The sequence below is a fragment of the Pseudonocardia charpentierae genome, from assembly GCF_031845345.1.
Lineage (GTDB): Bacteria > Actinomycetota > Actinomycetes > Mycobacteriales > Pseudonocardiaceae > Pseudonocardia > Pseudonocardia charpentierae.
Genome location: NZ_JAVREJ010000007.1, coordinates 169,436 through 227,106 on the forward strand (window position 1 = coordinate 169,436; position 57,671 = coordinate 227,106).

Consider the following 57,671-nt stretch of genomic DNA (forward strand, 5'->3'; position numbering starts at 1 on the left):
TGGAACATCGAGAAGATCGAGGTGCGATGACGGGCGGTGCGAGCCGTTGGGAGCGTTGGGCGCGCCCGCGCGTGCTCGTCGCCGCGGTCCTCGTCGTGCTCGTCATGACCGTGGGCCTGATCGGCCTGTACTCGGTGCTGCTCGACCGCATGAGCAGCCAGGTCGAAGACGCGCAGTCGCGGTCGGCGAACCTGTCCAACGCGGACCGCGAGGTCCTGGTGCTGCTGCAGGCGGTCACCCAGCTCGGCCCCGACTCGGACCCCGACGAGATCGATCTCCACCGTGGTGTCGCGGGGCGGCAGATCGTGGTGTCGATCGCCTCGTTCGAGCCGGGCGATCCCCAGGTCCGCGAGTTGCAGGACGTGCGGAGCGAGCTGGCGGCGTTCCCCTGGGACCGGCTCGTCGAGAGCCGCGGGCGCGACGTGGCCCTGCGCCGTGAGGCGATCGACCTCGTCGCGCGGTCCGAGGAGCGGGTCAACCTCTTGCGCAGCGAACAGGAGAAGCAGTTCTACGCCGTGACGGCGGAGTCGCTGACGGCCAACCAGCACGGTCAGCTCACGCTCACGGCCCTCGTGACGCTGGTGCTCGGGCTCGGCATCGCGGGGATCACCGTCGTCCTGCGCCGCAGCCGCAGCGACGTCGAGCAGGCCTTCGCCGCGCTCAAGGGCGAGGTCGACGAGCGCCGGGTGGCCGAGGAGGCGCTGCGGGCGAGCGAGGGACGGTTCCGCTCGTTGGTGCAGCGGGCGTCGGACCTCACGATCGTCACCGACGACCACGGTGTCGTCACCTACGTCAGCCCGGCCGTCGAGGCGCTCGTCGGGTACCGGCCCGAGGACTTCCTCGAGCTGCCCCTGCTCGTGCACGTCGAGCCCGAGGAGCGTGCCGATGTCGCCACGGCGATCACATTGCTCACCGACCGGCCGGGGCTCGTGCGCACGATCGAGCTGCGGCTGTGCACCGCCGACGGGCGGACCCGGTCCGTCGAGGCCGTGTGCCAGAACCTGATCGACGACCCGGACGTCCGCGGCCTGGTGTGGAACGGGCGCGACGTCACCGAGCGCAAGGCGCTGGAGAGCGAGCTCAACCACCGCGCCCACCACGACCCGCTGACCGGCCTGCCCAACCGGGCGCTGCTGCTGCAGCGGCTCGCGGAGACGCTGGTGTCGCCGAGGTCCGCACGGCGACGGCTGTCGGTGGTCGTCCTCGACCTCGACGGGTTCAAGAACGTCAACGACACCCTCGGCCACGGTGCAGGCGACGAGCTGCTGCAGGAAGCCGCGCGGCGCCTGCTCGGCTGCGTCCGGGAAGGCGACATCGCGGCACGGCTGGGCGGCGACGAGTTCGCCGTCATGATCTGCTCGGTGGAGCCGGACGACGCGCTGCAGATCGCCGGCCGCGTCGTCGACGTCCTCCACGAGCCGTTCACCGTCGCCGGCCACCACCTCACCGTCGGGGCCAGCGTCGGCATCGCGCACGGCAACGGCCCCGGATCGGCGGAGGCGTTGCTGCTCGACGCCGACATCGCGATGTACGTCGCGAAGCGGACGGGCAAGGGCCGCCTCGAGGTCTTCGAGCCGGAGATGCGGGTGAAGGCCTCACACCGGACGCGGCTGCAGCAGGAGCTGGCGCGCGCCGTCGAGCGCGGGGAGATCGAGGTCGCCTACCAGCCAGTGATCGACCTGTGCACGCGCCGCCCGTCGATGGTCGAGGCGCTGGCGCGGTGGCGCCGCCCCGGCCAGCCGGCCGTGCCCGCCGACGTGTTCATCGCGCTGGCGGAGGAGTCGGGTGCGATCAACAAGATCGGCCTCGAGGTGCTGCGCCGCGCGTGCCACGCGGCGGAACGCTGGCGGGAGCAGCCGGGCAACCACGACCTGGGCATCGCCGTGAACGTGTCCGTGCACCAGGTCCTCGCCGGACATCTCGCCGACCACGTCGTCGAGGTCCTGCGCGAGACCGGCCTCCCACCGGCGCGGCTGACCCTGGAGATCACCGAGAGCGCCGCGCTCGGCGACTCCGCCCGGGTCGCGGCCGAGTTCGCCCGGCTGCAGGCGATGGGCGTGTGCATCGCCGTCGACGACTTCGGCGCGGGCTACTCGTCGCTCGGCCTGCTGATGAGCCTGGACGTCGACGCGCTGAAGATCGACCGCAGCCTGCTCGACTTCGACACCACCCGCCGCGGATCGCTGGTGATGGCGATCGCCGAGTTGGGCCACACGCTGGGGTTGAAGGTGGTCGCCGAGGGGGTCGAGACGGCCCAGCACCTGCAGCGGGCGCGCGAAGCCAGCTGCGACGCGGTGCAGGGCTTCTTCCTCTCGCGGCCGCTGGAGGAGGGGGCGGTGGAGGACTTCCTGACCGGGTGGACGACGGCGCGCATGGCCGACCCGGTGGGGCACGTCTGAGGGGAGTGAGTTACCTCCGGACGATCAGCCGGATTGATCGTGCGGCGGCAAATCGGTCGACATCCGCCCGATACCGCCCGGACGATCAGCTCGCCCGGTGAGACGAACGCGTGCTCGCCGCCTGGCTCGCGGCGTGGGCCGTACGATCCCGCCGTGACCCGCCCCGACGCGCCGTCGCGTTTCCCGCGCTGGGTCTACGGCGTCGGCGACGAGCCGGATCCGCGGTTCTCGCTGGCGAACGAGCGGACGTTCCTCGCCTGGGTGCGCACGTCGCTCGCGTTCTCGGCGGCCGGTGTCGCGCTGGAGGCGCTCGCGCTGCCGGTGCACCCGGGGTTCCGGTTCGCTGCGTCCCTGGTGCTGGTCGTCGTCGGCGTCGCGGCGGCAGTGCAGTCGTGGTGGCGGTGGGGGCAGGTCGAGCGGGCGGTGCGGTGTGCGGCTCCGCTGCCCGGATCGGCGATGACCGTTCTGCTCACCGTGGGTTCCGTGGTCGCGTCGGTACTCGTGCTGCTGGGGGTCCTGCTGCGATGACGGTGCCGGAGCGGTGACGCCGTTCGACCCGGGCCTGCAGCCGGAGCGGACGGCCCTGACGTGGCGGCGTGCGGCGCTGTCGCTCACCATCGGCTCCCTCGCCTGCGGTCGGCTGCTCGAGCCTGCCGTCGGCGGCATCGCGTGGCTCCTGGCCGTCGTGGGCGTCGCACTGGGGGCGGGCCTGCTGCTCGCCGCGTCCCGCCGAGCCGCCCTGATCGACCGGACTCTGCACACGTACGGCGATCTCGCGTCCGGGCCGGGAGCAGGGCTTCTCGCGACGGTCGCGGTGGTCGCCGTGCTGGTCGGGGTCGTGGGGCTCGTCGTCATCGTGCGGCTCGCGGTGGGCGGCCGGTAGGTGCGCGGTGTTTGGCCCGGGCCTCCGGGCGGCACCCACCCCGAGTACTGCAACGGGGAGGGTCTGATGACGGAGGCGAACATCGGGGAGCGCGGACCGCGGGTCCGGCCACCGACGTTGCGGACGGGTGAGGACGCCACCGCCAGCCGGCTCGAGCTGTTCTTCGACCTCGCGTACGTGCTGGTGGTGCTGGAACTGGCGAACGCGTTCTACAAGGACCTCTCCTGGCGCGGGTTCCTCGTCTTCGTCGCCCTCTACGTCGCGATGTGGTTCTCCTGGGTCGGCTTCACCCTCTACGCGAACCGCTTCGACACCGACGACGTCGTCTACCGCGTCGCCAAGCTTGCGGCGACGGCCTCGATCGCGGGGTGCGCCGCGAGCGCGTCCGGGGCGACAGGAGAGTTCTCGACCGCGTTCGCGCTGTCGTTCCTCGCGGGGCGGGTGATCCTCCTGCTGCTGCAGCTGCGCGCGTGGCGGCACGTGCCCGAGGCCCGGCCGACGATCGCGGTCTACCTGGGGTTCACGGCGGCGAGCACCGTGCTGTGGGCGGTGTCGCCCGCGTTCGACGGCTGGGTGCGGTGGGGAATCTGGGCGGCCGCGGTCGCCATGGACGCTCTCGGGCCGGTGATGGCCACGCGCCGCGAGGACCGGGCCCCGCTGCACATGGAGCACCTGCCCGAACGGTTCGGGCTGTTCATCATCCTCGTGCTCGGCGAGGCGGTGGGCGGCGCGGCGACGGGGGTGCACGACGCGAAGTGGGCCGGACCGGCGGTCGCCGTCGGTCTCGCCGGGTTCGTGGTGGCCGCGTCCATGTGGTGGAACTACTTCGACGTCACCGCCGGCCACAGCGAGGAGAAACTGCACGAGAGCGACGAGGACGACGGTACCGAGGGCGCGGTCGCCGACGACCGGCACGACCTCTTCGTCTACGGCCATCTCCCGCTCTCGGCCGGGATCGTCATGGTCGGGGTCGGGATCGAGGACCTGGTCGCGCATCCGTTCGACGCCGTGCCCTCGGACGGAGGTTGGACCGTCGCCGTCGGCCTCGCGCTGTACCTGCTCGGCACCGCCCTGATCCTGGGCGGCACGCACCGCACGTGGCGCGGGGTGTGGCCGTGGCCGACAGCGGCGATTCCGGTCGTGCTGGCCGCGGCGGTCGTCCCGCACCGCAGCGCGCTGCTGCTGGTGGGCGGGCTCGCGGTCCTGACGGTGGCGCTCACGGTGTACGGCGTGCTCCGCGGTGACCCCGAGCAGGACCCGGCGGCACGGGCCGGCGGCCGGTAGCGTCGCGCCGGTGGTCGTCGACGACGAGCAGCGTGCGGTCCCTCTCCGGGGCCCGGTGCGGCGGGTCGTCAGCATCGTGCCATCGCTCACCGAGGCGGTCGTCGCCACCGCGGGGGACCTGCTGGTCGGGGCGACCGACTGGTGCACGCACCCGCCCGGCCTGGACGTGCCGCGGATCCGGGGCACGAAGAACCCGGACGTCGAGAAGATCGTCGAACTGCGCCCCGATCTCGTGCTCGCCAACGCCGAGGAGAACCGCGCGCCCGACCTCGACGCCCTGCGCGCGGCCGGCGTGTCGGTGTACGTGACCGACATCCGGACCCTCGACGGCGCGTTCGTCTCGCTGCGCCGGATGCTGGCCGTGTGCGGCTTCCCGCGGGTCGGCTGGCTCGCCGACGCGGAGGCGGCGTGGAACGCGGTGCCTGAGCCCGCGGCCCGGCGCCGGGCCGTGGTGCCGATCTGGCGGCGGCCGTGGATGGCGGTCGGCGGCGACACGTTCACCGGTGCGGTGCTCGCCCGCCTGGGCGTCGACAACGCTCTCGCCGACGGTTCCCCAGATGAGTATTCACAGCGCTACCCGCGCATCGACCCCGCAGCGCTTCCGCCGCACGACCTCGTCGTGCTCCCCGACGAGCCGTACGCGTTCACGGCCGACGACGGTCCGGAGGCCTTCGCCGCACCGTCCGTTCTGGTCTCGGGGAGGCTGCTGACCTGGTACGGCCCGAGTCTCGGAGAGGCCGCACGCATCCTCCCCACGCTCCTCGCGTCGAGATAGTAGGATGTCCGATAATCTGACCACGATGCGAGGAGCGCCGCCGATGGCCCCACCGCAGCACCCCGTCCGCTTCGTGACGGCGGCGAGCCTGTTCGACGGGCACGACGCGTCGATCAACATCATGCGGCGGATCCTGCAGCGCCAGGGCGCCGAGGTGATCCACCTCGGGCACAACCGGTCGGTGGACGAGGTGGTCACCGCCGCGATCCAGGAAGACGTGCAGGGCGTGGCCGTCAGCTCCTACCAGGGCGGGCACGTCGAGTACTTCACCTACCTCGTCGAGCTGCTGCGCGAGCGCGGCGCCGGGCACGTCAAGGTCTACGGCGGCGGGGGTGGGGTGATCGTCCCGCCGGAGATCGCACTGCTGCACTCGCGCGGGGTCTCGCGGATCTTCTCCCCGGAGGACGGCCAGCGGCTCGGGCTGCCCGGGATGATCGAGCTGATGATCCGGGAGTGCGACGTGGACCTCGCCGTCGCGCCCGCGTCCTTCGACGGGCTGCACACCGGCGACCCGGCGACGGTGGGCCGCGCGCTCACGCTCGCCGAGAACGGGCGCCTCCCCGAGGTCCACCTCGCCGGTCCGCGGCGTCGCGTGCCGGTGCTGGGCATCACGGGGACGGGCGGGTCGGGCAAGTCGTCGCTGACCGACGAGCTGCTGCGCCGGTTCCGCCGCGACCAGGAGGACAAGCTGCGGATCGCGGTGCTCGCCGTCGATCCCACGCGCCGTCGCGGCGGGGGAGCGTTGCTGGGCGACCGGATCCGGATGAACGCGCTGTCTGATGTCGGGGCTGACGGCGGGCGGGTGTTCTTCCGGTCGATGGCCACGCGCGGGGCGGGCGGGCAGCTCCCGGAGCGCCTCGCCGACGTGATCGCAATTCTCCAGGCCGCGGCCTTCGACCTCGTCGTCGTCGAGACTCCCGGGATCGGGCAGGGCGACGCCGACATCGTGCCGTTCGTCGACCGCGCGCTGTACGTGATGACGCCGGAGTTCGGCGCGGCGTCCCAGCTCGAGAAGATCGACATGCTGGACTTCGCCGACGCCGTCGCGATCAACAAGTTCGAGCGCCGTGGTGCGGACGACGCCCTGCGCGACGTCGGCCGGCAGCTCGTCCGCAACCGCGACGCCTTCGGCGCTGCGTGGCACGACATGCCGGTGTTCGGCACGAGCGCGGCGACCTTCGACGACGACGGCGTCACGGCGCTCTACCATCACCTGCGCGACCTGCTGGCCGACGACGGGCTGCCGGTCGGCGAGGGCCGGCTGGCCCGGCCTGCGGGGAAGACCTCCACGCGGCGCGATGCGGTGCTGCCGCCGAACCGCGTGCGCTACCTCGCGGAGATCACCGAGACCGTCCGCGGCTACCGGGGCGAGACGCAGCGATGGGCGGAGCTCGCGCGGCGCCGTCAGCACCTGCGGACGGCGCGGGAGATCGTCGGGGAGCCTGTGGCGGCGGCGCTGGAGGAGGCCGAACACGCGTTGCCGGCGTCGGCCGCGGCCCTGCTCGACACGTGGCCCGCCACGGTGGCCGACTACTCGGGCGACGAGCTGGTGGTGTCGGTCCGGGACCGCGAGCTGCGCATGCCCCTGACGCGCGAGACGCTGTCGGGCAACCGGGTGCAGCGGGTGGCGCTGCCGCGGTACTCCGACGACGGCGACCTGCTGCGGTTCCTGCGCGCGGAGAACCTGCCGGGCCACTTCCCGTTCACCGCAGGCGTGTTCCCGTTCCGGCGGGAGGGCGAGGACCCGGCGCGGATGTTCGCCGGTGAGGGCGACGCGTTCCGCACGAACCGGCGGTTCCACCTGCTCAGCGAGCACTCCACGGCGAAGCGCCTGTCGACGGCCTTCGACTCCGTCACCCTCTACGGCCGCGATCCCGACACCCGCCCGGACGTCCACGGCAAGATCGGCACGTCCGGCGTCTCGATCGCCACCCTCGACGACATGAAGGCGCTCTACGCGGGATTCGACCTGTGTTCGCCGACGACGTCGGTGTCGATGACGATCAACGGCCCGGCGCCGACGATCCTCGCGTACTTCCTCAACACGGCGATCGATCAGCAGGTCGCCGTGTTCGTCGAGCGGGAGGGCCGGGAGCCGTTCGACGAGGAGCGGTCCGCGCTGACCGCGTACGCGCTGGCGAACGTGCGGGGCACGGTGCAGGCCGACATCCTCAAGGAGGACCAGGGTCAGAACACCTGCATCTTCTCCACCGAGTTCTCCCTGCGGATGATGGCCGACATCCAGGAGTGGTTCATCGGGCACCAGGTGCGCAACTTCTACTCGGTGTCGATCTCCGGCTACCACATCGCCGAGGCCGGAGCGAACCCCATCTCGCAGCTGGCGTTCACCCTCGCCAACGGGTTCACCTACGTCGAGGCCTACCTCGCGCGCGGCATGGCGATCGACGACTTCGCCCCCAACCTGTCGTTCTTCTTCTCCAACGGCATGGACGCCGAGTACACCGTCATCGGCCGGGTCGCCCGGCGGATCTGGGCGGTCGCCATGCGCGAGCGCTACGGGGCTAACGAACGATCGCAGAAGCTCAAGTACCACGTGCAGACCTCCGGGCGGTCGCTGCACGCGCAGGAGATGGACTTCAACGACATCCGCACCACCCTTCAGGCGCTCTGCGCGCTCTACGACAACGCGAACTCGCTGCACACGAACGCTTTCGACGAGGCCGTCACCACCCCGACCGAGTCGTCGGTGCGCCGCGCGATGGCGATCCAGCTGATCATCGGCAAGGAGTGGGGGCTGTCGCTCAACGAGAACCCGCTGCAGGGCTCGTTCGTCGTCGACGAGCTCACTGATCTGGTCGAGGAGGCCGTGCTCGCCGAATTCGACCGCATCGCCGAGCGCGGGGGCGTGCTGGGTGCCATGGAGACCGGCTACCAGCGCGGCCGGATCCAGGACGAGTCGATGCTCTACGAGCACCGCAAGCACGACGGGTCGCTGCCGATCGTCGGGGTGAACACCTTCGTCCGCGAGAGCGCCGCGGAACCGGTCGACGTCGAGCTGGCCCGGGCGACCGAGGAGGAGAAGCAGAGCCAGCTCGACCGGCTCGCCGACTTCCACACCCGCAACGCGAACGGTGCCGCGGCGGCGCTGCGACGTCTGCAGGACGTGGCCACGAGCGGGGGGAACGTGTTCGACGAGCTGATGCACGCTGCGCGGGTCTGCTCGCTGGGCCAGCTGACGGCGGCGTTCTTCGAGGTGGGTGGGCAGTACCGGCGCAACGTGTAGCGCTCGCCCGGGGCCGGCCGGATGTAGCGAAAGCGGCGTTGGCTGCACTCAACGTAGCGAACGCCGCTTTCGCTCCATGCGGGCCGACGTGCGGCGCCTGCGGACCACCCCGAGGATGGGGCGGTGGACGATCACCGCGCGTTCGACGTCGTCGTGTACGGCGCCACCGGGTTCGTCGGGGCGTTGACGGCCGCGCACCTGGCCGAGCACGCGCCGCCGGGCACGCGGATCGCGCTCGCCGGGCGGTCGCGCGACAAGCTGGCCGCGGTCCGCGACGGGTTGCCCGCCGCCGGACGTAACTGGCCGTTGCTGGAGGCGGACGCGACCGACCCCGCGTCACTCGCTGCCCTGGCGGCCGCGACGCGGGTGGTCGTCACGACCGTCGGCCCGTACGCCCGCCACGGCCTGCCGCTGGTGGAGGCCTGCGCCCGAGCCGGCACGCATTACGCCGACCTGACCGGCGAGGTGCTGTTCGTGCGGGAGGCCCTCCGGTTCGACGACGCCGCCCGGGAGTCGGGCGCGCGGATCGTGCACTCGTGCGGCTTCGACTCGATCCCGTCGGACCTGGCGGTCCTGCTGCTGCACGAGCGTGCGGCCGCGGACGGCGCGGGTGGGCTGCGCGACGTCCGGCTGATCGCGTCCATGCGCGGCGGCTTCAGCGGCGGGACGATCGACTCGATCCGCCAGCAGGTCGACACGATGCGGCGCGACCCCGCCGCCCGCCGGCTCACCGCCGACCCCTTCGCGCTGAGCCCGGACCGTCCTGCCGAACCGGACGTGCCGCAGCCACCGGACGCCGGTCGTCCCACCCGCGGTGCGGGCGGTCGCTGGACCGCGCCGTTCGTCATGGCGCCGTTCAACACGCGGATCGTGCGGCGCAGCAACGCGCTGCAGGGCTGGGCGTACGGCCGTGAGCTGCGGTACAGCGAGGTGATGACCAGCGGTCGCGGGCCGCTCGGGGCGGTGGCAGCCGCGGGGATGATGGCCGGCATGGTCGCCTTCCTCAGGGCGATGGCCCTCCCGCCGACCCGCGCCCTGCTGGACCGTGTCCTGCCCGCCCCGGGAACGGGCCCGTCCGCGGAGGTGCGGGCGAAGGGCTGGTTCCGCGCGGTCGTCGACGCGGAGTCCGAGAGCGGCCGCCGCTACCGGGCCGAGGTCGCGGGCCGGGGCGACCCCGGCTACGCCGCGACCGCGGTGATGCTGGGCGAGAGCGCCCTGGCCCTCGCCTGCGACACCGACCGGCTGCCGGCGCGCGCCGGTTCCCTGACGCCGGCGACCGCGATGGGGACGGTCCTGGTGGAGCGGTTGCGGGCGGCGGGGCACACGTACGAGGTGACGCCCGCCTGACAAGCCGCGCGCCGTCCGGGGCTGTCGCACAGGGCGCCGCGGCGCGTTGGCCGGGTCAGATCACGATCCGGTCGCGGTGCGCCGCCGGGCTTCGCAGCATGGTGGCTTTGCTGCGGTGGGAGTGCAGCAAAGCCACCATGCTGCACTCCTCCACGCCCCCGCCGGGCGCCTCCGCCGAGCTTTCGCGCGCTCGTGACCGAGCACGCCCCACCACCTGCGGCAGCGTGTTCAGCGGTGCGATCGACGTCGTGGCGGCCGCGCGAGGAGGTCTTCGCCCGCGGCGCTACCCTGCCGCGGTGATCCCGGAGCCCCCGCAGCTGCCCGGGTTCCGGCAGCTCTCCCCGCTCCGTCGGGAGCGGCACGCCGAGGTCTACCGCGCGCGGCAGGACCACCCCGACCGGTGGGTCGCCGTCACGGTCTTCGACGTCCGGCTCCTGGAGCGCGGCGCCGCCGAGCAGTTCCGCGACGAGGCGCGTGCGATCGGGCGGCTCGCGCACCTCGGGATCGTCGCCGTGCACGCCGCGGACGTCCTCCCCGACGGGCGGCCCTACCTCGTCACCGAGCTGTGCGAGGGGTCGCTCGCCGACCGGATCGCGGAGCGGGGCCGGCTCGATCCGCACGAGGTGGCGGCGGTGGGGCTGGTGATCGGGCGCGCGCTGCAGCGGGCCCACGACGGCGGGGTGCGCCACGGCGACCTCACGCCCGGGAGCGTGCTGTTGCGCGACGGCGCCGTGCCGGTGTTGGCCGGTGTCGAACCGGCGGTGCTGCGCGACTACCGCGCCACCGACGCCGCCGCGCCGGTGCACGCCGCACCGGAGACCGTCCGGGCCGACGGGGCGGTGGACGACCGCACCGACGTCTACGGCCTGGGCTCGATCCTCTACGCCGCGCTCGCGGGTGCTCCGCCGTTCCCGACCCGCCGCGGGGAGCAGGAGCACGACCGGCTCGCGCGCGTCCTGCTCGACAAGCCGGCGGCCCCACCCGGGCCGGCGTGGCTCGCGGAGCTCGTGCTGGCGATGCTCGCCAAGGAACCGGCGTCGCGGCCGGCACTGCACCGGGCGATCGGGCTGCTGGCGGCCGACGGCGTCGTGCCGGGGCAGCGCGACACCGACGTCCGCGAGGCCGCCCCGGAGCCGGCGGAGCGCCGGGCACCGGTCTCCGGCCGGCACCCGGCCCCGTGGGCGCTCACCGCAGCGTGCCTGGCCGTGGTGATCGCGGTCGTCGCCGGCGTGCTCCTGGTGTGGCCCGTGGCCGGCTGATCCGGCCGGGACCGCCTCAGAGGCGGGTGTCGCGCACCCGCGTGAGCCCGCGCAGCCGGACGGCCGCACGGACCCGCGCCTTCAGTGGCTGCTCGGTGAGCGCCCCGCGGATCGACTTCTCCGCTCCCCACGCGCGCGCAGCAAGGTCGGTCGGCGCGACGGCGCCCGACCACAGGGCCTCGTCGACGCACCGGGCCAGCCGCTCCAACTCGGCGCCGCTGCCGTTGAGTACCGGGCCGGCGGGCCGCCGCAGGTCGCGGACGGTCATGTCCGTGGTGGCCTCGACGCCGTGGTCGCGCAGGCGGTCGCGGACCTCGAGCCACGCCCCGACCACCGCGCCGCTGCCCGGCGAACGCCGTCGCCGGGCCCGCCGCACCCGCTTGATCGACGGCACGCCGAGCAGAGCCAGCAGCACGACGCCCACCACGGCGATCCCGGCCCCCGCAAGAATGGCATCCCACCGCCCGGGTAGAGAGATCGGTTCGGCGTCCGGGGGCGTCGCCACGGCCGCGGGAGGCGCCGGCGCGGGCGCCACGGGTTGGGCCGCGGCTCGCCGGCGTGCGGTCTCCGTCGCCGCGTCGGTCGCGGCGGACGGCCCGGTGGCCTCGCGGGCGCCACCCGTCGGGTCGAGCGGCACCCAGCCCGCGCCGGCGACCGCCACCTCCGGCCAGGCGAACGCGTCGCCGTTGCGCACCACCTGCACCCCGTCGGGCCCCGCTGGCCCGGGCCGGAACCCGACGACGAGGCGGGCCGGGATCCCGACCGCGCGGGCCATCAGGACGTAGGCCGCGGCGAACTGCTCGCTGGTGCCGCTCCTGGAGTCGGTGAGGAAGCGGACGAGCTGCACGTCTCCGCTGCCCGTCGGCCGCTGGTCGGCGCCGGCGAGGCGGTAGTTGTCGCGGAACCAGCGCTCGAGCGTCAGGGCGGTGTCGAACGACGGCGGCGCCCCGCGCACCGCCCCGGCCGCCGCGGTCGTCACCGCGGCGGGCAGCGTGCCGTCGATCTCGGTGCCACCGGCCTCGGGATCCACCGCGGCGCCGACGAGCTGCTCGGGCCCCGGTTGCGGGGCGAACCAGGCGAGCCCGTAGCGGGCGCTCGCCGCACCGTCGGGAAGCAGCAGGCTGCCGGTCTCGGGATCGACGGCCGGCCGCAGGCCCTCGACCGAGCGCACCCCGCCCTGCCCGGGCAGCCACGGCCCGGTGAACCCGGCGGCTACGGTGACGTCGGCGGCGGTCGGGCGAACCGGCACGGTGAGGTTCGGGTCGGGCGGCAGCTGCGCCCCGAGCGGCCGGTAGCGCGCGCTGCTGGTGAACCCCGCGCCGTCGTAGCCGTCGAGCACCACCAGTGGCCACCGGGTGACGGGCGCGTCGGCCCGCGCGGTGAAGACGACCTCGTCGGGGCGGTCGAGCCGGCCGGCGAGCTCGGCGAGCGGGCTCACGGCTCCACCCGTGACCGTGGACGGCGTGATCCGGTCCTGCATCGACCATGCCGGCCCGCCGACCGGGTCGGTGACGGCGAGGAGCCCGCCGACCAACACCGCCACGAGGACGACCGACAGCGCCGGGCCGACGGCCTCCGCCCACCGCCACCCGTCCGCGAGGACGACACCCGCGCCCACGCCGTACGCCGCCGCGAGCCCGACGGCAGGCAGCCCCCCGACGGAGGCGAAGAGCTGCGCGAGCACCAGAACGGCCAGGCTCGGCAGCAGGGTGAGCGGTGGAGCGACGCCGCGGCGCAGCCATTCGACCCCGACCACGGCCGTGAGCAGGACCAGCGCCGGCACGAACCCGACGAGCGTGAGGTCGGGGTGGGCGGGCAGGGTCGACTCGAGCGAGCGCAGCCAGCCGTGCAGCACGCTGTCGGCGACGACCCGCAGACCGGGCCCGGAGAGCGGGACACCGCTCGGGAGCAGCAGCGCCGCCGCTCCTGCCGTGGCTCCGAGGAGGAGGCCGAGAGGCGCGCGCACTACGGCCGGGCGGGCCCGGCCGAGCGTGAGCTGGTCGGCGGCCGCCACTCCGACGCCGACCGCGAGCACCGGCAGAACCAGTGCGGCCGGGGTGAAGATGCCGGAGAACGACATGCCGGCGACGGCCGTGGCGAGCAGCAGCCCGCCGCCCGCTGCCCGTCCGCTGCGGCCCTGCTCCCGCTCGGTCCAGGTTGGCGCCGCCGAGGCGACGGTCCCGATCACCGGGCCACCGTCGCGTTCCACTGCCGCAGGGCGCGCGCCGCGTCGCGTTCGCGGATGGTGAGCAGCCCCCCGGTGGATCCGCCCGGGGCGTCGGAGAGGTCGAACGCGATCGCCTCGGCGTGGCGTGCCGCCTGGACCGCCACCGCCTCACCCGGCGCTCCGCCGACGTGCACGAACCACCCGTCGCCGGAGCGCGAGCCCACCGTCGCCAGGTCGAGCTCCGCCGCGGTGTCCTGCTCGAGCAGGCACAGCTGGTCGGCCGCAGCCCGCAGCCCGCTCGTCCCCGCGCGGACGTCTACGACCAGCCCGCCCGTCGTCGCGAGCCGCACCGGCCGGTCCTGCTCGGCGGCCGCCCACAGCACCGACGCGACGATCTCCACGGCCGCCTCGAACGCCTCGGCGTCCAGCAGGTCGTGGCGGGTGTCCAGCACGACGACGCACCACGGCTGCGCGGGGTCGACGTACTCGCGGACGATCAGCTGGCCGGTTCGCGCCGTGGCCTTCCAGTGCAGGTGGCGCAGCTCGTCGCCGGGCACGTAGGGCCGTAGCGCCCGCAGGTCCATCGCCCCCGCCATGGGATGCGGCGGCGGAGCGCCCTCATGGTGGTGCCGTGCCCGGCCGGCCTCGGCCAGCCGCACCGCGTGCCGGCGCGGGTGGACCCACACGTGGGTCTCCCCGCCGACGGCCCGGCGGCTGAACGCGAGCCCGAGCAGGTCGGTGCGCTCCACGCTCAGCGGCCCGACCGGGATCCGCCCGCGCCGGGTGGTCGGCAGCTCGTACCGGTACCGCGCCGACCCGCCGGGCGGCAGCGACCGCACCCGCATCGGCGTGACCTGCGACCCGACGGCGTCGACGGCGGTGAAGCCGGGTCGGCGGCTGTGGGTGCGGTTGCGGACCACCAGCTCCGCGAACGCCGGTGCGCCGGTGTCGACGCGGTCGGGGTGCACCGCCCGGGTCACGCCGAGGCGCAGCCGACCGGCCGTCGGCACGAAGGCCAGCGCGACGGCCCCCAGCATCACGCCCGCCAGGGCCCGCAGCAGCGGGAGGTTCAGCACCACGCCGAGCACGAGCAGCACGACCGCACCGACGAGAACGGCGGTGCCGCGCGGGGTGGGTCGCACGGTCAGGCCCGGGCCGCGGCCGGCTGGGGAGTCGGCTGCGGGATCGCGCCGAGCACGTCGTCGAGCACCTCGGCCGCCGTCCGGCGGTTCAGCTCGGCCTCCGGCGTGAGCACGATCCGGTGGGCGAGCACCGCGTGCGCGATGGTCTTGACGTCGTCCGGCGACACGAACGACCGGTCCTCGATCGCCGCCGCGGCCCGTGCGGCGGCCACCAGCGCGACGCTTCCACGGGGACTGGCCCCGTAGCGCACGGCGGGGTGTTCCCGCGTCGCCGAGGCGATCTGCACCGCGTAGCCCGCAACCAGCGGATCGACGTGCAGCCGCCGCACCTGCGCGATGACCGCGGCGAGCTCGGGGAGATCGAGGACGGGGGTCAGCGCGTCCGGGTCGACGCCCGTCGCGGCGCCGAGCACCACGCGGACCTCGGCGTCGTGGTCGGGGTAGCCGACGCCCACCCGCATCAGGAACCGGTCGAGCTGGGCCTCGGGGAGCCGGTAGGTGCCGTCGAGCTCGATCGGGTTCTGCGTGGCCACGACCAGGAACGGCCGCGGCACGGCGTACGGCACCGAGTCGACCGTGACGATCCGCTCCGCCATCACCTCCAGTAGCGCGGACTGCGTCTTCGGCGTGCCGCGGTTGATCTCGTCGGCGAGCACGACGTTCGCGAAGACGCCGCCGGGGCGGAAGTCGAAGCTACCGGTGCCCTGCTGATAGATCATGACGCCGGTGATGTCGCCGGGCAGCAGGTCCGGGGTGAACTGGATCCGGCTCCATCGGCCGCCGATGCTGCGCGCCAGCGAGCGGGCGAGGCTGGTCTTGCCGGTGCCGGGGACGTCCTCCAGCAGCAGGTGACCTTCGGCGAACAGGGCGACGGTGGCGAGCCGGACGACCTCCGGCTTGCCCTGGATGACGCGCTGGACGTTCTCGGCCAGCAGTGCGGCGGCCCGGGCGGGACTCAGGGGCATGGGGAGCTCCGTGGATATGGATCGGGGGAGATCAGTCGGTCGTCACCGACACGGGGTCGGTCCGGATCGTGGTGCCGTCGGGGTTCCGGGCCGTCAGCACCACGGTGTAGGTGGTCTCGGAGTCGAGCCCGCCGACGGCGATCCGCGTGCGGGCGCGGTCGCCGCAGGTGCCCGACCAGCGGATCTCACCGCCGACGCTGAGCGCGCACGGCCCGGTCGCCCCGCCGCCGTCGGTCGCGGTGACCGTGATCGTGTCGTCGCCGTCGGCCTTCGCGGCCAGGGCCATCCGGACGGCGCAGCCGCTCCTGGACCGGGTGGCCGACGTCGCCGTCGTGGGGGGCCCGGTGAGCAGCCGACCGCCGGGCGTGCGGGTGACCGCGCGGACGGACACCGTGTACGGGACGGCGCACGGTTCGCCGGTGACCGGGGGCAGCGACGTCGCGGTGGTCGTCCGGGTCGTCCGGACCCCGGTCGCGGACATCAGGCTGACCTCGTAGCGCACCAGGTCACCACCGCCGAGGTCCGGTGCCGTCCATGACGGCGCGAACGCCGAGGGCCGCCTCGCGTCCGCGGCGAGCGTGAGCCCGACGGGCGCGCCGGGCCGGACGACGGCGGCCGACGCGGTCACGGCCGCCGACAGGGGGCCGGTCCCGGCGGCGTTGGTCGCCGACACCGCCACCCGCACCGGGCGGTCCACCGTGCTGTGCAGTGTCGCGGACGTGGCGGTCGTGGTCGTCGCGACGGCGCGGTCGAGCACCACCGTGTAATGGTCGACGACGCCGGCCGGGGCGCGCCACGAGACGGTGAGCACGTCGCCCTGGCGCTTGACCGCGACGGCCGTCGGTGCCCGGGGGACGACGACCGGCGCGCCGTCGGGGTCCGTGCCGGCAGGTGTGCCGCCGGCAGAGACCTCCGCGACAGCGCGGGCGACGCCCGCCGACGACGTACCGCCGGTGGTGACCGTGGTGGCCGATCCGTCGGGTTCGACGACGGTCGTGGCCGTGCCCTGCGGGTCGTCGACGTACAGGCGGCCGTCCTCGCCGCGGGTCGGGCCCGTCGCGCCGGGTGCGAGGTCGATGCTCCGCAGCGGTGCGCCGGTCGCGTCGAACGTCCGCAGGCGGCCCCGGTCGAGATCGAGGACGGCGACGACGTTCCCGACGGCGGCGGGAGCGGCGTAACGGCCCGGACCGAGATCGACCACGACCGGGGTGCTCCCGCCGGGGTCGGCGAGGACGAGTGCGCCGCGGCCGGGGACGACGACGGGAAGCCGGCCCGTTCCGTCGGCCTGACCGACCAGCACGGGGCCGGTCAGGTCCGTGCCCACGGCGACCGGAGTGCCCGCGTCGATCGTCAGCGTGCCGGCTGCGGTGTCGAGCCACGCCGGTCGACCGGCGACGACGGTCAGGGCCCCGACGGCGTCGGGGGCGGTGCTGGCCGCGCAGTCCAGCGTCACGGCCCCGCTGCGCAGCCCGCACACCTCGCCGGTGTCGGGTCGGTGCACCCACACGGTGCCGTCGGCGGTGTGCACCGGCGTGCCCACCGGCCCGCCGACCTCCACCGACGTCGGCGGCTCGCCCAGCCGGACGATCGTGCCCGCCTGCGGGTAGACCAGGTACGGCCCGCCGACGACCTCGACGCCGACCGGGACCTCGTCGTGCCCGGTGGGCGCCGGAGCGCCGACGGTGAGCGCCGCGCGCGCGAACGGCGATACGGCCTCGCGGGCGACGACGAACCCCTGACGGTGGCCCTGCAGCACGGCGAGCGGGTCACCGGCGGCCGACGGCACGTCCACGCGGGCGTCGACCCGCCGGGTGCCCGCGTCGACGTGGAACGCCGCGCGCTCGATCCGGTTGTAGACCCAGTGCCCCGGCTCGCGGAACGAGACCGACGGCGGCCCGGAGCCGGTGGCCACGACCGCCGCGGCGACGACCGCGGCGAGGGCGCCGATCGTGACGAGGAGTGTGACCGTGTGCGATCGCAGGGTCGCGAGTGCGCGCACGTGCTCCTCCGATCGGGTGGCGGATGTTCCTTCCACTCGTCGGTAGGACGGTCGGCGTGACGCAGCGTTGTCACGCGTTTCGCGATCGAGATGAACCCGGAGCCGTGGATCAGTTGTCGGGCGGTCCCTGGTCCTGCGGACGCGCGGTCACCGTGGCCTGCGGCAGCTCGACCTTGTCGCCGTCGGTCAGCCCCGAGCGGACCTCCACGTAGTCGTCGCCCACGAGCCCGGCCAGGAACGGCATGGAGACCGGTGTTCCGTCCGGGCCGGTGATCGTCACGGTGGGTTGCCCACCGCTGCGCCGGACCGCGGCCGCGGGCACCCGCAGCACGTTGTCGGCGACCTCGACGCGCACGTCGGCCTCGGCGGTCTGGCCGTCGCGCAGCCGGTCCGCAGCGCCGTCGACGGTGATCGTCGCGTAGTAGCTGACGATGCCCGACAGGTCGACCCCGCTCGGTGCCACGCTGGTCACGCGTCCGGTGAGGGTGTCGTTCGGCAGCGCGTCGACGGAGACCTGGACGGGTTGCCCCGGCAGGACGCGGGCGGCGTCGGCCTCCTCGAACGGCACGACCACCTGGAAGGAGTTGGCGGAGTCCAGCGTCAGGAAGGCGCCTGCGCCGGGTGCGGCACTCCCGCCCGTGCCCGTGCCGGTGCCGCCGGAGGTGGCGGGCAGCGGTGCCCTGCCGCCGGGAGCCAGGGCGGTGACGGCCGACGGCGGCGCGACGACCTCGCCGGCGGTGCCGTTGATGGCGGTCACCGTGCCCACCGCCGGTGCGATGATCACCGTCTCGTCGAGGTCGCGCTGGGCGATCACCACGCCGGCGCGGGCGTCCTCGACCTGCGCGCGCTGCGCCGCGATGTCCTGCGGGCGGTCGTTCCCGGCCGTCCCGAGCTGGTTCTGCGCCGTCACGACGCCCTGCTGGGCGTTCTGGATCGACACGTCGCCCGCCGCCCGGTCCGTGTTCTCCCGCTCCTCGGCGGCGTCGAGCGCGGTCTGCGAGGCGACCACGGCACCCTCGGCCTGCTGCACGGCGGAGCGGTCGGAGAGCAGGCGGCTGCAGGCGGCGCCGGTGCGGCCGTCGGCGAGCGCGACGTCGTCGTCGACGTCGTCGTCGAGCGGGGACGACGCGGCCCGCAGCCCGACCCGCTCGGTGACGACGCGACCGCTGCCGCCGGAGTCGCCGTTGCCGCCGGAATCGCCGGAGTCGCCGGAATTCCGGCGATGGCGCGTCGGCTGGCTGGTCGGCGTGGTCGTGGGGGGAGGCACGGTCACGGTGACGGTGGTGCCCGGCTGGCCGCCCGGCTGCTGGCCGCCCGTCGAGGGCGTCGTGGGCACGCCGGTCGGTGCGGCGGTGGTCGGCACGGTCGCGGCGGCCGCAGGAGGCGTCGTGGCTGTCGCCGTGGTGGTGCGGGGGCTCGCCCGGCACGCGGACCGGTCCGCGTCGTACTGCTGCTCGGCCCGGTCCAGCGACGACTTGTCGAAGCTCAGCTGCGTCTGGGCCCGCGAGGTGGCCGACCGGTTCGCGGCGTTCGTCGCGTCGACCTGCCGGCGCGTCGCCCGCTCGATGTCCTGGGCCTTGTCCAGCGAGGCCTCTGCCGCCTCGACGCTGTTGCCGCCGATCAGCTTGTTCAGCGTGGCGGTCTGCTGGGCGAGTGTGGCCTGGCGTTGCGCCAGGGTCTGGCGGGCGACGGTGTCGTCGATCCGGGCGAGCACCTGACCGGGCTGGACCTGGTCGCCGACGTTCACCAGCACCTCGGTCACGGTGCCGCCGTCGGCGAAGCCGAGGCTCTGGCGCCCGCCCGGGGCGATGGAACCCGATGCCGACACCGCCAGCGCGACGGTGCCGCGGTCGACGACGACGGTCGGGGGACCGGTCTCGTTGTTGCCGGAGCAGCTCACGGCCACGATCGTGATCGCCACGATGAGGACCAGGGCGGTCGCGATGAGCAGGATCGTCCGCCGCCTGCCGTGCTGGCGCACCGGCGTCGACGCGATGTCCTGACTCATGGAACCTCCTTCTACTTCTTCTTCGATAACGGGGGGAGCGGCCGGGTGGCTACTGGTACCTCAGTGCCTCGATCGGGCGCAGTCGTGCGGCGCGGTTGGCCGGGTAGCCGCCCGCGACCAGTCCGATCAGCAGGCTGACCGTCAGGGCGAGCACCACCGAGCCCGGGGAGACCGCAGGGACGGGGAAGTCGGGCACGAGCCGGGGGAGCACGAGCCCGCCGAGGAACGTGATGCCGAGCCCCACCAGCACGCCGAGCATCCCGCCGAGCCCGGCGAGCACTGTCGACTCCAGCAGGAACTGCTGCAGGATCGCGCGGCGCGTGGCCCCGATGGCCTTGCGGATACCGATCTCGCGGGTCCGCTCGGTCACCGACACCAGCATGATGTTCGCGACGCCGATCCCGCCGACGACCAGCGAGATGCCGGCGATTGCGCTGGTGAACAGCGTGAGGAAGGTCAGGAACTGCGACGCCTGGTCGATGAAGTCCTGCTGGGCGCGGGCGTCGAAGTCGCGTTCGGTGGAGTCGGTGATCCGGTGCCGCTCGTCGAGGATCGACGTCACCTGCTGCAGGGCCGCGGGGACGGCCTGCGCCGACCCGGCGGAGACGATCACCGTGTTGATCTCGTCGCTGCCGCCGAGCACGTAGCTGCGCGCGGCCTCCAGCGGCATGTACGCGACGTCGTCGTTCTGTGCCGGTGCGGCGACGCCGATCACCCGGAACGTCGTACGGCCGATCCGGATGCGCTGGCCGATCGCGTCGCCGGCGTTGCCCGCGAACAGTTCGGTGACCGGCTGCGGCCCAAGCACCACGACCTTGGCCTTCGACCGCTCCTGCTGCTCGTCGAAGAACGAGCCGACGACGAGGTCGATGTCGGTGACGTCGGCGTAGTTCGCCGTCGTGCCGGTGATCCCTGTCCGGTAGCCGACCTGGCCCTGCTGCTGCAACAGGGCGCTGCCCGTCACCAGCGGCGTGACGGTGGCGACGTCCGGGGCCAGTGCACGGTCGGTGAGCGCGTCGACGTCGGCGTCGGTCAGCGGCTGCGCGGACCGGTCGCCCTCGGTCGGTGACACGGTGATCTGCGTGGTGAGCGAGGAGAACTGCTCGGTGAACCCGGCCTGGATGCCGTTGCCCAACGCGACCAGCACGATCACCGCCGACACGCCGATGATGATCCCGGTGGTTGTGAGCACCGAGCGCAGCCGGTTCGCCCGCAGGGCACGCAGGGCGATCCGCAGCGCCTCGGTGAGGTTCACAGCCGCACCCCGCGCCGGTGGGGGGTGTCGCTGGTGATGCGCCCGTCGTCGAGCCGCACCACCCGGGTCGCGTAGCTCGCGACGTCGTCCTCGTGCGTGATCAGCACGACCGTCCGGCCCGCCTCGTTGAGCTCGACGAGCAGCTTCATCACGTCGTCGGTCGAGACGCTGTCCAACGCACCGGTCGGCTCGTCGGCGAGGATCATCGCCGGGTTCGTGACCAGGGCACGGGCGATCGCCACCCGCTGCTGCTGGCCGCCGGAGAGCTCGTTGGGCATGTGACCCGCCCGCGCCCCGAGCCCGACGCGTTCCAGCGCAGCCTTCGCGCGGGCGGCCCGGTTGCCTTGACTCGCGTAGACCAGGGGCAGCTCGACATTGCGCTGTGCGCTGGTACGGGGCAGCAGGTTGAACGACTGGAACACGAAGCCGATCTTGCGGTTGCGGATGGCGGCCAGCTGGTTGTCGTTGAGTCCGGCGACGTCGACGCCGTCGAGCCGGTAGCGGCCACTCGTCGGGGCGTCCAGGCAGCCGAGGATGTTCATCATGGTCGACTTGCCGGACCCCGAGTGGCCCATGATCGCGACCATCTCGCCCTCGTCGACGTTCAGCGAGACCCCGTCGAGGGCCCGCACCTCGATGGCGCCGGTGCTGTAGACCTTGGTGACGTCCTCGAGCTCGAGCATCGTCACCTCCGCCCGGAGGCTGCCACGATCGCAACCCTTTCGTCAGACATGAGGACGCCGCCCCGCTACCACCTGTGATGACCTTGCGAGAAGGTACCTCCCTCCGGTGGGGGGTGGGCTGAGAGGCGCCTCAGCCGGACGGCTCAGCGCGGGGGCCTCGACGCGTGGGCGGCGGTGCAGTGAAATGGCCGGATGGACGCAGCCGCCCAGAACGACCCAGTGCAGAACTCCTCGGCGCAGGACCCCCCCGTGCTGTGGGCCCCGGACCCCGAGAAGGCGCGCGGATCGCGGGTCGCGGGGTTCGCACGCTGGGTGCAGGAGCACCGCGGGGTGGATGACGGGTTCACTGCTGACGAGTTGGACTACGCGGGTCTGCACGACTGGTCCGTGCGTGACCTCGACGGATTCTGGTCGGCGGTCGCCGAGAACCTGGGCGTGATCTTCCACGAGCCGCCGACCGCGACGCTCGGCCGACGCGAGATGCCGGGCACCCAGTGGTTCCCGGGTGCGACGCTCAACTACGCGGAGCACGCGCTGACCCCCGGTCCCGGGCGGGGCGACGACGACGTCGCCGCGATCGGGATCGTGGAGGACGACGGTCCGGACGCCTACCGCGAGCGCGTCGTCACGCACGCGGAGCTGCGCGAGCTGGTCGGGCGAGCCCGCGCGGGCCTCGCGGCGGCGGGTGTTGGCCGCGGTGACCGGGTCGTCGCACTGGTGCCGAACTCCGTCGAGACCCTGGTCGCGTTCCTCGCGACGGCGTCGCTGGGCGCCGTGTGGTCGTCGTGCTCGCCGGACTTCGGGTCGCGTGCCGTGCTCGACCGCTTCACGCAGATCGAGCCCACGGTGCTGGTCGCCGTTGACGGCTACCGCTACAACGGCCGTGCGTTCGACGTGCGCGAGACCGTCGCCGCGCTGCAGAAGGCGCTGCCCACGCTGCGGGCGACGGTGCTCGTGCCGCACCTCGACCCCGACGCCACGCTGGAGGGCACGGTCCCGTGGGCGGAGCTCACCGCCACGGCGGCGCCGCTGGAGTTCACCCACGTGCCGTTCGACCAGCCGCTGTGGGTGCTCTACTCGTCGGGGACGACCGGCCTGCCGAAGGGGATCGTGCAGTCGCACGGCGGGATCGTCGTCGAGCACCTCAAGGCGCTCGCGCTCCAGTACGACCTCGGCCCCGGCGACCGGTTCCTGTGGTTCACCACCACCGGCTGGATGATGTGGAACTTCCTCGTCGGCGGGCTGCTCGTCGGCTCGACGGTCGTGCTCTACGACGGGAGCCCGGGGCACCCGGACCTGGACGTGCTGTGGGGGGTGGTCGAGCGGCACCGGGTGGGGGTGTTCGGCACGTCGGCGCCGTTCCTGCAGGCGTGCCAGAAGGCCGGCCTCGCGCCGGGCGAGCGGCACGACCTGTCCGGCGTGCGCACGCTGGGCTCCACCGGCTCGCCGCTGGCGCCCGAGCAGTTCGCGTGGATCGCCGAGTCGGTCGGCGCACACGTGCAGATCTCCTCGATGTCCGGCGGCACGGACGTGTGCACCGCGTTCATCGCCAGCGCTCCGACGGTGCCGGTGTGGCTGGGTGAGCTGTCGTGCGCGGCGCTGGGCGCCGACATCCACGCCGTCGACGAGAAGGGTGACGACGTCCCGCTCAGCAACGACCCGGCCGACGTGGGCGAGCTGGTGATCAACCAGCCGATGCCGTCGATGCCGGTGGCGTTGTGGGCCGACCCGGACGGAAGCCGGCTGCGCGAGGCGTACTTCGCCGACTTCCCGGGGCGGTGGCGGCACGGCGACTGGCTGCGCGCCACGCCGCGCGGGTCGTTCGTCATCAGCGGCCGGAGCGACTCCACGCTCAACCGGGGCGGCGTCCGGATGGGCACCGCCGACCTCTACGCGGTGATCGAGGGCTTCGACGAGGTCGTCGACTCGCTGGTGATCGACACCACCGCGCTCGGCTCCACGGAGGAGGGCGCTCTGGTGTGCTTCCTGGTGCTCGCCGACGGGGCGTCGCTGGTCGACGTCGAGCCGTCGCTGCGCACCGCGTTGCGCAAGGAGCTGTCGCCACGGCACGTCCCGGACCGGTTCGTGCTGGTCGATGAGGTGCCGCGGACGCTGAGCGGGAAGAAGTGCGAGGTCCCGGTGAAACGGATCCTGGCCGGCGTGGACCCGGAGAAGGCGGTCAGCCGGGGGGCGCTGAAGAACCCCGAGGCGCTGGCGCCGTTCCTGGAGATGGCCGGGCGGGCCTGACGGTGGCGGGGATGTAGCGAAAGCGGCTTTCAGTGCGTTCAGTGCACCGAACGCCGCTTTCGCTACATGGGGGGCGGGCTACTCGGTGAGGTCCGTGGTCGGCAGGGCGCCCAGCATCGCGAAGGCGTCCAGGTAGGGCGTGACGTCGCCGCGGACCGTCCACCTGCGGAGCTGGGCGGCCGAGCGGCGGGTGACCAGGGCGCGGGCGAGGTCGAAGTCGGGCGCCCGGAGCACGACCTCCGCGTCGTCCACGGACCCGCGGGAGGCCCAGGTCCAGACGTCGCCGACGAGCGCGATCGGCGGCAGGGCCTCGACCCGCCCGGCGAACCGGCCGACGAACCGCTCGCGGATCGCCCGCAGCCCGTCGGTGTCCTGGCCGCCCGGGACGCGAAGTGCCCCGCGCAGGTCCTGCTCGTGGATGATCACGTCACCGAGCGGGCGGACGTTGTTCGCCCGCATCCACGCCCGGAGGGGATCGGCGACGGCCTGCCACTCGGCGACGAGCGCGGCGACGTCGCGGTCGCGCCGCTCGGTGACGTGCTTGCCCGTCCACGCGTCGTTGTGGTCGTCCGGCTCGTCACCGGCGACGACGTCCACGCCGAGGCCGACCATGTGCGACAGGAGGTCGCGCACGGTCCAGTCCGGGCACGACGGCACCATCGCCGCGGCACGGTCGGGCGGCAGGTCCGCCACCAGGTCGATCACCCGCTGCTGGGCCCTGCTCCACTCCGCGATGGCGTCCACGGGCACACCCAACCACTCGGTGCCCCGCCCGCCCGGCTCGACTTCAGCCGCCGCCCGGGTGCTCGCCCGGCGGCGGCGCTGCGTCCGGGTTGGCGCCCTTCGTCGACGCCCCGCCCGGGCTGCCGCCGCCCACCGAGACGTCACCTTCCGCGTCCGCGGTGACGGCGGAGGCGGGACCGGCGCCGCTGACCTGGGTGCCCGACAGGGGAGTGGTCTCGACGCCGGGGGCGCCGTCGCCGAGCTGGTCCACCTTCTCGTCCGGGGCGGGATCGCCGCGCTTCACCGCGGCGAGCAGGAGCTGGGAGACGTCGAGGACCTCGACGTTCTCCCCGCGGTCCTCGTTCTGGCGCTGGGTCAGCCCGTCGGACAGCATCACGCGGCAGAACGGGCAGCCGGTGGCGATCTTCTCCGCGCCCGTGTCGAGCGCCTCGTCGACCCGCTCGAGGTTGATCCGCTTGCCGATCTTCTCCTCCATCCACATCCGCGCGCCGCCGGCGCCGCAGCAGAAGGAGCGGTCGGCGTGCCGCGGCATCTCGGCCAGCCGCACCCCGGCGGCACCGACGAGAGCGCGCGGCTCGGTGTAGACCTCGTTGTGCCGGCCCAGGTAGCAGGGGTCGTGATAGGTCACGTCCACCGTCCGGTCCGGCGCGGCGACCGGGACCAGCTTCCCCTCGCGGACGAGGGTGTTGAGCAGCTGGGTGTGGTGCACCACCTCGTAGTGGCCGCCCAGCTCTCCTTCTTGGCTGAGCTGCGGGTACTCCCGGCCGAGGGTGTTGAAGCAGTGCGGGCAGGTCGTGACGATCTTCCGCGTGCCCGGTTCGCGGCCCTCGAACACGCCGTCCAACAGCTCCTTGGTCTGGGCGGCCATCATCTGGAACAGGAACTCGTTGCCCGACCGCCGCGCCGGGTCGCCGGTGCACGACTCGTCGGTGCCGAGCACCACGTAGTCCACCCCGGCGCGGTGCAGCAGTTCCGCGGTCGCCCGGACGGTCTTCTGCGCCTTGTCGTCGAACGCGCCGGCGCAGCCGATCCAGTACAGGTACTCGGTCTCCGGGGCGAGCTCGCCTGATCCATCAGCACCGAACAGCGGCACCTCGAAGTCGAGGTTCTTGGTCCAGTCGAGCCGGTTGCGGGCGTTCTGCCCCCAGGGGTTGCCCTTGTTCTCCAGATTCTTGAACAACGTGGCGAGCTCGGTGGGGAACTCGGTCTCGATCATCACCTGGTAGCGGCGCATGTCGACGATGTGGTCGACGTGCTCGATGTCGACCGGGCACTGCTCCACGCACGCCCCGCAGCTCGTGCATGACCACAGCACGTCCGGATCGATCACCCCGTTGGCCTCAAGAGAACCGACGAGCGGGCGTTCCGCCTCCCGCAACGCGTCGACCGGGATCGTCGCCAGCTTCGCCTCGGCGCCCTCACCGGTGATCCCGACCTCGTCGCCGCCCATGTCGCGGCGGCCTCCGGCCAGCAGGTAGGGGGCCTTCGCGTAGGCGTGGTCGCGCAGCGCGTTCACCAGCAGCTTCGGCGAGAGCGGCTTGCCGGTGTTCCACGCCGGGCACTGGCTCTGGCAACGGCCGCACTCGGTGCAGGTGGTGAAGTCCAGCACGCCTTTCCAGGTGAAGTCCTCCACCCGCCCGGCACCGAAGATGTCGGTGTCCGGGTCGGCCTCCTCCAGGTCCAGGACCTTGCCGCCGGACATCATCGGCTTGAGCGCCCCGAGCGCCTTGTACCCGTCGGCCGGGCTGAGCAGCGAGCCGCGCTTGAAGTAGATGTTGGGGAACGCGGTGAACCGGTGCCACGCCACGCCCATCGTCGGCTGCAGGGCGATGACGATCAGCCACACCGTCGCCGACACGATCTTCAACGTCGCGAACACCGACACCAGCACCGGCGCGTCCGGCAGCAGCGACCCGATCGCCTGCCCGATTCCTATCGAGACGGGAGCCGACCACGCCGGTACGTCCAGCGCCCCGATCGCGTGCTTGGCCGCGCGGACCAGCAGGATTCCCGCGCCCTCAACGAACACGACCGCCTCGACGAAGTACGCCCGCCCCATGTGCGAGCCGTAGAACCGCGACGCCCGCCCCAACCGGCGCGGGTTCGCCACCTGCCGGTAGATCGACAGCACCACGATGCCCAGCACGGTGCCGACCCCGAGCAGCTCCACCAGCAGGCTGTAGGGCCCCCACTGGCCGATCAGCGGCAGGTGGAACCGCGGGTTCCAGACCTCGCCGTAGGCCTCCACCAACGCCAGGAACAGCCCGCCGAAGCCGACCATCACCAGCCAGTGGAAGACCCCGACATGGCTCCACTTGAGCATCCGGGTGTGACCGAGGGTCTCCACCAGCATCGTCGTGAGCCGCGGCCCGAACGGACCGGTGCGCGTCCCGTCCGGCTGGCCCACGCGGATGATCGCCACCATCCGCGCCACGGTCCGCGCCACCAACACGACCGCCACCACGGTCAACAGCGCCGTGGCGACACCCAGCACGACCTGCACGGCGCTCATCCGACATTCCTCCCCGCAACGCTGCAGGCGGCCGTCGCTCGTCGCGACGCGCACGGTCGTCGATCCACACCCGCCGTCCTACCCTGCGCCCCGCGCCCGCGCCTGTCGACCTGGCCGGCCGTGAGGAATCCCGCAATCGCCGATGTGGCACGGCGGCGCCCGTGGACGGCGATCACCGCACACCGGCATCCGGGAAGTCCGTCCGGGCATCGGCCGTCACTTCCCCATTATGGGAGAAGCGCGCCTTCAGGAAGCCGTGCCGCCGGCGGGCTCCCCGTACAGGGCGCCTCCGCCGGAGCAGACCGACTCAGCCCGACGACTCAGTGTGCCGAATTGTAGGCCTCGATCACGGCCTTCGGGATCCGTCCGCGCTCGGAGACCTCGTGCCCGTTCTCGCGGGCCCAGGTCCGGACCGCGGCGGTCGCCTCGCGGCTGGGCCGCGCGGGCGCCGCCGGGGCCTCCGACGTGCTGCTGCGCTGGCTGCGCGGCCGGCGGCTGCCGGTGCGGCGCGCTGCGGCGACGAAGGTGGCCAGCGAGTCGCGCAGCTTGGCCGCGTTCTCCTCGGAAAGGTCGATCTCGTAGGCGCGTCCGTCGAGCGCGAACGAGACGGTGCCGGACGCTTCGGAGCCGTCGAGGTCGTCGACGAACCGCACGTCCACCTTCTGAGCCATTTGCCACTTCCGTTTCGATCGGTTCCCACGGTCGCTGGCAGATTGTGGTGCCTTTACTGCAGAAAGGCAAATCGACCGATCGCGCCATCGGAAATGGCGTCAGGCGACGACCTGGACGCGGTCACCCGGGCTCAGTTCGGAGAAGAACGCGCGCGCGGCCGACGCGGTCAGGTGGACGCACCCGTGCGACTTCTGGCGCACCGAGCCCTGGTGGAAGGCGATCCCGCCGTTGAAGAACACCGAGTACGGCATCTCCCGGTCGTAGATGGTGCTGACGTGGTCCTGGCTCTTGTACGTGACCCGGAAGGTCCCGGGCGGCGTGGCGAAGCCTTTGCGCCCGTGGCTGACGGGCACGGGTCCGGACACGATCTTGCCGTTGCGCAGCAGCCACGCCTGATTGGTCGAGAGCCGGACGCAGGCCCGGACGGTCGATGCGCACGGCATCTTCTTGGCGGCTGCGGCGGGAACGGTCGCCGGGGCCGCGGTGGCGGCCGTGGCGGTACCGAACAGGGTGCCGACCAGGGTGATCGTCAGCACGAGGGCGCGAAGAATGGTCACAGTGTCATCGTCGCCGAAGCCCGCTTGATCGGTACCGCCTCGCGGCGTGCGATCCCCCACAAGGATTAACGAGCGGTGATCACGACCTTGAGCGCTTCGTGGGCGGACGCGTTGCCGAACACCTCGTAGGCCCGGTCGATCTCGTCGAGGCCAAACGTGTGAGTGCCCATCTTCTCGGCGGGGATCCGGCCGCTCGCGACCATCGTCAGCAGGGTCGGGATCGACGTGGTGTCGACCAGCCCCATCGTCAGTGTCACGTTCTTGATCCACATCTCCTGCATCGGCAGCTCCACCGGTACCCCGTGCACGCCGATGTTCGCGATCGTGCCGCCCGGGCGGACCAGCGCCGCGGCCGTCTGCAGGGTCTGCGGGTAGCCCACGGCCTCGATGGAGACGTCGACGCCCAGTCCGTCGGTCAGGGCGAGCACGTCCGCGACGGTTCCCGGCCCGACCTCGACGGCGTCGGTGGCGCCGAACTCCAGCGCCTTGGTCAGCCGGAACTTGTTGGAGTCGACCGCGATGACGCGCGAGGCGCCCCACAGCCCGGTGGTGAGCACCGCGGCGAGCCCGACGGCCCCGGCCCCGACCACCGCCACGGTGTGCCCGGGCCGCACGTTGCCGGCCAGCACGCCGACCTCGTAGCCGGTGGGCAGCGAGTCGGCCAGGAAGATCGCCTGCTCGTCGGTGACGCCCTCGGGCATGCGGTACAGAGAGGTGTCGGCGTACGGCACGCGTACGGACTCGGCCTGCGTCCCGTCGATGAGGTGGCCGAAGATCCAGCCGATGCCGCCGACAGTCTGGCAGTGCGAGGGCATGCCGCGCTGGCAGTAGGCGCACCGGCCGCACCGGGTGATCGCCGGGACGAGCACGCGGTCGCCGACGGCGAAGCCGGTCACGGCCGCGCCCACCTCGGTGACCGTGCCGACCGCCTCGTGACCGAGGATGCGGCCGTCGGTGACGGCCTCGACGTCGCCTTGGAGGATGTGCAGGTCCGTCCCGCAGATCGTGGTGGTCTCGACCCGGACGACGACGTCGGTCGGATCGACCACCGCCGCGTCGGGCACGTCCTCCCAGGCCTTGCTGTTCGGACCGTGGTAGACGAGTGCCTTCATCCCAAATACCTCCAGGGCTCCCGGCCGGGCCCGGCCGAGCCGGCCGCGAGCGACGCTAACGGCGGCCGGTCCTCGTGGATGTCGCACAATGCGACGCCCGGCGTCCGTCACTGGACGGAAGGACCTCGCGCGCCCACGGATGCGCTTGGTGAGCTGGGGCCCGACGACGAGAGGTGCGTGTGATGGCGTCTGTCCTGGTGCTCAACGGCCCGAACCTCAACCTGCTCGGCACCCGCAAGCCCGAGGTCTACGGCAGCACCACGCTCGCCGACGTCGAGGAGATGTGCCGGCAGGAGGCCGGCAAGCTCGGCCTGGACGTGGTGTTCCACCAGTCGAACTGGGAAGGCCAGATCATCGACTGGATCCACGAGACGGGCGCCGCGGTGAAGGCGGGGGAGTCGATCGGCGCGGTCTACAACCCCGGTGCGCACACCCACACGTCCGTCGCCATCCGCGACGCGATCGAGGGCGCGAGCCTGCCGGTGATCGAGTGCCACATCTCGAACGTGCACGCCCGCGAGGAGTTCCGGCACCACTCCTTCATCTCCCCGGTCGCCCGCGGGGTCGTGATCGGGTTCGGGGTGCTGGGCTACACGTTGGGCATCCAGGCGCTGCACCGGCTGACCCAGGCCGAGAAGTGAGCCGCGGAGGATGAACGGCGAGGTCCGCATCGCCGTCGCCGGTGCGGGCCTGATCGGCCGCCGGCACGTCGAGGAGGTCGACGCCAGCCCCGTCGCGACGCTCGCCGCGATCGTCGACCCCGGTCCGGTCGGCCCCGAGCTGGCGCAGAAGTACGGCGTGCCGCTGCACTCCTGCATCACCGAGCTGTTCGCCGCGGGGAGACCGGACGGCGTGATCCTCGCGACCCCGAACCGGATGCACGTCGACGGCGGGCTCGAGTGTGTCGCGGCGGGCGTGCCCGTGATCGTGGAGAAGCCCGTCGGCGACACCGTCGAGGGCGCGACGCGGCTCGTGGAGGCGGGCGAGGCGGCGGGCGTGCCGGTGCTGACCGGCCACCACCGCAACTACTCGCCGATCATGGCGACGGCCCGGGAGATCGTGCGCAGCGGGAAGCTCGGGACGGTCGTGGCCGTCACCGGGACGGCCCTGTTCCACAAGCCCGACGACTACTTCGACGTCGGCGACGGGTGGCGGCGGCAGCCCGGCGGCGGGCCGATCCTGCTCAACCTGATCCACGAGGTGAACAACCTCCTCTCGCTCGTGGGCCGGATCGTGCGGGTGCAGGCGGTGACGTCGAACGCGACGCGTGGGTTCCCCGTGGAGGACACCGCGGCCATGGTGTTCACCTTCGCCAACGGTGCGCTGGGCACGTTCCTGCTCTCCGACACCGCCGCGTCGCCCCGCTCGTGGGAGCAGACGTCGGGGGAGAACACCAGCTACGCCAGGTACGACGACGAGGACTGCTACCACATCGCCGGGACGTCGGGGTCACTCTCCGTGCCCACGATGCGGCTGCGCACCTACCCCGGCCCGCGGTCGTGGTGGGAGCCCTTCACCTCGACGACCGTCGCGCTCGAGCACAGCGACCCGCTCGCGAATCAGATCGCGCACTTCTCCGACGTGATCAGGGGCGCAGCGACGCCGATCTGCTCCGGGCGTGACGGTCTCGACACCCTGCGTGTCGTGGAGGCCGTCGTCGAGGCGGCCCGGACCGGTACCCCGATCGAGATCGACTGAGTACACGTCACGGGGATGTCACGAGCACGACCCGTGATCAGCAGGGCTCGATGACGCTTGTATGTTCCATCCATCGGGTGGCGGAGAGTGGCCGGTCCCCACCCGCCGTCGTTGGGGACACCCCCCTCGTCACTCCGTGGAGGATCCCGCGTGCCCGAGACCAACGCGCCGTCGTCCGCTGCGCAGGGGATCGACCCGTCGCTGTTCGACGAGCCGGCGGCCGTCGACCCGGTGGCCGGACCGGTGGCCGTCGACACGACGGCCGAGTCGCCGACGGAGGTGATCTCCGCCGTGCCCGCACCGCGCACACGCCACCGCAAGGCCGTGACGGCCCGGACCGAGATGACCCGCCGCATCCTCCGCATCGCGGTGCCCACCACGCTGGTCGCCGCCACGCTCGTGGCCTGCACGACGTCGTCCGGGCCGCCGCCTCCGCCGACCGTCCGCGTCGAGCGGACGAGCGTGACCACGGCCGTCTCCTCGTCCGGCTCGCTCACCGCCGTCACCTCGCAGAACCTCGGCTTCCTCAAGGGCGGGCAGCTCAAGACCGTCGACGTCAAGGTCGGCCAGAAGGTCACGGCGGGCCAGGTGCTCGCCACCGTCGACGACACGCAGCTGCGGCACGTGCTCGAACAGCAGCAGGGCCAGCTCGCCTCCCAGCAGGCCGCGCTGAACCGGATCGTCAACGCCACCACGGTGACGGGCGCCGAGAACACCACGAACCAGGCGGGGGAGATCCTCGACGCCACCCAGGACCAGGCCTCGGCCACCGTGGACGCCGACGACGTGGCCGTCGAGCGCGCCAAGAAGCAGCTCGACTTCGACGAGGACGCCAGCGACGACATCGACGACCAGCTGGACCAGGCCGAGAACGGGTGCGACGCGTCCGGCGGCACGCCGTCGAGCTCGTCGATCGACACCTCGGGCCTGCTGTCGGGGATCCTGGGGCAGTCCGACTCCGACGGCGACGGTGACGGTGGCGGTGACGGTGACGGTGAGTCCGACTCCGCGAAGGAGCGCAAGAAGCGGCTCGAGGCCGCCCTGAAGGCCGCGGGAAGCCTCGCCGGCTCGCTCGTGTCGTCGTCCGCCTCGTCGTCGAACCCGGCCTGCATGCAGGTGGCCACCCTCCAGTCGGCGCAGACCCAGGCGGACCGGCAGGTGGTGGCCAGCCGGACGGCGCTGGAGCAGGCGGAGGCCCGCCGCGACGTCGACGAGGCCTCGAGCCGCGTCCAGGTCGAGAACGCCCGCCAGGGCGTCGTGACCGCGCAGAACAACCTCGATTCGGCCCAGACGGACCGGCCGTCGCTGATCGCCCAGCAGCGGGGGCTCGTCGCGGTGTCGCAGGCCGCGGTGGCCTCGGCGCAGAAGGACGTCGACGACACCGTCCTGCGCGCCACTGCGGACGGCACGATCGCCGCCCTCAACGGCGCCGTCGGCGAGGTCCTCGCCCCGAGCGCGGGTACGACCCCGCTCGCCCCGGGCAGCACGGGCGCCATCCCCGGTGCCGACACACCGACCAGCCCGGCGGCGGGCACGGTCAGCCGGCCCGGCGGAACGCAGTTCCTCGTACTCGACAACGTCGACACCTTCGAGGTCGTCGTGCCGTTCGAGGAGTCCGACGCGGTACGTGTGTCACCCAACCAACGGGTGGACGTGCGCTTCGACGCCGTCCCGGACCTGACTCTGCCGGGTAACGTCGTAGCTGTGTCACCGTCGGCGTCGGCGCTCTCCGGAGTGATCAGCTACTACGTGACCGTCGGGCTGAGCCAGTCCGACCCACGGCTGCGCAACGGCCAGACCGCGCAGGCGTCGGTGGTCACCTCCGAGCTGCGCGACGTCCTGGCGGTGCCCAACACGGCGATCCGTCGCCAGGGCGGGCGGACGCAGGTGACGGTGCAGCGGTTCGACGGTCAGCAGGTCGTGGACATCACGCCCGGCGTGGTCGGCGACACCTACACACAGGTGCTCTCGGGGCTGTCGGCGGGCGACGAGGTCGTCGTGCCGAACGGCCGCTGACCAGTCCGTACAGGAAGAGGAGGCGCGACCATGTCGAGCCCGAACGACGGGCCCCCCTCGGGCGGAACCGCGACGGATCCGACCGGCCCGCGGGCCGACGGCAACGGGTCCGACGGCGCCGGGTCCGACGGTGCCGCCGCGCCCGACAAGCCGGCAGGCCGCCGTGGGCTGAAGCGCTCCACGAGGGTCGCGCTGCTGATCATCCTCGTGATCGCCCTGCTCGCCGGTGGGGTGTTCGCCGCGAGCTACTTCCTGGACGCGCGCAACTACGTCACCACGGACAACGCCCAGGTCGACGGCGACAAGATCGCGGTCAACGCGCCGTCCAGCGGGACGCTGATCGACTGGCGGGCGAACCAGGGGGCCGAGCTCACCGCGGACCAGGTGGTGGGCCGGATCAAGGTCAACGGTGGTTTCGTGCAGCCGCAGCAGTCGATCCGAGCGCCCGCCGACGCCACCGTCGCGGTCGACAACGGCGTGGAGGGCGCGTTCGTCACCGCGGGGACGCAGCTCGCGCTGGCCTACGACTTCTCCAAGGTCTACGTCACCGCGCGGGTCGACGAGACCGACATCGACGCCGTCACCATCGGGCAGCGGGTCGACTTCACGGTCGACGCGTACCCGGGCAACGAGTTCCACGGCGTCGTCCGCGAGATCCAGGGCGGCGCGGCGGGGGTGTTCTCGCTGTTCCCGCAGTCGAACTCGTCGGGCACCTTCCAGAAGGTGACCCAGGTGATCCCGGTCAAGGTCTCGATCGACGACCTGCAGGGGCTGAACCTGGTGCCGGGGATGAACGTCACGGTGAAGATCCACAAGAACAACAACTGACCGATCCCGTCGATCAGCGCAGCAGCATCGACCAGGCGCTGACCGACCACTCGGCGACGGGGTCCGCCTTCCCCTGCCGCCAGACCCGCACGACGTGGTCGCGGCCGCCTGCCGCGAGCAGGCGGTTGTCAGCGGTCCAGGCGAGCAGGCGGGAACCGAACTGCCGCTGCGCGCTGTCCCAGCGGCCCGGGGCCGCCCCGTGCACCGGCCACGTGACGATCCCGCCCGTGTCCGCGACGGCGACGGCGTCGCTTCCCGGCGCCCAGAGCGGGTTCTGCTCCAGCGCCGGACCTCCGGGAAAGCGGCCGGTCGCGGCGCCGGTGCGGCCGTCGAACACCCGCACCACGCCGTCGCCGGCCGGCGCGGTGCTGGCCGTGGCGACCGCCGTGCCGTCCGGGGACCAGGCGACGGCACCGACGTGCGCGTCCTGGCGGGCGACGGGCTGGGTCGTGAAGCCCACGGGGAGGCGGTGGAACAGCACCAGGTGCGGCGTCGCCGAGAACCCGGCCGCGAGCGCCGTGCCGTCCGGCGACCAGGCGACGCTGCTCGCGGGGCCGGGTGCCGCGAGGCGCCGCACCGGGCCCGGGCCCCCGGCCGACACGTCGACCACCACCAGCTCGTTCGCCTCGTCGCAGCGGACGACGACGGCGTCGGACCGCGGCGACCACGCGACCCGCCCGGTGTAGGACGCGAAGACCCGGGTGCTGCCGAGCAGCGCCCCGTCGACCGCGCGCCAGACCTGCAGGGCACCCGTACCGTCGACGGCGGCGAGCCGGGAGCCGTCGGGCGACCATTCGAGCCCCGTCGCGCGGAAGGAGCCGCGGTACCCGGCCAGGCTGCGCGTCGCCGTCAGGGTGTCGGCGGCGCGGAGGGTCAGGCGGCCGTCGTCGTCGCCGACGGCCACCGTCCTGCTGTCCGGCGACCAGGTCAGCGCCCCCGCGGACGGCTCGTCGGTGCCGTATCGGTACTCGGCCTCGGTGTTGCCGGTCAGGCTGTTCCAGATCCGCAGCGCCGGGGGCGCCCACAACCCGCCGCGCACGACCGCGACGACGTGCACGCCGTCCGGGGCCACGGTGGGCTCGTCGAGGTACCCGACGCCGTCGACGGTATCGGACACCAGCCGGATCCCGAAGGGCGCGAGCAACACCAGCGCCACGCCCACCATCGTGAGCCGGTGACTCCACCGGAGGCGGGGAGGCCGCGCATCCGGATCGGCAGGGTCGGCTCGGACCTGCGCGTCGAGCCGGACGAACAGGTCGTCGTGGCGCGTCGTGGCCGGTCCGGGGGGAACCGTCACCGCCGGCCGGTCGGCCAGTTCGCGCATCGTCTCCGGGAGGTCGTCCGGGTCGGGTGCCGACGCCCCGTCGACCAGCACCGGCAGGGTCGCCACACCGGCGTGCAGCGCCGTCTCGACCTCGACCCGCACCGGGTCGCGCACGTGCATCAGGCGTCGCCTGCCACTGCTGTTCGTGCTCGCGGTCCAGTCGGTGCCGATCACGATGCAGACGACGTCGCACCGGGACACGGCCCGGCCCACCTCCTCGCGCAGCGACGACCCCGACCGCACCGCAGGCGGCCCCACGACGACCGCGCCCCTGCCGTAGCGGCGACGCAGCGCGGCGACGACGCGGCCGGTCTCGGCGGCGGAGTCGGACCGCCGGTGGCTGAGGTAGACCCGTGGCCGCCTACGGAGCAGGCCGCTGCGGTGCACGACCAGCGCCACCAGAGCGGCGAGCAGGGCCCCGGCGACCCACTGCACGGCCTCGACGCCGTGGTCCGGTTCGCCGAGGAACAGCACCACGAGCAGCGCGACGTAGAGCGGGCACGCCCACAGAAGCGCGCGTGCGTTCCGCACGGCACCACCCGTCGCCGCTGCAGGTGTCGCGGTGTCGATACCGCATAGAGGCGTGGGAGGGCGTCCGTGATACCTCTGTCGGGCGTGTCACGCTCTGTTTTCAGACCTCGACGTGCACGGCGGGGCCCTTGGCCTTGGGAGCCGGGCCGGAACGCAGCAGCAGGGCGAGCCCGACGCCCACCGTCGTGATCACCGCGGTGACGATGTACAACCCGTCCATCGCCTCGACGAAGATCTGGGCCTGCAGCTGCTGGTAGGTGGCGTACATCCCCGCGAACTCACCCGCCTGGCCGGACCCGAGCACGGGCATGTCCGTGCCCGAACTCATCATCCCGGCCCGGTCGGCCCCGAGCTGCGCCTGGGTGCGGCTGACCATGGCGGTCAACACCGCCAGGCCCAGCGCGGCGGAGGTGCGCTGCACCACGTTGTTGAAGGCGCTGGCCCGGCTGACCATCGAGGGGGGCACGGCCGCGATGCCGCCGGTCATGATCGGCATCATCGCGATGCCCATGCCGAAGGCGCGCAGGCAGAGCAGCCAGATCAGGTGCCCGTGCGAGGTCTCGAGCGTCAGCACGTGCAGCTCGTAGGTGCCCCACGCGACGATCGTCAGGCCGATCACGGCGGGCCAGCGGGGGCCGAAGCGGTCGTACACCCGGCCGGCGACCGGCATGCACACCGCCATGACCAGCGCCTGGGGCAGCAGGAGCAGCCCGGCCTCGAAGGCCCCCAGCCCCTGGGACTGCTGCAGGTAGAGCGGTATGTAGAACAGCACCGTGAACAGGCCCACCGACAGCACCGAGATCAGCAGCAGCGAGTTGGTGAACGGCCAGAAGCGGAAGACTCGCACGTCGAGCAGCGGGCGGTCGACCTCGAGCTCGATCACGATGAACAGGGCGAAGCTGAGCACGGCCACCGTGAGCAGGATGAGGACCTTGTAGGACGTCCAGCCCCAGTCCTGGCCCTCGGTCAGTGCGAGCAGGAGGGTGAACAGCCCCGTGCCGATCGTGAGGAAGCCCAGCACGTCGAAGCGGCCCTGGTAGGCACCCGGGAAGCGCGGCAGGATGATCAACGCCGCGAAGAAGCCGACGATGCCGACGGGCACGTTGATGAAGAAGATCAGCCGCCAGTCGACGTACTCCACGAGATAACCGCCGAGCGTCGGGCCGACGGCCGGCGCGACGATGATCCCGAGCCCGTACATGCCCATCGCCGCGCCGATCTTCTCCTTCGGCACGATGCGGTAGAGGATCGTCAGCGTCACCACCGGCAGCACGCCACCGGGGATCGCCTGGATGACCCGGAACACGATCATGGAGTTCAGGTTCCAGGCCAGACCGCACAGCGCCGATCCCGCGGCGAAGCCGATCAGCGAGATGTTGTAGACGCGGGTGGAGCCGAACCGGTCGCCGCACCACGCGCTCACCGGCACGACCACGCCCAACGCCAGCGAGTAGGCCGTGGCCACCCACTGGATCTCCTCGGTCGTCGACCCGAAGTCGCGCTGCATCGTAGGGATCGCGACGTTGACGATGCTGACGTCCAGCACCGACATGAACATGCCGGTGATCAGCACGATCATCGGCAGGCCCCAGCCCTGCTGGGGCGCAGGAGTGGGGGCGGCCGGTGCGGGCGGCGGGGCGGTGGTCCGCGGTGCGGGAGAGGGCGGTGCGGGTGGTGCCGGCGGGGTGGTCGCACGCCCGTTCGCTCGCGGCGCCTCCACCGTCGTACCGACGACGGCGGGGCGTTCCACGGCAGGAGTTGCCATAGCTATCAGTCTTGCACAATGTGACATCGCTGCCTTTTCCACGGCGATATCGGGTGACCCCGGAATTCGTTCTTCAGTGATGATCCGGACGAATTCGACAGGCATGCTGCAACGGGTGGTCGATGCGGCGCGGGAGGTGGCGGGCGCCGGTAGGATGGTGACCGCGGCCACAGGGCGTCGGGGTTGCCGTGGCCGCCGGTACGAGGAGGCCACATGCGCCGCACGCTCTACGACGACGACCACGAGGCCTTCCGGGCCTCGGTGCGCACCTTCGTCGACAAGGAGATCGCCCCCCACGTCGACGAGTGGAGTGCCGCCGGGATCACGCCCCGGGAACTCTTCACCGCCGCAGGCCGGCAGGGGTTCCTCGGCATGGAGGTCCCGGAGGAGTACGACGGCGGGGGAGTGGCCGACTTCCGGTTCAACGCCGTGCTCGGCGAGGAGCTCCTCCGGGTCCCGGATGCGGGCGCCGGGCTCGGCATCGCCCTGCACAACGACATCTGCCTGCCCTACTTCCTCGGCTACTGCACCGAGGAGCAGAAGCAGCGCTGGCTGCCCGGCATCGTCTCCGGCGAGCTGGTCACCGCGATCGGCATGACCGAGCCCGGCATCGGGTCGGACCTGGCGTCGATGGCCACCACCGCCATCCGGAAGGGCGACCACTACGTCGTCAACGGCGCGAAGACCTTCATCACCAACGGGATCCACGCCGATCTGGTGATCACCGCGGTCAAGACCGACCCCACCGAGCGCCACCGCGGCATGTCGCTGCTCATCCTCGAGCGCGGCATGGCGGGCTTCACCCGGGGCCGCAACCTGGACAAGCTCGGCCAGCACGCCCAGGACACGGCCGAGCTGTTCTTCGACGACGTGCACGTCCCGGTCGGGAACCTGCTCGGACCGCAGGAGGGCCAGGGTTTCGTGCAGCTCGTGGCGAACCTGCCGCGGGAGCGGCTGTCGATCGCGGTCGCCGCGGTGGCGTCCGTCCGGTCGGTGCTGGAGATGACGCTCGCCTACGTCAAGGACCGGCGGGCGTTCGGGCAGCCCGTCGGGACGTTCCAGAACTCGCGGTTCGTCCTCGCCGAGATCGCCACCGAGCTCGACGTCGCGCAGCATTACGTCGACGACTGCGTCCGCGCGCTCAACGACGGCGAGCTGACGGCGGTGGACGCGGCGAAGGCCAAGTGGTGGACCACGGAGCTGCAGGGCCGGGCGATCGACCGCTGCCTGCAGCTGCACGGCGGCTACGGGTTCATGAACGAGTACCCGGTCGCGCGGGCGTACGCCGACGCGCGGGTCACGCGGATCTACGGGGGCACCACGGAGATCATGAAAGAGGTCGTCGGTCGGGACCTCGGGCTATGACGGCGGCCGTCACCCGGACGGGGCGCGTGCTGCGTTGCGTCGTGAGCGACGCGGCCCGGCACGGGACCCTCGACTTCGACGCGGTGTGCGCGGTGACCGCGGCACTGCGCGCCCTCGAACCGGACGTCGGCGCCGTGCTGCTCGCTGGCGAGGGGGCGCACTTCTGCACGGGCGCGGACGTCGGCATCTTCGCCACGGCGGGCGCCGACGGGGCTGACATCCGGTCGTCGGTGCGAGAACTGGCGGGGGAGCTCCACGACCTCGTCAGGGCGCTCGTCGAGGTACCCGTACCGGTCGTCGCGGCGGTGCGCGGCTGGGCGGCCGGCGCAGGGATGAGCCTGGTCCTGGCCGCGGACATCGCGGTCGCGGGCGCTTCGATGGGGCTGCGTCCCGCCTACTCCGCCATCGGGCTCTCCCCGGACGGCGGGCTGACCTGGACGCTGCCCCGGGCGGTCGGCGCCGCGCGGGCCCGGCACATCCTGCTGACCGACCGGGTGCTCCTCGCGGAGGAGGCGCTCGCGATGGGATTGGTCGCGACGGTCGTGCCGGACGACCAGGTCGACACCGAGGCACTCGGGCTGGCGCAGCGACTCGCCGACGGACCCACCCGCGCGCTGAGTCGGACGAAGCGGCTCGTGCGGGCCGATGGCGACCTCGACGCCCAGCTCGACGCCGAGGCGGACGCGATCGCCGAGTCGGTGACGGACGCCGAGGGCCGGGAGGGTGTGGCGGCGTTCCGCGAGCGCCGGGCGCCGAGGTTCGTCGAGTGACGCCTCCCCGACCGGCCCGTCAGGCCAGGTCGCCGCGCAGCAGGCTCACCGTCGAGTGCCCCGGGTCGCCGTCGAACCGCTCCGCGGACACGTCCACCCGGTCGAACTCCCCGGCAGGCAGCCCGGCCGGGATCGTGAACTCGCCGCGGAACTCCTCGCCGTGCCGGGCCAGCGCGCCCAGCGGCAGCAACCGGCTGCCGCCCGAGTCCATCAGCCAGGCCTCGAGGTAGTCGCCCCCGGCGAGGTTCGTGACACCACGCAGCTCGACGACCATTCGCTGGTCGCCGTCGCGATCGACCATCGCGGCGGTGCCGCTGGCGCTCGGGTCGGCGAACCCGACGGGGCCGAGCTGCACGACGGGGGTCGGGTCGGGCTCCCCGCCGGAGCCGCCGACCCCGACACCGATGCCGACCCCGACACCGAGACCGACGACGGCGGCCGCTGCCACGCCGACAAGCGAGCGCCGCCATCGCCGCGCAGGCCGGAGCGGTACGGGCGCCTCGTCCGTTCCGCCGTCGTGCTCCGGGACGTCGCGGCCACCTCGCACGACGGGTTCGTGCGTGCCCTGCCCGTTGCGCTCCGGTGCGCCGCGGCCGTCGGTCTCGTCGCCGGCCAGCTCCTCGAGGATCGCCTGCCACACCCGCGTCGGCGGGGCCGGCAGCGGCTCGTCGACCCCGTCCGCACGTGCCAGTTCGACGGTACGGCGGAGCTCGTCGACCTCTGCCCGGCACTGGGTGCACACGAGCAGGTGGGCGGCCACCTCCGGGTCGGACTGCTCCGCCGGCAGGGCGGCGAGGGTCAGCTGCTCGGCATCGGGGTGCGGCGCGTTCATCCGGCCCACCCCCGTCTCAGTCTGTCCAACCCGCGGCGCAGGTGGCTCTTGACGGTACCGAGAGGCAATCCCGTCACCGCGGCGATCTGTTGATGCGTGAGGTCGTCGAAGAACGCCAGCCGCACCACCGCCCGGACCTGCGGGGTGAGCCTGCCCAGCTCGTCGGCCACGACGACCGCATCGACGACCTGCTCCGACACCGGTGCCGGGCCCGACGGCGGCGCGGCGTGCCCAGCCCGGTCGGCGGTCCGCAGGTCGCGGAGCCGGCCCGCGAGCCGGTCGGTGACCTGATGGCGGGTGATCCCGACGAGCCAGGCCCCGAGCGTCCCCCGCTCCGGGTCGAAGGTGCTGCGGCTGCGCCAGGCGCGGACGAACACCTGCTGCGTGACGTCTTCGGCGTCGTGGTGAGCGCGCAGGCACCGCAGCGCGATCGCGTAGACCGCGCTTCCGTGCCGGTCGTAGGCCTCGCGCAGCGCGGCCTGGTCGCCCGCGGCGAACCGCTGCTCCAGCGTCGCCGGGGCAGCGGATCCGGCATCGGATCGGGCCGTGGGACGCAGCCGTTCGGCGTCGCTCACCGCGGCGTCCTCATGAGACGTCCGGCCGGGCGACCACCACCACGTTCTCGGTGTACCCGTGTTCTCGATAATCGAACTGACCTCCGCACGTCACGAGCGTCAACCGGGGTGCGCCGTCGCGGGCGAACACCTCGCCGACGGGGAGATCGGTCTTCGGGAACCGGCTGACGGCCTCCACGCGGTAGGCCACGACGCCGCCACCGGCGAGATCGACGGTGACCGGGTCGCCGGGTGCGAGGTCGCCCAGCTTGTGGAAGGCGCCGTACCCCTGCTCCCGGTCGTCGACGTGGCCGGACAGGACCGCCGAGCCCGCGGTGGCTCCGGGACCGGAGCCGTAGCGGTACCAGCCGACGGTCGCCACGTCGAGCGGCACGGCCATCCGGCCCCGATCGTCGATCCCCACCGGTGCGACCGGCGCGTCCACCCCGAGTGCGGGGAGCCGGATGCGCACGGGCGGCTCCGGTGCCGTCGGTGCGGTGGACCCGACCTCGGGCAGCACGGCGGCGACGGGAGGAGCGGCGGGAAGGGCTGGAGCGACCGGAGGTGCGGCGGCGACCACCGGTGCGGGAGTCGCCGCCCACACGCCGATCGGTGCGAGCACGAGCACGAGACCCGCCAGCAGACCGACGAGCGCGCCGGACCGAGTCCTGTGGCCCGGCGCGCTCGTCACGTGCATGTCCGCGTTCAGCGTCGAGCGGCCGAACGCAGGCGGACCGCCGACACGGCGACGACGCTCAGGCCGGCGAGCGTGGTGACGAGCAGCCACGCCGGTGCGCCTCCGTCAGCGGGAGCACCGGACGGTGCCCCGGACGGAACGCCGGACGGCGAGCTGTGCAGGTCGGACACGGTGAACGAGACGAGGCTCAGCTTGCCGCCGTCGAGCTTGCCGATGGCCTGGACGAACGTCGCGGTGCCCTCCTTGAGGTCGACGTCGGCCGGGCCGATCACCGGGTCGGTGGTACCTGCCGCTGCGACGGCCGCCGAGACCGAGCCCGCCGGCACCTCCAGCGCCTTCTCCTGCCCGTTGGACAGACCCTCGATCACCGGCTGACCGCCGGCCAGCACGTCGACGGCCGGTGCCGCGGCGGTGTGCCGCACGACCAGCCGGGCCTGTCCGGCCGGGACCGACGAGACGTCGTTGACGAAGGGGGTGATCTTCGGGTTGCCGCCCTCGTCGAGGTGCGCGACCACGGTCACGTTCCCGCCCGCGGGCAGGTCGGCGTCCGTCGAGAGCAGCGGGGAACCGGAACCGTCGACGGCGTCGGCGGCGAAGAGCGCCAGCTTGTGCGGGCCCGCCGGGAGCTGCACGGGGCCCTGGCTGGTGCCGGGCTCGAAGTCGTCGATCGCGCGCTTGCCGTCGACGTACACGTCGACCGGGGTGTCCGGGACGCCGTGCACGACGTAGACGGTGGCGGTCTCCTGGGCCACCGCGGCGGGCGCGGCGACGAGGGCGAGGGCGAGGGCGCCGCCGACGGCGAGGCCGGCGTGTCGAGCCAGGTGATTCAGTCGCATCGCAACTCCTGCTGAAGGCGTGGGAACCTGTCATCTGCTCTACGGGCGCCCGCCCTCGTGTGGATGCACCTCGGCGCACATTTTTCGTCGGACCGAGACAGGTGACGCGTGGCCGTTCCCCTCGTCGACGCCGTGCTGCAGCGGCGCGACCGCGTGCGAGCCACGACGGCGAGGCTGCGTGCCCGGCACGAGTGGCTCGACCACCTGTCCCGTACCGGCGAGCGGTACTTCCAGCAGCGCGGCAACCACTTCGCCGCCGCGGTCACGTTCTTCAGCGTGCTGACCGCCGTCCCGCTGCTCATGGTGGGCTTCGGTGCCGCCGGTTACGTGCTGTGGCTCAACCCGACGCTCCTCGACGACCTACGCGAGGCGATCACCGACGCCGTGCCCGGCGCGCTGTCCGACGCCGTGATCCCGTTCCTCGACGAGGCCGTCGCGCAGCGCAACGCGGTGGCGGGGCTGGGGCTGCTCGCCGCCCTGTGGTCGGGGATCTGGTGGACGTCCAACCTGCGGGAGGCCGTCTCCGCCCAGTGGGCGCTGCCCGCGCTGCGCCCGACGTCGGTGGCCCGCTTCTGGCACGACCTACGGGTGCTGGTCGTCCTCGGGGTGACGCTGCTGGGCTCGATCAGCGTGTCGGTGCTCGCGACCGGCGTGCTCGACGTCGGCCTGGCCCGGCTGGGCCTGTCCGACGGCAGCGCAGGCGCGCTGGTCGTGACCGGCGCGGCGCTGGTGCTCGGACTGGGCACCGGGTTCCTCCTCTTCTACTGGGTGCTCACCCGGCTCCCCCGGACGGCAGTGCCGCGCCGGGGCACGGTCCGTGCCGCGCTGGTGGGGGCGGTGGGTTTCGAGGTGCTCAAGCAGGCGACGGCGCTGACGATCGGCAGCGTCAGCGGCACTGCAGGCGGTGCAGTGTTCGGGCCGCTGCTGGGCCTGCTGCTGTTCCTCTACCTCGTGGCGCGGTTCGCGCTGCTCCTCGCGGCGTGGGCGGCGACGGCCCGCGGCAACGAGCTCCCGGCCGAGCCCACCCCGGACGCGGAGCCCGCCTCCGCGGTCGTCGCCGGTCCTGTTGTCGAGCGCGCCCCCGTCCGGACACCGGCTGCCGACGTCCGGCCACCGTCGTCCGGCGCGCTCGGTGCGGGGCTCGGCGTCGCGCTCGGCGTCGGCGTGGTGCTCGGCGTCTGGTTGCGCACCCCACGCCGCGGCGCCGACTCCGCGCGCTAGACCGGCCGCGTCAGCAGCAGCGGCCCTCCGGGTGGTGTTCCTGGTGGTCGGTGCGGGCCCGCCAGTACTCGCGTTCGGTCATGGGCGGCTCGGTGTGTCCGCTGCGGCGGTGGTGGGCGAGGTACTGGTCGTAGGCGTGCTCGCCCAGCACCCCGCGCACCCACCAGAGCAGCCCGCGGAGGGTCTCCATCAGTGGTGGCCCCGGGCCCGGGGTGGCACCGCCTGGGCCCATTCCTTCTCCAGCTCCCGCTCGGCGGGCACCGGGAAGAACCCGGAGGGTGCGTAGATCTTCGACGGCAGCGGCTCGTCCTCGGCGCTGCGCCGCCCGCCCGCCCGCAGCGACCTGATCGTCGCGAGCAGCGCTGCACCGATCACGATGACGGTGAGGGTGACGAAGATAATCGACAGGGTGCCCTGGATGAAGGTGTTGCGCACCACCGCTTCCATCGCCTCGACGTTCTTCGCCGTGCCGAAGCTGGTCTCGCCCCGCGCGAGCGCGTCCCGGAACGCCGAGTGCTGCGCCCAGTAGCCGATGGCCGGCACCGAGGAGAAGATCTTGTACATCGACGCGGTGACGGTCACGACCGTGGCGAACGCCAGCGGCACGATCGGCACCCACAGCAACCCGACCCGGCCCCGGCCGGCCACGATGGCCATACACACCGCCAGCGCGATCGCCGCGAGCAGCTGGTTCGCGATGCCGAAGAGCGGGAAGAGCGTGTTGATCCCCCCGAGGGGGTCGGTGACACCCATGATCAGGATGGCGCCCCAGCCGGCGACCATGATCGCGGTGCAGATCCAGGCGCCGGTGCGCCACGAGGTGTCCCGGAACCGCGGCGCGAAGTTGCCGACGAAGTCCTGGAGCATGAACCGGGCCACGCGGGTGCCGGCGTCGACGGCGGTGAGGATGAACAGCGCCTCGAACATGATCGCGAAGTGGTACCAGAAGCTCATCAGCCCGGACCCGCCGATGAGCTGCTGCATGATGTGCGCCAACCCGACGGCCAAGGTGGGGGCGCCTCCGGTGCGGGAGACGATCGACTCCTCGCCGACGTCGCGGGCGGTCTGCGCCAGCACGTCGGGGGTGATGTTGACTCCGACCAGGCCGAGCTGGTTGACGAACGCCGCAGCCGTCTCCACGGTGCCGCCGGTGGCGGCGGCGGAGGCGTTCATGGCGAAGTAGATGCCGCGGTCGATCGACAGGGCGGCGACCAGGGCCATGATCGCGACGAACGACTCCATGAGCATCCCGCCGTAGCCGATCAGGCGGGTCTGACGCTCCTTCTCCACCAGTTTCGGGGTCGTCCCCGACGAGATCAGGGCGTGGAACCCGGACAGGGCACCGCAGGCGATGGTGACGAACAGGAACGGGAACAGCGGCCCCGACACCACCGGCCCACCCGCGGCGCGGCCGGCGAACTCGCTCACCGCGGGCGCGGCGATGGCCGGCTGCACGACCACGATCGCCACGGCGAGCATGATGATCGTGCCGATCTTCATGAACGTCGACAGGTAGTCGCGCGGGGCCAGCAGCAGCCAGACGGGCAGCACCGCGGCGATGAAGCCGTAGATGATGATGGCCCAGGCGATGGTGGTGCGGTCCAGGGTGAACAGCGCCGTGCCCCACTCGGTCTCGGCGACGGCACCGCCGCCGATGATCGCCGCCATCAGCAGGACGAAGCCGATGACCGAGACCTCGCTGACCTTCCCCGGCCGCCAGAATCGCAGGTAGAGGCCCATGAACAGGGCGATCGGAATGGTCATGGCGACAGAGAAGACGCCCCAGGGGCTCTCGCCGAGGGCGTTGACCACCACCAGGGCGAGGATCGCCACGATGATCACCATGATGGCGAGGGTGGCGATCAGGGCGGCGAATCCGCCGACCAGACCGAGTTCCTCCCGCGCCATCTGGCCCAGGGACCGGCCGCCGCGACGCATGGAGAAGAACAGCACCAGGTAGTCCTGGACCGCCCCGGCCAGGATCACCCCGACGATGATCCACAGCGTGCCGGGCAGATAGCCCCACTGCGCGGCCAGGACCGGGCCCACCAGGGGTCCGGCGCCGGCGATGGCGGCGAAGTGGTGGCCGTAGAGCACACGCCGGTCGGTCGGCATGTAGTCCTGGCCGTTCTCGTTGTACTCCGCCGGCGTCGCGCGCCGGTCGTCCGCCTGCGTGATGCGCTTCTCGATGTAGGTCGAGTAGAAGCGGTAGGCGATGAAGTAGGTGCAGACGGCGGCGAAGACGAACCAGATGGCGTTGACCGTCTCCCCGCGGATCAGGGCGATCATCACCCAGGCCACGCCGCCGAGCAGGGCTACGCCGACCCATGCGGCGATCCGCAGCGGCGTCCACCGCCCCCGCTGCTCGTCGAGGACCTGCGGGTCGACAGCCGGCGGTGGCAGATCCGGGTCGAGGGCGAGGCCGCCCTCGTTCTCGGGCCTGTCGTCGGCGGAGCGTGTGGTCATCGAGCCCTCCCGGGTCCGGCTGGGGCGCTCTGCGGCGCTGCGGCGCTCCTTCGCGGGGCCCTGAATATAGGTGTTTCGAGCGCTTTCGGCAGTGGTCGCTCCGCATGGATGAGAAGACCGTCCGGTCGGACGGTCCAAGAGCCGTTACCGCTAGCCTCGCCAACCGTCGGTGGCGCACGGCACCGGTGCGGCGACGGGAGGCCGGGTGGGCGAGCAGATCGCGGGTGAGGCCTCGCCGCGGCTCGCCCGCGTCGTGCGGCCTGCCGACATCGCCGCCGCCCTGGACGATGTCGGCGTCCCACGGCCCCGACCCGTGCTCGTCCTGGTCGGCGGGGCGGGAGGCATGGACGAGGCGACGCAGCAGGTGCTGACCCGGGTGCTGCGCGACGCCGTGCTGCCGGTGGTCGAGCGGCACGGCGCAGCCGTCGTCGACGGGGGCACCGACTCCGGCGTCATGCGCATGCTGGGCCGGGCGCGGGCCGAGCGGAACGGTGTGTTCCCCCTGGTCGGCGTGGCTGCTTCCGGGACCGTCCGCGTCCCCGGCGGCCCGACGATCGACGACGCGGCGGAGCCGGAGCGCCACCACAGCCACCTCGTCCTCGTCCCCGGTGAGGCATGGGGCGACGAGTCGCCGTGGCTGACCGACGTCGCGGACGTGATCGCGGGCGAATGTGCCTCGGTCACGGTGGTCGTGAACGGTGGCGAGATCACCTACGCCGACGCGAAGGGCAGCCTCGACCGCGGGCGGCCGGTCGTCGTGCTGGCGGGAACCGGCCGCACGGCCGACGCGATCGCCGACGCCCGTGCCGGGCGTCCCGCGGACCCACGCGATGCGGCGATCGCCGCCTCGCCACTGACCCGCGTGGTCGCCGTGCAGGATGCCGCCGAGGTGCGCGCCACGATCGACGCGCTGTTGTCGCAAGCGTGAGGAGCACGCGATGAGACGTCCTGCGCTGCTGGTCCGGTTCCCGCTGTGGCGCCCGCCCCGCGAGTCCCCGCCCCCGGTCGTGCCGGAGGCGGTCACTGACTACCCGGAACTGGCCGACGACATCAGCACCGTCGACCACGTCGTCGGCCCCGCGTTCCACGAGGCGGACCTCTCGGCGCTGCGGCACCAGCACCGCTACCGCCGCCAGCAGGTCGTCATCATCGCCGGCTCGGCCCTGCTGACCGGCCTCGGTGGCCTGCAGGCCGTCTTCCCGCAGGAACGGTGGCCCGGCCTCGCGCTCGCCCTGCTCGGCGCGCTGCTCGCCGTGCTGAGCAATGCTGTGAACGAGTTCAACGCGCTGGAGAAGTTCATGACGGAGCGGGTCAAGGCGGAGCGGCTCCGCTCGGCCTGCTTCCGCTTCCTGTCGCGGACGGGTCGGTACACCGGTGAGGACCGGGTGAGCGTGCTGCGCCGGGTGGTGCTCTCGATCCGTGCGGGGGAGGAGCCCTCGTGACGGACGCACCCGTTGATCGTCAGGCGGAGGCCGCGGCCGATCGCGCCCGCGCGTTCCATCGGCTGTACCTGCGGCTCCGCATCGACGACCAGCTCCGCTTCTACCGGGCCCGGCGCACCGAGTACGCCTCTGCGCACCGGCAGGCCGTCATCCTCCGTACGGCTCTGTTGCTCGGAGCCGCGGCGGCTGGCGTCATCACCCAGTCGACGAACGGGACGGCCCGGGCCGCATGGGCGGTGGCGGGTGCCCTGCTGGCGGCGCTCGCCGCGGCCGTCACCGCGTTCGAGACCCTCGTCGGGTTCCCGCAGCTCGAGAAGATCTACGGTGACGCCGCCCGGAACCTGGAGGAGGCGAAGGTCGACTGGGAGGACGTCGACCCGGAGAGGGTTCCCGTGCAGGAGGTCGAGCGCGTCGAGGACGTGTTCCGCAGCGAGCGGGGGCAGTGGGGGCAGCTGGTGGTCAAGTCCGCGGCGCCGGCGCCGCCCGCACCTCCGGTGGCGCCGAAGGACCCGTCCGCCGCCAAGTGAGGTTCCGGCGCCACGGTGCCCGGGCTCGTCAGCGACGTCCGACGACCAGTTCCGTGACGGGGTCGTGCGGCAGGTCCGGGGCCCCGTCCACGACGACGTCCGCCCGCTCCCACGGCCGCTCGGCTGCAAGGAACGGTCCGGGCGCGCGCGTCCCAGGGCGGCGGCCGGTAGGCGACGGCCTCGCCGCGGCGCAGCGGCGCGAGCACCCCGTCGATCATCAATGCCGACCAGTCGAACATGGCGTGGTACCAGGCGATGTCGTCGGTGTGCACGACGGCCGCACCAGGGACTCGGCCGACGATCTGCCCCGTCACCGTCGTCTTCCCGCCGCCGCTGCGCCCGTCGACGGCCAGGAGCAGGGGAGCCGAGCGTGGGACCGGGGCGCCGAGGATCTCGTGCAGGAGGTGGTCGATGCGGCGGACCGTCCAGGGCCCGGACCAGGGCTCACCGTCGGGGAGGTCCGCCGAGGAAGGATGCCTGACCGCCGCTACCGAGCGGGACGTGAGCGGGGTCGCGACCCGACTGACGCTCCGCTCGCCGCGGGGATTGATCGCCGCGACCGTCGCCCGGTGGCTGTCCCGGGGACCACGAGGCGACGTTCGCGGTGATCACCGGCGCACTGCATGGCGAGCGCGTGATCGGTCTGCGGATACGCTGACGTCCAGGCGCGAGCGGGGGAGGGCACGATGACCGTTCTGGGCATCGACATCGGAGGCTCGGGGATCAAGGGTGCGCCCGTCGACGTCGAGGGCGGTGCCCTCGCTGACGAGCGGTTCCGGCTCGAGACGCCGCGGCCCGCCACCCCCGACGCGGTGGCGGCGGTGCTCGCCGACGTGGCCGGGCACTGGAAGGGGACCGACGCCATGGGTGTCACGTTCCCCGGCGTCGTCCGCCGCGGCGTGATCGGCACCGCGGCGAACCTGCATCCGGACTGGATCGGTGTGGACGCGGCGGCGCTGTTCACCGAGCACACGGGCCGGCGCGCGACCGTCCTCAACGACGCCGACGCCGCGGGCGTCGCCGAGGTCGCCTTCGGCGCCGGTCGCAACGTGCACGGGGTCGTCCTGCTGCTGACCTTCGGTACCGGCATCGGCAGCGCCCTGTTCCTCGACGGCGTCCTCGTGCCCAACACCGAGTTCGGCCACCTCGAGCTCAACGGGGCCGACGCCGAGCTGCACGCCTCGGACCGCATCCGCGAGGAGCAGGGCCTGCACTGGGAGAAGTGGGCCGGCCGCGTGCAGGACTACCTGCAGGTCGTCGAGCGCCTGCTGTCCCCCGACCTGATCATCATCGGTGGTGGCGTGAGCAAGAAGGCCGACCGGTTCCTGCCGTACGTGAAGGTGAACACGCCGGTCGTGCCGGCGGTGCTGCAGAACAGCGCCGGCATCGTCGGAGCGGCGATGGCCACCACCAGTCAGCTCTGACAGGTCAGGGCCCGACCTTCACCGACGCCCCCGTGCGCAGGCTCTCGTTTGCCGCGTCGGCCAGCACGAGCGCGGCACGACCGTCGGCGAACCCGGGTGAGAAGGTGCTGCCCGGCTCGACGCCGGTGACGAAGGCGTCGAGCTCCGCACGGTAGGCCGGCGTGTACCGGTCGAGGAAGAAGTTGTGGTACGGCGGCGCGACCTCGGTGCTGTCGGCGCCCGAGAAGCGCACGCTCGTCGGCAGCTGGTTGCCCGCGGTCAGCATGCCGCGCGCGCCGAACGCCTCGAGCCGCTGGTCGTAGCCGAACGCGGCCCGCCGCGAGTTGGTGATCGAGCACAGCGCACCGCCGGCACCGCGCAGGACGACCACGGCGGTGTCGATGTCGCCGGCCTCGGCGATCTCGGACGAGACCAGGTTCGCGCCGGACGCGCTGACCTCGACGACGTCGCCGAGGAAGAAGCGGGCCATGTCGAAGTCGTGGATGGTCATGTCGCGGAACAGGCCGCCCGAGGTGGCAACGTAAGTCGCGGGCGGCGGTGCCGGGTCGCGGCTGATGATCGTCAGCTGCTCGAGCGTGCCGATCTCGCCCGCCTCGACCCGCGAGCGGATGTCGGCGAACGACGGGTCGAAGCGGCGGTTGAAGCCGAGCATGACCCGGTCGGTCAGCGCCCCGATCTCCGCGGAGCAGGCGTCGACCCGTGCGATGTCGAGGTCGATCGGCTTCTCGCAGAGCACCGCCTTGCCCGTCCGGACGGCCCGGATGAGCAGGTCGACGTGCGTGGGTGTCGGCGACGCGACGACGACGGCGTCGATCGCCGGGTCGTCGATCACGGCCTCGACGTCCGTGCTCCACGGTGCGGCGAACTTCTCGCCGACCTCGCGGGCCGACGACTCGAACGGGTCGACGACCCGGGCCAGCTCGGCCCGCGGGTGGACGGTGATCGAGTCGGCGTGCACACGCCCGATCCGGCCGCAGCCGATCAGACCGAGTCGCACCATGTACTTCTCCTTGAAGGACGGGGAAATGATCCGGAGACGGTCAGTTCGACGGCCGCGACCACGGCGTGCCGGTGCTGCCGCGCACGGTGAGCCGGGTCGGCAGGACCACCTCGGTCGGGCTGGCCTCCGCGTCCGCGAGGGTGTCGAGCAGCATGCGGGCGGCCACGGCGCCCTGCTCCTGGACGGGCTGGGCGACCGTCGTGAGGTCGACGACCGACGCCATCTCGTGGCCGTCGACACCGATGACGGACATCCGGCCCGGGACGGCGATGCTCGCCCGCCGCAGCGTCCGGATCGCCCCGATGGCCAGCTCGTCGTACTCGGCCACCACCGCGGTGGGCAGCGTCGGCCGGTCCATCAGCGCCGCCATCGCCGCGGCGCCGCCCTCGATCCCGTAGGTCGCGGCCGACACGACGTCGATCCGCGAGCCCAGCCCCGCGGCCTCCATCGCCTCCCGGTAGCCCTCGCGGCGGCAGCGCGACGAGGCGAAGCCGAAGTCGGCCTCGTCCTCCACGCCCGTGATCATGACGATGTCCTCGTGGCCCTGGTGCAGCAGGTGGTGCACCGCGGTGCGCGTCGCGCCGACGTCGTCGATCCGGACGCACGACACCCCGGGCAGCGCGGCGCCCACCGTCACGAGCGGCATGTCGAGCGCACGAAGTGCAAGCGTGTGCTCCTCGGTCAGCGGGACCGTCAGCGTGAGCACCGCATCCACGCGGCGTGACAGCGGCATCCGCTCGAAGAAGCGGTCGCGGGCCTCGCCGGTGCCGAGGTGGTAGAGCAGGACGTCGTACCCGGCCTCGTGGAGCACCTCGTAGGCGCCCGCCACGACGTTGACGAAGAACCAGCGCGTGACGAAGGGGACCACCACGCCGATCGTCAGCGTCCGGCCCGACGCCAGGCCGGACGCCTGCGGCGACGCGCTGTACGACAGTTGTTGTGCGGCCTCGTGGACCCGCTGGCGGGTGGCGGCCGAGATGCTGGAATGGCCGCGCAGTGAACGCGAGACGGTGGACGCGGACACGCCCGCCAGGGCCGCCACGTCCAGAATGCTCGCCCGCCGGGGGCGTCGAACGGCGTGCGGCGGCGGGTCGGGAACGACGTTCACCAAGGGTGCACCGTAAACCCTGGACACGACGTGTCTCAACCGCAGAGGGCCGGGCATCGGCGGGCTGAGGGAGCGAAAGCGAGGCAGCGGCCTGCGCGGTGCGGCAGACTGGAGGCGCCACGGCCGGTCTGCCCATGGAGGGAGGGTCGGTGAACGTCGTCCTCTACACCGCCCTCGCGCTGCTGCCCGCAGCGGTCTTCGTCGCCGCCGCGAAGGCGCTCGAGCGCTGGAGCCGGGGCGAGCGCCGGTCCCGGGGGCGTCGGCCCGCGTACGCCGAGCCCACCGGGCCGCCGATCGAACGGCTCGTCGCCGACCTGCGCCGGCTCGGTCGCGACTACTCACGTATCGCGGAATCCGATCTTCCGCGCAGGCAGTCGCGGTTGCGGAGTGTGACTCTCGCCTACGACGACACCCTCAGCGCGTGCTGCACCGCGCTGGAGATCCCCGCACCCGGGCGGCCCCCGTTCGACCCCGTCCAGCGACTGGAGATCGAGGCGACCCTGGCGCAGCGCGGTCTCACCTGGTAGGCGGGCTTCGGCTCCAGGTGGATCTTCAGGCCGGCGCGTCCGGGATGTGAAGAAAACGTGATCTGGCGACGGGCCGTCATGTCTCGCCGTCACCCGGAAGATCTGGCACTGTTCCCCGGAAGGCTGTGCGCTGCGCCACGTTCGCAAGCGTTTCACCTGGACGGAGGGTCGATGAAGATTCCACGGATGAGGACGCCGCGGCGGTCATCCCGGTTCGCCGCGATGGTCGGCGCGGCGGCGCTGGTGACCTCGCTCGCAGCCTGCTCGAGCGGCCCGCAGGGCACAGTGATCAACCTCTACGGCGGCGCCAGCGCGTCGAAGTTCGACGAGATCATCGCCGACTGCAACGCCCAGGCCGGCGGGCGCTACACGATCGTCGGCAACCTGCTGCCGAGTGACGCCGACGGCCAGCGCGACCAGCTCGTGCGGCGGCTCGCGGCGAAGGACGCCGGGATGGACCTGCTCGGCATGGACGTCACGTGGACGGCGGAGTTCGCCGACGCGGGCTGGATCCGCGAGCTGAACCCGCAGCAGACCGCCGCCGCGACCAAGGACATCCTCCAGCCGCCGATCGACACGGCCACCTGGAAGGACAAGATCTACGGCATTCCAAAGCACACGAACGTGCAGCTGCTCTGGTACCGCAAGGATCTCGTCCCGACGCCGCCTGCGACGTTCGACGAGATGATGCAGATGTCCCAGCAGCTCAAGGACCAGGGCAAGCCGTACGAGATCGGGTTCACCGCCGCGCAGTACGAGGGCTACGTGGTGAACATCAACAACCTGATCAAGGGCTTCGGCGGCCGGGTCGTCAACGAGGACAGCACGGCTCCCGCGATCGACGACAAGACCGTGCAGGCCCTCACGCTGCTGAACAAGCTGGCCACCTCCGGCCTGACGAGCACGTCGCTCTCGAACGCCCAGGAGCCCGAGGTCTTCGCAGACCTGCAGGCCGGGCGCTCGGCCTTCTCGCTGAACTGGCCGTACGTACTCGCCTCCATGAAGGAGGCCAACCCGGACCTGGTGCCCAACCTCGGCTACGCGCCGTACCCGTCGGTCACCGCCGGTGCGCCTGTCACCACCACGCTGGGCGGGATGAACTTCGCGATCAGCAGCTACAGCCGTCACCCGGACGAGGCCTTCGACGCGGCGATGTGCCTGCGCTCGCCGGAGCACCAGCTCCAGCACGCCATCAACGCGGGTGAGCCCCCGACGAACCGGACGGTCTACGACCAGCCGGACATGCAGGAGGCGTACCCGATGGCCCAGGTCATGCTGACCGAGCTGGAGACCGCCAAGCCACGGCCGATCTCGCCGGTCTACCAGAACATCTCGACCGTTCTGTCGACCACGCTGTCGCCGCCCGCGGCCATCAACCCGCAAGTGTCGGCCGACGAGCTGCGCACCTCCGTCCAGGACGCGATCGAGGGCAAGGGGATCCTGCCGTGACCCAGAGCCAGACACCGACACCGGCGGCCGCCGAGGCCATCGAGAGGCGCGAGGACGACGGCTCGATCGACGTCGCGCGCACGCGGCACAACGAGGCGCAGCGTGCTGAGCGCAAGCTGGGGCTTCTGCTCGTCGCTCCCGCGGTGACCATCATGCTCGCGGTCGCCGCGTACCCGATCATCTACGCGTTCTGGCTGTCGCTGAACAAGGCGGACCTGCGCCGACCGGACGCGAACGAGTTCATCTGGTTCGACAACTACGTCACGGTGCTGTCCAGCCCGATCTGGTGGCGGGCGTTCGGCGTGACCATCTTCATCACGATCATCAGCGCGTTCCTCGAGCTGGTGTTCGGCATGCTCCTGGCCATCGTCATGCACCGCACGATCGTCGGACGCGGGCTGGTGCGGACATCGGCACTCGTGCCCTACGGGATCGTGACCGTCGTCGCCGCGTTCTCCTGGCGGTTCGCCTGGACCGAAGACCTCGGTTATCTGACACCCGCCGGGTCGGCGCCGCTCACCGAGTTCTGGCCGTCCATCTGGATCATCATCCTGGCCGAGGTCTGGAAGACGATCCCGTTCATGGCGCTGCTGCTGATGGCCGGCCTGGCGCTGGTGCCCGAGGACCTGCTGAAGGCGGCCTCGATGGACGGTGCGAACGCCTGGAAGCGGTTCTGGATGATCACCGTGCCGCTGATCAAGCCGGCCATCCTCGTCGCGCTGCTGTTCCGCACGCTGGACGCGTTCCGGGTGTTCGACAACATCTTCATCCTCACCAGCGGTGCCAACGGCACCAGCTCGGTGTCGATGGTCGCGTTCAGCAACCTGATCCGAGGGCTCAACCTCGGCATCGGTTCGACCATGGCGGTGCTGATCTTCATCACCACCGGGATCATCGCCTTCATCTTCATCAAGGCCTTCGGCGCGGCAGCGCCCGGGGCGGACCCGGGAGGGAGGAAGTAACCGTGCAGACCGAGACCACGCAACGCAAGCTGATGTGGTGGGGCGTCAACGTCATCGTCCTGCTGTACGCGTTCATCCCCGTGATCTGGATCGTCTCCCTGTCGCTCAAGGACGACGCGACGCTGAACGACGGCAGGTACCTGCCCGTGTCGCCGAGCGGCGACAACTACGCGGCGATCTTCTCGAACCCGGACTTCCTGCGGGCACTGTTCAACTCGATCGGCATCTGCCTGATCGCGACGCTCATCGCGATCGTGTTCGGGACGATGGCCGCCTACGCGATCGCGCGCCTGAACTTCCCGGGTAAGACGGCGATCGTAGCCGTGTCGCTACTGATCTCGATGTTCCCGCAGATCGCCCTGGTGACCCCGCTGTTCAAGATCCTGACCACCATCGGGCTCTTCGACACCTGGCCCGGCCTGATCATCCCCTACGTCACGTTCGCGCTGCCCCTGGCCATCTACACGCTCTCGGCGTTCTTCCGCGAGATCCCGTGGGACCTCGAGAAGGCCGCCAAGATGGACGGCGCCACGCCGTACCAGGCCTTCCGTCAGGTGATCACCCCGCTGGCCATGCCGGGCATCTTCACCACGGCCATCCTGGTGTTCATCTCGTGCTGGAACGACTTCCTGTTCGCCCTGTCGCTGACCTCCACCTCGGCAGCGCGGACCGTCCCGGCGGCGATGAGCTACTTCACCGGCGCCACGACGTTCGAGAAGCCGACCGGCCCGGTGGCGGCCGCGGCGGTCGTCATCACCATCCCCATCGTCATCTTCGTCCTGCTGTTCCAGCGGCGGATCGTCGCCGGCCTGACCTCGGGTGCTGTCAAGGGCTGATCCGACAACGCACCCAGCCGAAACCACACTGGCCACCACACTGGCCTCACACCCGAGGAGCTTCGAGAAAATGGCAGAGATCGTTCTCGACCACGTGGTCAAGCGCTACCCGGACGGGGCGCTGGCCGTCGACGACTTCAACCTCACGATCGCGGACGGCGAGTTCATCATCCTGGTCGGCCCGTCGGGCTGCGGGAAGTCGACCACGCTCAACATGGTCGCCGGCCTGGAGGACATCACCGCGGGCAAGCTGATCATCGACGGCGACGTCGTCAACGACAAGGCACCCAAGGACCGGGACATCGCCATGGTGTTCCAGTCGTACGCGCTCTACCCGCACATGACGGTCGGCGAGAACATGGGCTTCCCGCTCAAGCTGGCCGGTGCGGACAAGGGCACCATCCAGAAGAAGGTCAACGAAGCCGCCGAGATGTTGGAGCTCACCCAGCACCTCGACCGGAAGCCGTCGAACCTGTCCGGCGGGCAGCGCCAGCGCGTGGCGATGGGCCGGGCCATCGTGCGCTCGCCCAAGGCCTTCCTCATGGACGAGCCGCTGTCCAACCTCGACGCCAAGCTGCGCGTGCAGATGCGCACCCAGGTCTCGCGTATCCAGAAGAACCTGGGCACCACCACGCTGTACGTCACGCACGACCAGACCGAGGCCATGACCCTCGGCGACCGGGTCGTGGTCATGCGCGGCGGGGTGGTGCAGCAGGTCGGCTCGCCGTCGTACCTCTACGACCACCCGAAGAACCTCTTCGTGGCCGGCTTCATCGGCAGCCCGTCGATGAACTTCCTGCCCGGGCAGCTGCGGGGCGGCGGCACGGTGTCGACGGCTCTGGGCGAGGTGCAGCTGCCGGACGAGTGCCGCCAGGCCGTGGAGCGGTCGAAGTCCAGCGGCAACATCATCCTGGGGATCCGGCCCGAGCACTTCGAGGACGCGGCGCTGGTCGGCGACAAGCCGGGAGCGACGTTCGACGCCCCGATCGACATCGTCGAGGCGATGGGGTCGGACGTCTACGCCTACTTCGTGGTCAAGGGCGAGGAGGCGCGCTCCGCGGATCTCGAGGACCTGGCCAAGGACACCGGGAACGACCTGCACAGCGACGGGGTCGCGGTCACGGCCCGGCTCGACGCCGCCTCGCACGTGCAGCGCGGGCAGACGGCCCGGCTCTGGTACGACACCTCCAAGCTCGCGGTCTTCGACGCCGAGACCGGGCTGAACCTGGCCCCTGGCGGCGCGGACGCGACGACGGCCAGCGGAGCGCAGCGCGCCTGATCATCGGATCACCGGGGCCCTTTCCCGCTCGTCGGGAGGGGCCCCGGTGCATGCGGCACGGCCTTTACCGCCTGCGGCCGAGTTCGGCGATGATCTCGGTGTTCCACGTGTGGTTGTGGAACACCGCATAGCGCTCGCCCGCGACGCGCATGTAGGCGTCGGCCGGCGTCTCGCCCTTCTCCAGCAGGTCGGCACTCTCGATCATCTCGACGACCGGCACGAACTCCTCCGCGTACCAGCGCTTCGCCGCCTCCGGGCGCTCGAGGCACCGCCCCTCGGCGAACATCAGCCGGGCGGCCCAGGCCTCGACCATCTCGGCGAACCACGGGTACTGCTCCGCGTCGCTGAGGAAGAGCGCGCGGCGCCCGGCGCGGCCCACCGGCACCCGCTGCAGGAACAGCCTGCGCAGCTCCCGGCTGGCCAGGTCGGAGCGCGCCCGCACGTCGTCGGGCTCGACGACCGTGCGCACCAGCCGCACGTCGGCCTCGATCTCGGCCAGGTCGAGCGCGCGGTGCACCGCCACGCGGTGGTGCCCGTCGCGGACGAAGTAGATGTCGCCGATCTGGTAGACGTCGATCGGCGGCAGGGGCTCGCCCCGCCGCGCCGCCTCGTCGATCCGCTCGAACCGACGGCGGCTGAGCCCGGAGCGCGGACGGAACTTCGGGTCGAACTCGCGCACCCGGTCCACCGAGCCGACGATCTGGTCCACGGGGATCACCCGGATCCCGAGGGCGACCTCGTCGACGAGGCCGAGTGCGTCGACCACCTCCTGGAACGACAGGGCCTTCCGGTCGCCGCCCTCCTTCCGTAGCAGGCGGGCGGTCAGCGCGGTGATCACCTGCAGCCTGCGCGCGCGCAGGAAGTCGGCTTCGGCGTCGGCCCTGGGGGAGCCGGTGTCACGGATCATCGCGGTCTCCGGGGGCGGAATCTCGAACATCCGGGATCTCGAACATGCGGTAG

50 protein-coding genes (2 of these 50 running past the window's edge) are annotated in these 57,671 nt (G+C 72.4%); 26 read left to right on the plus strand and 24 right to left on the minus strand.

What is annotated here, in order from left to right; all coding sequences use genetic code 11:
• From RM445_RS12755 to RM445_RS12795, 9 genes are all read left to right on the plus strand, one after another.
• On the plus strand, nt 1-30 hold the 3' portion of the coding sequence (locus RM445_RS12755) for a molybdopterin-dependent oxidoreductase (protein ID WP_311556428.1). Its footprint begins 552 nt before the window's first position; only the last 30 of its 582 coding nucleotides appear in the window; its start codon lies beyond the left edge, outside the window; the stop codon is at nt 28-30.
• The gene (locus RM445_RS12760) at nt 27-2,399 is read left to right on the plus strand and encodes a putative bifunctional diguanylate cyclase/phosphodiesterase (RefSeq protein ID WP_311556429.1); all 2,373 of its coding nucleotides are present in this window, start codon (nt 27-29) and stop codon (nt 2,397-2,399) included. The genes RM445_RS12755 and RM445_RS12760 overlap by 4 nt, the downstream gene beginning before the upstream one ends.
• Before the next feature lie 153 nt (nt 2,400-2,552).
• On the plus strand, nt 2,553-2,927 hold the full coding sequence (locus RM445_RS12765; protein WP_311556430.1) for a YidH family protein: 375 nt from the start codon (nt 2,553-2,555) through the stop codon (nt 2,925-2,927).
• Between the two features lie 13 nt (nt 2,928-2,940).
• Nucleotides 2,941-3,282, plus strand: a complete 342-nt coding sequence (locus RM445_RS12770) for a DUF202 domain-containing protein (protein WP_311556431.1) — start codon at nt 2,941-2,943, stop codon at nt 3,280-3,282.
• Between the two features lie 66 nt (nt 3,283-3,348).
• Complete coding sequence (locus RM445_RS12775; protein WP_311556432.1) at nt 3,349-4,566, plus strand: low temperature requirement protein A; 1,218 nt, start codon at nt 3,349-3,351, stop codon at nt 4,564-4,566.
• 10 nt (nt 4,567-4,576) lie between these two features.
• Nucleotides 4,577-5,341, plus strand: coding sequence for a helical backbone metal receptor (locus RM445_RS12780; RefSeq protein WP_311556433.1), 765 nt, complete (start codon nt 4,577-4,579; stop codon nt 5,339-5,341).
• Nucleotides 5,342-5,384: 43 nt separating this feature from the next.
• Nucleotides 5,385-8,585 carry a fused isobutyryl-CoA mutase/GTPase IcmF gene (gene icmF / locus RM445_RS12785; RefSeq protein WP_311556434.1) on the plus strand — a complete coding sequence of 1,067 codons (3,201 nt, stop codon included), beginning with the start codon at nt 5,385-5,387 and terminating at the stop codon, nt 8,583-8,585.
• Between the two features lie 123 nt (nt 8,586-8,708).
• A complete protein-coding gene (locus RM445_RS12790; protein ID WP_311556435.1) occupies nt 8,709-9,932 on the plus strand; it encodes a saccharopine dehydrogenase family protein in 1,224 nt (407 codons plus the stop codon).
• A gap of 296 nt (nt 9,933-10,228) precedes the next feature.
• On the plus strand, nt 10,229-11,191 hold the full coding sequence (locus RM445_RS12795) for a serine/threonine-protein kinase (protein WP_311556436.1): 963 nt from the start codon (nt 10,229-10,231) through the stop codon (nt 11,189-11,191).
• A gap of 16 nt (nt 11,192-11,207) precedes the next feature.
• On the opposite strand, the gene RM445_RS12800 is transcribed toward RM445_RS12795, so the two are convergent.
• From RM445_RS12800 to RM445_RS12830, 7 genes are all read right to left on the minus strand, one after another.
• Nucleotides 11,208-13,379 carry a DUF3488 and transglutaminase-like domain-containing protein gene (locus tag RM445_RS12800; protein WP_311556437.1) on the minus strand — a complete coding sequence of 724 codons (2,172 nt, stop codon included), beginning with the start codon at nt 13,377-13,379 and terminating at the stop codon, nt 11,208-11,210.
• Nucleotides 13,376-14,500: a DUF58 domain-containing protein gene (locus tag RM445_RS12805; RefSeq protein WP_311556438.1), complete on the minus strand. Its 1,125-nt coding sequence runs from the start codon at nt 14,498-14,500 to the stop codon at nt 13,376-13,378. Before RM445_RS12805 ends, RM445_RS12800 begins: the two co-directional genes overlap by 4 nt.
• A 2-nt stretch (nt 14,501-14,502) precedes the next feature.
• The gene (locus RM445_RS12810; protein ID WP_311556439.1) at nt 14,503-15,465 is read right to left on the minus strand and encodes an AAA family ATPase; all 963 of its coding nucleotides are present in this window, start codon (nt 15,463-15,465) and stop codon (nt 14,503-14,505) included.
• A gap of 31 nt (nt 15,466-15,496) precedes the next feature.
• Complete coding sequence (locus RM445_RS12815) at nt 15,497-17,464, minus strand: NHL repeat-containing protein (protein ID WP_311556440.1); 1,968 nt, start codon at nt 17,462-17,464, stop codon at nt 15,497-15,499.
• Nucleotides 17,465-17,573: 109 nt separating this feature from the next.
• The gene (locus RM445_RS12820; RefSeq protein WP_311556441.1) at nt 17,574-19,472 is read right to left on the minus strand and encodes an HlyD family efflux transporter periplasmic adaptor subunit; all 1,899 of its coding nucleotides are present in this window, start codon (nt 19,470-19,472) and stop codon (nt 17,574-17,576) included.
• 49 nt (nt 19,473-19,521) lie between these two features.
• Nucleotides 19,522-20,727, minus strand: a complete 1,206-nt coding sequence (locus tag RM445_RS12825) for an ABC transporter permease (RefSeq protein ID WP_311556442.1) — start codon at nt 20,725-20,727, stop codon at nt 19,522-19,524.
• Complete coding sequence (locus RM445_RS12830) at nt 20,724-21,410, minus strand: ABC transporter ATP-binding protein (RefSeq protein WP_311556443.1); 687 nt, start codon at nt 21,408-21,410, stop codon at nt 20,724-20,726. The genes RM445_RS12825 and RM445_RS12830 overlap by 4 nt, the downstream gene beginning before the upstream one ends.
• 192 nt (nt 21,411-21,602) lie before the next feature.
• Here RM445_RS12830 and RM445_RS12835 point away from each other — a divergent pair, with 192 nt between their 5' ends.
• Nucleotides 21,603-23,657, plus strand: a complete 2,055-nt coding sequence (locus tag RM445_RS12835) for an acetoacetate--CoA ligase (protein WP_311556444.1) — start codon at nt 21,603-21,605, stop codon at nt 23,655-23,657.
• 78 nt (nt 23,658-23,735) lie between these two features.
• Here RM445_RS12835 and RM445_RS12840 read toward each other — a convergent pair whose 3' ends face one another.
• The 5 genes from RM445_RS12840 to RM445_RS12860 form a co-directional block, all read right to left on the minus strand.
• Nucleotides 23,736-24,401, minus strand: a complete 666-nt coding sequence (locus RM445_RS12840) for a maleylpyruvate isomerase family mycothiol-dependent enzyme (protein WP_311556445.1) — start codon at nt 24,399-24,401, stop codon at nt 23,736-23,738.
• 43 nt (nt 24,402-24,444) lie between these two features.
• Complete coding sequence (locus RM445_RS12845) at nt 24,445-26,913, minus strand: (Fe-S)-binding protein (protein ID WP_311556446.1); 2,469 nt, start codon at nt 26,911-26,913, stop codon at nt 24,445-24,447.
• Between the two features lie 320 nt (nt 26,914-27,233).
• Nucleotides 27,234-27,584 (minus strand): histone-like nucleoid-structuring protein Lsr2, encoded by a 351-nt coding sequence (locus tag RM445_RS12850; protein WP_311556447.1) that lies wholly within the window; start codon nt 27,582-27,584, stop codon nt 27,234-27,236.
• 99 nt (nt 27,585-27,683) lie between these two features.
• The gene (locus RM445_RS12855; protein WP_311556448.1) at nt 27,684-28,142 is read right to left on the minus strand and encodes a L,D-transpeptidase; all 459 of its coding nucleotides are present in this window, start codon (nt 28,140-28,142) and stop codon (nt 27,684-27,686) included.
• A gap of 65 nt (nt 28,143-28,207) precedes the next feature.
• Nucleotides 28,208-29,254 carry an alcohol dehydrogenase catalytic domain-containing protein gene (locus RM445_RS12860; protein ID WP_311556449.1) on the minus strand — a complete coding sequence of 349 codons (1,047 nt, stop codon included), beginning with the start codon at nt 29,252-29,254 and terminating at the stop codon, nt 28,208-28,210.
• Between the two features lie 182 nt (nt 29,255-29,436).
• Here RM445_RS12860 and aroQ point away from each other — a divergent pair, with 182 nt between their 5' ends.
• From aroQ to RM445_RS12880, 4 genes are all read left to right on the plus strand, one after another.
• Nucleotides 29,437-29,895: a type II 3-dehydroquinate dehydratase gene (gene aroQ, locus RM445_RS12865; RefSeq protein ID WP_311556450.1), complete on the plus strand. Its 459-nt coding sequence runs from the start codon at nt 29,437-29,439 to the stop codon at nt 29,893-29,895.
• Nucleotides 29,896-29,905: 10 nt separating this feature from the next.
• Complete coding sequence (locus RM445_RS12870) at nt 29,906-30,952, plus strand: Gfo/Idh/MocA family protein (RefSeq protein ID WP_311556451.1); 1,047 nt, start codon at nt 29,906-29,908, stop codon at nt 30,950-30,952.
• Nucleotides 30,953-31,102: 150 nt separating this feature from the next.
• Nucleotides 31,103-32,968, plus strand: coding sequence for an HlyD family efflux transporter periplasmic adaptor subunit (locus tag RM445_RS12875; RefSeq protein ID WP_311556452.1), 1,866 nt, complete (start codon nt 31,103-31,105; stop codon nt 32,966-32,968).
• A 30-nt stretch (nt 32,969-32,998) separates the two neighbouring features.
• Nucleotides 32,999-33,796 carry an efflux RND transporter periplasmic adaptor subunit gene (locus RM445_RS12880; protein WP_311556453.1) on the plus strand — a complete coding sequence of 266 codons (798 nt, stop codon included), beginning with the start codon at nt 32,999-33,001 and terminating at the stop codon, nt 33,794-33,796.
• A gap of 13 nt (nt 33,797-33,809) precedes the next feature.
• On the opposite strand, the gene RM445_RS12885 is transcribed toward RM445_RS12880, so the two are convergent.
• Nucleotides 33,810-35,651, minus strand: a complete 1,842-nt coding sequence (locus RM445_RS12885) for a hypothetical protein (RefSeq protein WP_311556454.1) — start codon at nt 35,649-35,651, stop codon at nt 33,810-33,812.
• A 100-nt stretch (nt 35,652-35,751) separates the two neighbouring features.
• The gene (locus RM445_RS12890; RefSeq protein WP_311556455.1) at nt 35,752-37,416 is read right to left on the minus strand and encodes a DHA2 family efflux MFS transporter permease subunit; all 1,665 of its coding nucleotides are present in this window, start codon (nt 37,414-37,416) and stop codon (nt 35,752-35,754) included.
• A gap of 213 nt (nt 37,417-37,629) precedes the next feature.
• On the opposite strand from RM445_RS12890, the gene RM445_RS12895 reads away from it, so the two are divergent.
• Nucleotides 37,630-38,781 carry an acyl-CoA dehydrogenase family protein gene (locus RM445_RS12895; protein WP_311556456.1) on the plus strand — a complete coding sequence of 384 codons (1,152 nt, stop codon included), beginning with the start codon at nt 37,630-37,632 and terminating at the stop codon, nt 38,779-38,781.
• Entirely contained in the window at nt 38,778-39,551 is a 774-nt protein-coding gene (locus tag RM445_RS12900) for an enoyl-CoA hydratase/isomerase family protein (RefSeq protein WP_311556457.1), read from the plus strand. Before RM445_RS12895 ends, RM445_RS12900 begins: the two co-directional genes overlap by 4 nt.
• A gap of 19 nt (nt 39,552-39,570) precedes the next feature.
• Here RM445_RS12900 and RM445_RS12905 read toward each other — a convergent pair whose 3' ends face one another.
• The 4 genes from RM445_RS12905 to RM445_RS12920 are packed head-to-tail and all read right to left on the minus strand — an operon-like array spanning nt 39,571 to nt 42,470.
• Nucleotides 39,571-40,383, minus strand: coding sequence for an anti-sigma factor (locus RM445_RS12905; protein WP_311556458.1), 813 nt, complete (start codon nt 40,381-40,383; stop codon nt 39,571-39,573).
• A complete protein-coding gene (locus RM445_RS12910; protein ID WP_311556459.1) occupies nt 40,380-40,958 on the minus strand; it encodes an RNA polymerase sigma factor in 579 nt (192 codons plus the stop codon). The genes RM445_RS12905 and RM445_RS12910 overlap by 4 nt, the downstream gene beginning before the upstream one ends.
• A 10-nt stretch (nt 40,959-40,968) precedes the next feature.
• Nucleotides 40,969-41,628, minus strand: a complete 660-nt coding sequence (locus RM445_RS12915; RefSeq protein ID WP_311556460.1) for a class F sortase — start codon at nt 41,626-41,628, stop codon at nt 40,969-40,971.
• Nucleotides 41,629-41,642: 14 nt separating this feature from the next.
• A complete protein-coding gene (locus tag RM445_RS12920) occupies nt 41,643-42,470 on the minus strand; it encodes a DUF4397 domain-containing protein (protein WP_311556461.1) in 828 nt (275 codons plus the stop codon).
• Between the two features lie 108 nt (nt 42,471-42,578).
• On the opposite strand from RM445_RS12920, the gene RM445_RS12925 reads away from it, so the two are divergent.
• Nucleotides 42,579-43,691, plus strand: coding sequence for a YhjD/YihY/BrkB family envelope integrity protein (locus RM445_RS12925; protein ID WP_311556462.1), 1,113 nt, complete (start codon nt 42,579-42,581; stop codon nt 43,689-43,691).
• A gap of 10 nt (nt 43,692-43,701) precedes the next feature.
• On the opposite strand, the gene RM445_RS12930 is transcribed toward RM445_RS12925, so the two are convergent.
• Together RM445_RS12930 and RM445_RS12935 are read right to left on the minus strand one after the other, a co-directional pair.
• Complete coding sequence (locus RM445_RS12930; protein WP_311556463.1) at nt 43,702-43,881, minus strand: YbdD/YjiX family protein; 180 nt, start codon at nt 43,879-43,881, stop codon at nt 43,702-43,704.
• Nucleotides 43,881-46,157: a carbon starvation CstA family protein gene (locus RM445_RS12935; protein WP_311556464.1), complete on the minus strand. Its 2,277-nt coding sequence runs from the start codon at nt 46,155-46,157 to the stop codon at nt 43,881-43,883. The genes RM445_RS12930 and RM445_RS12935 overlap by 1 nt, the downstream gene beginning before the upstream one ends.
• A gap of 205 nt (nt 46,158-46,362) precedes the next feature.
• On the opposite strand from RM445_RS12935, the gene RM445_RS12940 reads away from it, so the two are divergent.
• The 4 genes from RM445_RS12940 to ppgK all read left to right on the plus strand — a co-directional run bounded on the left by RM445_RS12940 (nt 46,363) and on the right by ppgK (nt 49,550).
• Nucleotides 46,363-47,085 carry a hypothetical protein gene (locus tag RM445_RS12940; protein WP_311556465.1) on the plus strand — a complete coding sequence of 241 codons (723 nt, stop codon included), beginning with the start codon at nt 46,363-46,365 and terminating at the stop codon, nt 47,083-47,085.
• A 10-nt stretch (nt 47,086-47,095) separates the two neighbouring features.
• Nucleotides 47,096-47,599: a DUF4231 domain-containing protein gene (locus tag RM445_RS12945; protein ID WP_311556466.1), complete on the plus strand. Its 504-nt coding sequence runs from the start codon at nt 47,096-47,098 to the stop codon at nt 47,597-47,599.
• Nucleotides 47,596-48,126: an SLATT domain-containing protein gene (locus RM445_RS12950; RefSeq protein ID WP_311556467.1), complete on the plus strand. Its 531-nt coding sequence runs from the start codon at nt 47,596-47,598 to the stop codon at nt 48,124-48,126. Before RM445_RS12945 ends, RM445_RS12950 begins: the two co-directional genes overlap by 4 nt.
• Nucleotides 48,127-48,812: 686 nt before the next feature.
• Nucleotides 48,813-49,550 carry a polyphosphate--glucose phosphotransferase gene (ppgK, locus tag RM445_RS12955; RefSeq protein ID WP_311556468.1) on the plus strand — a complete coding sequence of 246 codons (738 nt, stop codon included), beginning with the start codon at nt 48,813-48,815 and terminating at the stop codon, nt 49,548-49,550.
• 4 nt (nt 49,551-49,554) lie between these two features.
• Here ppgK and iolG read toward each other — a convergent pair whose 3' ends face one another.
• Together iolG and RM445_RS12965 are read right to left on the minus strand one after the other, a co-directional pair.
• Complete coding sequence (gene iolG, locus RM445_RS12960; RefSeq protein ID WP_311556469.1) at nt 49,555-50,550, minus strand: inositol 2-dehydrogenase; 996 nt, start codon at nt 50,548-50,550, stop codon at nt 49,555-49,557.
• A 40-nt stretch (nt 50,551-50,590) separates the two neighbouring features.
• Entirely contained in the window at nt 50,591-51,658 is a 1,068-nt protein-coding gene (locus tag RM445_RS12965) for a LacI family DNA-binding transcriptional regulator (protein WP_311556470.1), read from the minus strand.
• Between the two features lie 149 nt (nt 51,659-51,807).
• Here RM445_RS12965 and RM445_RS12970 point away from each other — a divergent pair, with 149 nt between their 5' ends.
• The 5 genes from RM445_RS12970 (at nt 51,808) to RM445_RS12990 (ending at nt 56,711) form a co-directional block, all read left to right on the plus strand.
• On the plus strand, nt 51,808-52,185 hold the full coding sequence (locus RM445_RS12970) for a hypothetical protein (protein WP_311556471.1): 378 nt from the start codon (nt 51,808-51,810) through the stop codon (nt 52,183-52,185).
• A 186-nt stretch (nt 52,186-52,371) separates the two neighbouring features.
• On the plus strand, nt 52,372-53,634 hold the full coding sequence (locus RM445_RS12975; RefSeq protein WP_311556472.1) for an ABC transporter substrate-binding protein: 1,263 nt from the start codon (nt 52,372-52,374) through the stop codon (nt 53,632-53,634).
• A 38-nt stretch (nt 53,635-53,672) separates the two neighbouring features.
• Nucleotides 53,673-54,596, plus strand: coding sequence for a carbohydrate ABC transporter permease (locus tag RM445_RS12980; RefSeq protein ID WP_311556499.1), 924 nt, complete (start codon nt 53,673-53,675; stop codon nt 54,594-54,596).
• Nucleotides 54,597-54,628: 32 nt separating this feature from the next.
• Entirely contained in the window at nt 54,629-55,432 is an 804-nt protein-coding gene (locus RM445_RS12985; RefSeq protein ID WP_311556500.1) for a carbohydrate ABC transporter permease, read from the plus strand.
• Nucleotides 55,433-55,502: 70 nt separating this feature from the next.
• Nucleotides 55,503-56,711 carry an ABC transporter ATP-binding protein gene (locus tag RM445_RS12990; RefSeq protein WP_311556473.1) on the plus strand — a complete coding sequence of 403 codons (1,209 nt, stop codon included), beginning with the start codon at nt 55,503-55,505 and terminating at the stop codon, nt 56,709-56,711.
• A 64-nt stretch (nt 56,712-56,775) separates the two neighbouring features.
• Here RM445_RS12990 and RM445_RS12995 read toward each other — a convergent pair whose 3' ends face one another.
• Entirely contained in the window at nt 56,776-57,618 is an 843-nt protein-coding gene (locus tag RM445_RS12995) for a chromosome partitioning protein ParB (protein ID WP_311556474.1), read from the minus strand.
• On the minus strand, nt 57,608-57,671 hold the 3' end of the coding sequence (locus RM445_RS13000; RefSeq protein ID WP_311556475.1) for a metallophosphoesterase family protein. Its footprint extends 629 nt past the window's final position; the window shows 64 of its 693 coding nt (coding positions 630-693); its start codon lies off the right edge, out of view; it ends in the stop codon at nt 57,608-57,610. Before RM445_RS13000 ends, RM445_RS12995 begins: the two co-directional genes overlap by 11 nt.

Excerpts from the sequence above, each read along its gene's own strand:
- RM445_RS12930 (WP_311556463.1), bottom strand. The coding sequence starts at position 43,881 with ATGGAGACCCTCCGCGGGCTGCTCTGGTGGGTGCGCGGGGTGCTGGGC.
- RM445_RS12990 (WP_311556473.1), top strand. The coding sequence starts at position 55,503 with ATGGCAGAGATCGTTCTCGACCACGTGGTCAAGCGCTACCCGGACGGG.
- RM445_RS12775 (WP_311556432.1), top strand. The coding sequence starts at position 3,349 with ATGACGGAGGCGAACATCGGGGAGCGCGGACCGCGGGTCCGGCCACCG.
- RM445_RS12880 (WP_311556453.1), top strand. The coding sequence starts at position 32,999 with ATGTCGAGCCCGAACGACGGGCCCCCCTCGGGCGGAACCGCGACGGAT.
- RM445_RS12900 (WP_311556457.1), top strand. The coding sequence starts at position 38,778 with ATGACGGCGGCCGTCACCCGGACGGGGCGCGTGCTGCGTTGCGTCGTG.
- RM445_RS12895 (WP_311556456.1), top strand. The coding sequence starts at position 37,630 with ATGCGCCGCACGCTCTACGACGACGACCACGAGGCCTTCCGGGCCTCG.
- icmF (WP_311556434.1), top strand. The coding sequence starts at position 5,385 with ATGGCCCCACCGCAGCACCCCGTCCGCTTCGTGACGGCGGCGAGCCTG.
- RM445_RS12760 (WP_311556429.1), top strand. The coding sequence starts at position 27 with ATGACGGGCGGTGCGAGCCGTTGGGAGCGTTGGGCGCGCCCGCGCGTG.
- RM445_RS12870 (WP_311556451.1), top strand. The coding sequence starts at position 29,906 with ATGAACGGCGAGGTCCGCATCGCCGTCGCCGGTGCGGGCCTGATCGGC.
- RM445_RS12860 (WP_311556449.1), bottom strand. The coding sequence starts at position 29,254 with ATGAAGGCACTCGTCTACCACGGTCCGAACAGCAAGGCCTGGGAGGAC.
- RM445_RS12810 (WP_311556439.1), bottom strand. The coding sequence starts at position 15,465 with ATGCCCCTGAGTCCCGCCCGGGCCGCCGCACTGCTGGCCGAGAACGTC.
- RM445_RS12920 (WP_311556461.1), bottom strand. The coding sequence starts at position 42,470 with ATGCGACTGAATCACCTGGCTCGACACGCCGGCCTCGCCGTCGGCGGC.
- RM445_RS12945 (WP_311556466.1), top strand. The coding sequence starts at position 47,096 with ATGAGACGTCCTGCGCTGCTGGTCCGGTTCCCGCTGTGGCGCCCGCCC.
- RM445_RS12985 (WP_311556500.1), top strand. The coding sequence starts at position 54,629 with ATGTGGTGGGGCGTCAACGTCATCGTCCTGCTGTACGCGTTCATCCCC.
- iolG (WP_311556469.1), bottom strand. The coding sequence starts at position 50,550 with ATGGTGCGACTCGGTCTGATCGGCTGCGGCCGGATCGGGCGTGTGCAC.
- aroQ (WP_311556450.1), top strand. The coding sequence starts at position 29,437 with ATGGCGTCTGTCCTGGTGCTCAACGGCCCGAACCTCAACCTGCTCGGC.
- RM445_RS12905 (WP_311556458.1), bottom strand. The coding sequence starts at position 40,383 with ATGAACGCGCCGCACCCCGATGCCGAGCAGCTGACCCTCGCCGCCCTG.
- RM445_RS12935 (WP_311556464.1), bottom strand. The coding sequence starts at position 46,157 with ATGACCACACGCTCCGCCGACGACAGGCCCGAGAACGAGGGCGGCCTC.
- RM445_RS12850 (WP_311556447.1), bottom strand. The coding sequence starts at position 27,584 with ATGGCTCAGAAGGTGGACGTGCGGTTCGTCGACGACCTCGACGGCTCC.
- RM445_RS12890 (WP_311556455.1), bottom strand. The coding sequence starts at position 37,416 with ATGGCAACTCCTGCCGTGGAACGCCCCGCCGTCGTCGGTACGACGGTG.
- ppgK (WP_311556468.1), top strand. The coding sequence starts at position 48,813 with ATGACCGTTCTGGGCATCGACATCGGAGGCTCGGGGATCAAGGGTGCG.
- RM445_RS12835 (WP_311556444.1), top strand. The coding sequence starts at position 21,603 with ATGGACGCAGCCGCCCAGAACGACCCAGTGCAGAACTCCTCGGCGCAG.
- RM445_RS12845 (WP_311556446.1), bottom strand. The coding sequence starts at position 26,913 with ATGAGCGCCGTGCAGGTCGTGCTGGGTGTCGCCACGGCGCTGTTGACC.
- RM445_RS12820 (WP_311556441.1), bottom strand. The coding sequence starts at position 19,472 with ATGAGTCAGGACATCGCGTCGACGCCGGTGCGCCAGCACGGCAGGCGG.
- RM445_RS12975 (WP_311556472.1), top strand. The coding sequence starts at position 52,372 with ATGAGGACGCCGCGGCGGTCATCCCGGTTCGCCGCGATGGTCGGCGCG.
- RM445_RS12995 (WP_311556474.1), bottom strand. The coding sequence starts at position 57,618 with ATGATCCGTGACACCGGCTCCCCCAGGGCCGACGCCGAAGCCGACTTC.
- RM445_RS12830 (WP_311556443.1), bottom strand. The coding sequence starts at position 21,410 with ATGCTCGAGCTCGAGGACGTCACCAAGGTCTACAGCACCGGCGCCATC.